The following is a 57,671-nucleotide window of genomic DNA, read 5'->3' as shown; positions in this document are numbered from 1 at the left end:
CTGTCGGAAGGGCAGGCGAAGGTGCTGCCCCGGCCGTACGGCGACTAACGGCGGTCATAGTCGAACGGCTCCTTTACGTGCGGCCACTCCGGGACCACTCCCCACGCCAGGAGTTGCTCTTCCGCCCGACGAAGGCGCGCCTCGAACTCCGGAAAGCGCTGCAGGAGGAGCATGGTGGAGTTTCGCGGCTTTCCCCGACGGAGCCCCGCTTTCCACATCGGGGGGATACGTAGACGTTGGATTCGCGTTGCCATGACTCACTCGTGTGGAGGTGAATGACACGCATCCACGATGGGTCAGAACCGAGCCCCCGTCAAGTCCGTCCACAATGCGCCACAGGCGCGCATGTGCTCGTTCACACGTCTGCCGCATCGCTCTTGAATATTCCGAGAACCCTAGCCTCCGAACCGCTCCTTTTGAACAGGCCACCCCGCCCTCCTCAGCCCGCGACCCGCACCGTGCCGGAGGTCACCGTCTGCATGCGGCCGTCCTGGGTGCGCAGGAGCAGCGCGGCGGCAGGGCGGACTCCAGAGCGTCACGGCCGCTGAAGCGGCCAGCATGGCGCCGGTCAGCGGTGTCCGTAGTGCGTACGCGCCGCCAGAAAGTAGATCGCGGTTTCCTGCACGAGGTACAGCAGCCGATCGCCTTCGGTGATCCTGCGCGACCACCGCCCACGCTGGTCGTGCTTGAGCGCTTCCGGCTTGCCGACACCCAGAAAAGGATCGCGGAGAATTTCCTCCACCAGACGCATGACCCGCAGCGCGGTGCGCGGGTTCGATCCGATCCAGTGGGCAAGGTCGCCCCGGAACTCCCCAGCCACGATCGCCTGCCGACCTTCCGCGGGAACGGCAGGCGATGGAGCGGGTCCGGGCCGGCGGCGCTTAGCGGCGGTCATAGTCGAACGGCTGCTTTACACGATCCAGCGGCATCGACTCCACCCCCCAGGCCCGCAGCTGCGCATCGATCCTCCGCAATTTCTCCTGCATCTCGGGCGAGCGCTGCAGCATGAGGGTCGTCTCGTTTCGCTCACGGCCGCGGCGAAGGCCGGCTCGCCACGTCGGCGGGATTCTGGTGCGCTGGATTCGCGTTGCCATCAATCACCTGTGCTCAGGGTGTGCGGATGCCCTGAACGATGTGAGGTTCCGACGCAGCCGTCAAGTCCGTCCAGAACGCGTCACGTGCGACACGATCCGCGTTCCCGGGATTCCCAGCCGCGGTGCGGATTCTGGAGCGGCGATGGTTTCCGCCCGCTCCTTTTGATCAGCCCGCGATCCGCACCGTGCCGGAGGTCACCGTCTGCAGGCGTCCGTCCTGCGTGCGAAGGAGCAGCGCGCCGGCGGGGCTGATGCCGAGGGCGGTGCCCAGCGTCTCCTGCGCGGCCGTGACGCGAACGGAGCGGCCTTCCAGCGAGTCGCGGGCGCGCAGGGCGTCCAGCATGGCGCCGGTGAGTTGCGCCGGCGGATTGCGCAGCGCCCGGGCGATGGCACCGGCCACCGCGCCCGCCACGTCCGCGCGCGGCGGCTCCCACCCCGCCACGATGCGCAGGCTGGTGGCCGTCTCGCGGACGTCCTCGGGAAAGTCGGCCGGGACGTGGAGGACGTTGATGCCGATGCCGACGACCACCGCGCCCGGCCGCGCCCCGTCCCAGCTCCCCTCGCACAGGATGCCGGCGATTTTGCGTCCGGCCAGCTGCAGGTCGTTGGGCCACTTTACCTGCGTGACCGCGGGGCGCACGAACGGGTCGATGGCCTCCGCCGCGGCCATCCCCACCAGCAGCGGCAGCAGCCCCGGCGACGGGAGGGAGGCTGGCCGCGTCACCATCGACATCCACACCCCCACCCCCGGCGGAGAGGCCCAGGCGCGGCCGCCCCTCCCCCGCCCCGCCGTCTGCTCCTCGGCCACCACCAGCGTGCCGTGCGGGGCGCCGCCGTCCGCCAGCCCGCGCGCGGCGTCGTTGGTGCTGCGGGCGCTGGCGAACAGGTGCACGGAGGGCAGCCCCCAGCGCGCCGCCAGCTCCTCGGCCGCGGCGCCCTCCCACCGGTCGGCGAAGACGTCCGTCACTCCGCCGCGGAAAGCTGGAGCGACAGGTCCAGCGAGGGCGCCGAGTGCGTCAGCGCGCCCACGGAGACGAAGTCCACCCCGGTCTCCGCATAGCCGCGGATGGTGTCCAGCGTAATCCCGCCGGACGCCTCCGTCTCCGGGCGCGGATCGGCCGCGCGGACCAGCGCCACGGCCTGCCGCATGAGCTCCACGCTCATGTTGTCGAACATGATGCGGTCCGCGCCGGCCGCCAGCGCCTCGCGGACCTCGTCCAGATTGGTGGTCTCCACCTCCACCCGCAGCGCACGGTCGTTCCGCCGGCGGACCGCCTCCACCGCCGCGGTGATCCCCCCCGCCGCGGCGATGTGGTTGTCCTTGATCATCACCATGTCGTGCAGGCCGAAGCGGTGGTTGGCGCCGCCGCCCGCCACCACCGCCGCCTTTTCCAGCGCGCGCATCCCCGGCGTGGTCTTGCGCGTGTCGATCACCCGGGCGCCGGTGCCCTCCACCGCCCGCACGTAGCGCCGCGTGACCGTGGCCACGCCGGAAAGGCGCTGCATGAAGTTGAGCGCCAGCCGCTCGCCCGTGAGAATCGATCGCGCGGAGCCGCGGATGGTCATCGCCAGGTCGCCCGGCTCCACGGCGGTGCCGTCCGCCGCGTCCACCACCACCCGCAGCGACGGGTCCACGCGGCGAAAGACCTCCACCGCGATCTCCGACCCCGCGACCACGCCGGAGGCCTTGGCCACGATCCGCCCCTCCGCCTGGCGCTCCGCGGGGACGGTCCACAGGGTGGTGAAGTCGCCCGGGCCCACGTCCTCGGCCAGGGCGGCGTCGATCAGCGCGAGGGCGCTGGAAGGCAGTGTCATCGAAGGCGGCGTCATCGGCGGCGTGGTCATCAGTCGTCCCCCGCGGCGGCCATCAGCGGAACATCGGCCGGCGCGGCGGCGGGTGCATCCGCCAGAACCCGCTCGTAGTAGCGCTCGTACTGGGGAACGATCACGTTGGCGCCAAAGCGCTCGGAGGCGATCTTCTGCGCGGCGACGCTCATCCGCACCCACTTCTGGTTGTCCTTGAGGATGGAGATGCCGGCCTCCGCCATCGCCTCCACGTCGCCCACGCTGCCCAGGTGGCCGGTAACGCCGTCCTCCACCACCTCCGGAAGGCCGCCCGCGTTGGACGAGACCACGGGAACGCCGCTGGCCATCGCCTCCAGCGCGACGAGGCCGAACGACTCGCTGGCGGAGGGAAGGAGCAGCAGGTCCGCGCAGGCCAGCAGCTCCGCCACCGAGTCCTGCTTGCCCAGGAAGATCACGCGGTCCGTAATCCCCAGCGCCTCGGCCTCGGCGGTGGCCACCGGGCGCTCCGGGCCGTCGCCCACAAAGATCAGCTTGGAGGGCACGCTCTTGTGGATGCGGGCAAAGATGCGCACCACGTCCTGCACCCGCTTGACCGGGCGAAAGTTGGAGACGTGCATCACCAGCATCTCGTCCGGCCGCAGAAAGGTGTCCTTGCGGCAGGGGTGGCTGCCGCGGCGGTACAGCTCGGGGTCCACGAAGTTGTGGATGACCTCGATGCTGTCGCCGGCCACGTCGAAGTGGTCCACCGTCTCGCGCTTCAGGTAGTCCGACACGGCGGTGATGCCGTCTGACTTCTGGATGGAGAAGCGGGTGATGTCGAAGTACGAGCGCTCCTGCCCGACGAGCGTGATGTCGGTGCCGTGCAGCGTGGTGACGATCCTGAGCGGGTGCCGGTCGCCCAGCATCTCCTTGGCGATCCAGGCGCTGGTGGCGTGCGGGATGGCGTAGTGCACGTGCAGCAGGTCCAGCTCGGCGCGGGTCGCCACCTCGTGCATCATCGCGGCGAGGGAGAGCGAGTAGTTGTTGTGCTCGAAGAGCGGGTAGCGCGTGGTCTCGACCTCGTGAAAGTAGACGCGCTCCATGAAGTGCGGCAGGCGGAACGGCTGGGCGTACGAGATGAAGTGGATCTCGTGCCCGCGCTGCGCCAGTTCGATCCCCAGCTCGGTGGCGATGGCGCCGGAGCCGCCGTAGGTCGGGTAGCAGGTGATGCCAATCTTCATGGACAGAAGTGCCAAGTGCCTAGGATCAAGTGCCCAGTGCGTGTGCCGCCAGTGGGTACTGGGCACTTGGTACTGGGCACTTCCGCCCGCGTTCCAGTGCCTGACGATTTCTTCCACCAGAACTCAGGTGCCCGGTCGTGTCACTGGGCACTGGGCACTTGATCCTGGGCACTCCCGCCCGCGTTCCACCGCCTGACGATTTCCTCCACCAGCTCCTCCCGCGGGCGGGCGGCATCCAGCCACACGGCGCCTTCGGGGAGCTTGGCGCGAAACCAGGTGAGCTGGCGCCTGGTGTATGCCCGCGTGTTGGCGCGCGCCAGGTCCAAGGCCTCGTCCAGCGTGCGCTCGCCGCGAAAGTACGGAAACAGCTCGATGTACGCATGGGCGTTCAGCCCCGGCGCGTCCTCGCCGTACTTTTCGACGAGGCCGCGCACCTCGTCCAGCAGGCCGGCTTCCACCATCTCCGTCACGCGGCGGTCGATGCCCGCGTACAGCCGGTCGCGCGGCACTTCGAGCACGAACGGCAGCACGGGGACCGGCGTTTCCGTGGGCGGCGAGTTGCGGTGCCACCACGGCAGCGTGCGGCCGGTGAGCAGCGGCACCTCCAGCGCGCGCATCAGCCGCTGACGCCCGCCCCAGTCGCGCAGCCGCTCGGCGGATTCCGGGTCCAGCGCCGAAAGCCAGCGGTGCAGCTCGGCGTCGGTCTGGCGCTCCATCCACTGCAGCAGGCGCGCGCGGCGGTCCGCGTCCAGCTCCGGCTCCTGAAAGATGGGATGCGTGAGCGCGCGGAGAAAGAACCCGGTGCCGCCCACCAGCATGGGGACGCGGCCGCGGGCACGGATCTCGGCGATCTTCTGGCGCGCGTAGCCGGCCCAGCGCGCCGCGTTGAAGCGTTCCGACGGCTCGGCGATGTCGATGCCCCAGTGCGGAATCCCGCCCCGCTCCGCCTCCGTCGCCTTCGCCGTGCCGATGTCCATCCCGCGAAAGACCGCGCGCGAGTCCATGGAGATGATCTCCCCGTCGATCCGCCGCGCGACTTCGATCGAAAGCGCGGTCTTGCCGGAGCCGGTGGGGCCCACGATGGCGAGCGCGTCAGGCATGGGGCCTCGCCCGATGGGCCACAACGGACGAAACCGCGGTGCCAGAGGCGAGTGTCGGCGCGACCCGCGGACGCCCCCTCCGCTCGCTCAGGCTCGCACCTCCCCCAAAACTGCTGGGGGAGGTTGGTTGCCGAGGGATCGAGGTGAGGCGAAACGTATCGAACTGCGTCCGAGAGTGGCCCCCTCTCCCGGCCTCTTCCCCGCAAACAGCGCGGGAGGGAGGTGACGCGCGCCTAATCTCCGGTGCGCTCCGGGGAGGGCGGAGGCGACTACTACAGTCTTCGAAGACGGGATCGAATTCTCCCCTTTCTCCCGCGCAACGGGGGAGAGGGGTCGGGGGAGAGGGGGCCCTGTCGGGCGCCAGCGTGATTCCTGTCGCCGCCCCCCCTGCCCCGCCCCACCCCAACCTCCCCCAGCAGTTGTGGGGGAGGTGGGCGAGTAATGCGAGCCCGGAGGGGGCGCCGGCCGCCGAGAAAGATCCTGCCGAGACGCGTCCCATCATCCGCTGCGCCCGAACCGCCGGTGCAGCTCGTGCAGCGACAGCTGGATCACCGTGGGGCGGCCGTGGATGTCGTGATAAGGAAGCTCCGTGGCGAACAGGCGGTCGAAGAGCTCCGCCATCTCCTGCTGGCCCAGCTTCTGGCCGGCCTTGATGGCGCCCTTGCACGCCATCGACAGCGCGATGCGCTGGTGCTGCGTCCGCGCGCTGTCCACCAGCGCCGACCCGTCCGTCAGCTCCGCGATCATCTCGCGCAGGCAGCGCTCCGCGTCGAAGTACGGGTGCGGGTTGGGAACGGAGTGCACGATGATCGAGCGCCCCCCGAACGGCTCCACCTCGAACCCCGCCCGCTCCAGCACGCCCCGGATCTGCTCCACCAGCGCGTACTCCGCGGGGGAAAGCCGCAGGGTGAGCGGAAAGAGCAGCCGCTGGCTCTCGGCGCCAACCCCGCCGTCGAACGCGCGCACGATCTCCTCGTACAGCACCCGCTCGTGCGCGCTGTGCTGGTCCACCATCACCAGCCCCGTGCGCGTCTCGGCCAGGATGTAGGTGTTGTGGATCTGCCACATCACCGGCACCGCGCCCGCGAACAGGTCCGCCGGCACCCCGCCCGCCTTGCCGTTCCCCGCCGCCTCGGCCGCCGGCGCGCCCCCGCCGGTGACGAACAGCGTCATCTGCGACGCGGGGTCGCTCTCCTGTGTCCCGTTCGGTGCGCCCCCACCGGCGGACGAAGGTGCCGCGGCGTGCGGGGGCGGCCCCTCGCGCGCCGTCATCACCCCGTAGTTCGCGGGCGCCATCCGCCACCCGGACGACGGCTGCGGCTCCGCCGCCGGCGCGCCGATGCTGGGCGTGCTCTCCACCCCCGCCAGCGCGGCGCGGACGCCCTCCTCGATCGCCCGCTCCACGCCGGTGCGGTCGCGAAAGCGCACCTCGGCCTTGGCGGGGTGCACGTTCACGTCCACCTCGCCGTCCGGCACCTCCAGAAACAGGAACAGGTGCGGATGCACGCCGGGCGGAATGGTCGTCCGGTACGCGCGGTCCGCCGCGCGCACCAGGTTGCGGTCGCCAAAGGCGCGGCCGTTGACGAACAGGTACGTCCGCCGCCCGCCCGGCCGCGCCGCGTTGGGGCGCTGGATGAGCCCCGAGAGCGCCACCCCGCCAATGCGGTGCGCCACGGGAAGCAGCTCCTCCGCCGCCTCGTTCCCCCACAGTGCCGCCACCCGCTCCGACACGCCCGACGCCACCGGCAGCGTCAGCACGTCGCGCACGCCGGAGTCCAGCGTAAACGCGATGGAGGGCATCGCCAGCGCCTGCGTGGTCACCACCTCGCCGATGGCGCGGTTCTCCGCGGCGGTAGTGCGCAGGAACTTGGCGCGGGCGGGAACGTTGAAGAACAGGCTGCGGACGGAGATCGTCGTCCCCACCCGGCGTGCGCACTCCTCCACCGCCGCCATCTGCCCGCCCGTCACCACGACGCGCACCCCGTGGCCGTCGCGCTCCGACGTCTCCAGCACCATCCGCGACACCGAGGCGATGGAGGGAAGCGCCTCGCCGCGAAAGCCCAGGGTGCGGATGGCGGCCAGGTCCTGCTCCGTCCTGATCTTGCTGGTGGCGTGGCGGTCCATGGCGAGAAGGGCGTCCTCGCGCCCCATCCCGTGCCCGTCGTCGGCCACGCGGATCTCCGTCTTGCCGCCGTTGCGCACCACCACGTCGATGCGCGTGGCCCCCGCGTCCAACGCGTTCTCCACCAGCTCCTTGACCACCGACGCGGGCCGCTCCACCACCTCACCGGCGGCGATCTGGTTGGCCAGCTTTTCGGGAAGGACGTGGATGCGGCGCGGCATGGATTTCGGTCGGAGCGGCTTCGGGTCAGCTTCGGGTGGAAGCTAGTCCGCCGGACGCCCGGAATCAACGGGTTGACAACGAGGCCGCCGCGCCCCCCGGAAGGGACGCGGCGGCCTATGCGGTCCGCACGTGCGGCGACAGGCCGAAGCCCGGCCGGGTTACGTGCGGCCGGGGGCGGCGTGCGCGCCAGGGACGATCAGCACTTGTACGTGCCGCAGGCCCCGCAGCTCAGGAAGCCGCAGGTGTACACGTCCTGACAGGTGTCCTCGAAGCAGGTGTTGTCGGGGTTCTGGCTGCAGCGGAACGTCGCGTGCGCCAGCACCGTGCCGCGGGGGTCGGTCGCGGCCGAATCGGTGTTGAACGACTCCACCTCGATCTTCTCCACGTTGAGCGTCAGCTTCTTCATGATCGGCTCTCCACGAGTAAAAGGGTGATGAATGGGGCACGCGCCCCTCCCGAATCTGCATGCACAACCTTTAACCGTCAATACTGAAGAAATCGACAGCGGCGGATTTCCGCCCGGGCCATTGCCCACGCGGCGCCAAGGATGATCGTCGCGCAGAGAAGCAGACTCTGCGCGGCTCAATCTCTTTGAGTGTGTTCAAGAATCCCTGCGCTCGCGCCCGGATGTCATTTCGAAGGAGGCGCCACACCGCACCATCGGCTCGCACGAAATCCGGCGCGCCGACTGAGAAATCTACTGTCTGCTGCTGGTGCCCCGCTGCACCGCTCCGGCACTGGCCCTGTCCACCCCGTGTCATAGCCGCAAGGTAAGCACGGGCTACCGCGTCTGCCCTCCAGCAATCCGACAGGGATTCCTCGGCCCTGCAACCTCTGGTGTGAAAGCAGGCCAGGGCGTGGCCGGGCCTCGGAATGACAGCGCGGGTAGATCTGCCTGGATGCGCAGCCTCGGATTCTCAAACACGCTCTTACGGATTCCGGCCGGTGCCCATCCCGTAGAACCGCCGCGCGTTCTCCGTGGTCCGCGCGGCGAACTCGTCCGGGTCCTCCCCGCGCAGCTCGGCGCAGCGGGCGGCGACGTGGGCCACGAAGGCGGGCTCGTTGGTCTTTCCGCGGTGGGGCACGGGCGCCAGGTACGGCGTGTCCGTCTCTACCATGACGCGGTCCACGGGCACCATCCGCACGAAGTCGGCGCCCTCGTACTTCTTGAACGTCACCATCCCCGAGAACGACGCGTACCACCCCATCGCCAGCGCGTCCTCCAGCAGCGGCAGGGTGCTGGAGAAGGAGTGGAGGACGCCGACCGTCCCCCGCCCCGCCTCGCGCAGCAGGGCGCGCAGGTCCTCGTCCGCCTCGCGCGCGTGGACGATGATGGGCTTGCCCGTCTCGCGCGAGATCTCCAGGTGCCGCGCGAACGAGTCGCGCTGCACGTCGCGGGGCGAAAAGTCGTAGTGGTAGTCCAGCCCCGTCTCGCCCACGGCCACCACGCGCGGGTGCGCCAGCCGCTCGCGGATGCGCGCGAACGCATCGTCGGAGGCCGAGGTGGCGGTGTGGGGGTGGATGCCGCAGGTGGCGTACACGCCGGCGAACCGCTCGGCCAGCGCCAGGTCCGCGTCCCAGTCGTCCGGCCCCGTCGCCACGCTGACGATGGTGGTGACCCCCGCCCCTGCCGCGCGCGCCACCACGTCGTCCACGATGGGGAGAATGCGCTCGTCGGCGAGGTGGGCGTGGGAGTCGGTGAGAGGCATGGGAGTGCGTGAGTGCGTGAGTGCGTGAGTGCGTGAGTGCGTGAGTGCGTGAGTGCGTGAGTGCGTGAGTGCGTGAGTGCGTGAGTGAGTGCGTGAGTGCGTGAGTGCGTGAGTGCGTGAGTGCGTGAGTGCGTGAGTACGCGGGTGCCACAGGCTCCACCCGTTGCCCACCCCTCCCCCGCAGTTTGGGGGAGGGGTCGCCCGGCGTCGCGAGGAACGAGCGAAAGCCCGGGCGGGGGAGAGGGCCCCGCGGCGCGCGGGAATCTATCCGATGCGCCACCAAAAGCGAACCGCCGCGACCCGGGGGATCGCGGCGGTTCGTCATCAGGCGGGGCAGTTACTCACGCACTCACGCACTCACGCACTCACGCACTCACGCACTTCGTCCGTCAGACGGCCGTGCGGGCGCGGGGGCGTCCGCTCTGCGAGGGGGCCGCCTGCTGCCGCGTGGGCGGCTTGTGCGGCCACTTGCTCTCGATGAAGTACAGCACCGGCGACGCCACGAAGATGGACGAGAACGTGCCGATGAAGATGCCCAGGATGAGCACCACCGCGAAGTCGCGGATCACCGGGCCGCCCAGCACCGCCAGCGACACCAGCGTGGCCAGCGTGCCCGACGCCGTGAGCACCGTGCGCGGCAGCGTCTCGTTGATGGCCTGGTTCAGCAGCTCCATGTACGTCTTGCCGTGGCGCGGCTTGGCCAGGTCTTCGCGAATGCGGTCGAACACCACGATGGTGTCGTTGAGCGAGTAGCCCACGATGGTCAGGAACGCCGCCACCGTGCCCAGCGAGATCTCGCTTCCCATCAGGGCCAGCAGCCCCAGCGTGATCAGGATGTCGTGCATGGTGGCCGCGATGGCCGCAAGCCCGAAGCGCCATTCGAAGCGCACCCACAGGTACACCATCGTCACCATCAGCGAGAGCAGGATGGCGACCAGCGCCCGGAACTGCAGCTCGTTGCCCACCTTGGGGCCCACGGCCTCCGTGCGGACGATGCGGTAGCTGGTGGGCGGAAAGCGCGACGCCAGCGTCTGCTGCACCACCTGCTCCGACGACCCGCTGAACGCCTCCATGCGGATGACGAACTCCCGGGGCGAGCCGAAGTTGGTGATCTCCCACCCCGTGCGGCCGGCCGCCTCGGCGGCGGCGCGCAGCTGGTCGGCCTGCACCGGCTGGTTGAACTCCAGCTGCACCACGGTGCCGCCCTTGAAGTCCACGCCGTAGTTGAGCCACGACCCGTAGCGATTCGTCGCGTTCATGATCATCGCGGCGAAGCCGGCCAGCAGCATCACGCCGGTGATGATGTAGGCGCGCCGGCGCCACTGCATGAACGGATAGTTCGCGTGCTGAAAGATACGCATCTCGGTTATTCCTCTGGCCGCGTCAGATGGACAGGCCCTGCGCGGCCGGCGAGCGGCGCTCCAGGTACAGGGTGAACAGCGTGCGGGTCACGAAGATGGCCGTGAACATGGAGATCACGATGCCCAGCCCCAGCGTGATGGCGAAGCCCTGGATGGGGCCCGTGCCCGCGTAGTACAGGATGGCCGCCGTGAGCAGCGTGGTGATGTTGCTGTCCACGATGGCGCTGAGCGCCTGCTTGAAGCCCTCGCTCACCGCCGGGCGCACCGACCGCCCCGCCTCCAGCTCTTCGCGAATGCGCTCGAAGATGAGCACGTTGGCGTCCACCGACATGCCGATGGAAAGCACCAGGCCGGCGATGCCGGGAAAGGTGAGCACCGCGTCCATGGCCGCCAGCGCGCCCAGCGTGTACAGCACGTACAGCGACAGCGCGATGACCGCGAACACCCCCGCCAGGCGGTAGTAGCTGATCATGATGACCACCACCAGCGCCAGGCCGATGAGGCCGGCGATGAACCCCTTGTTCACCGAGTCCTGCCCCAGCGACGGGCCCACCGTGCGCTCCTCGACCACCCGCAGCGGGGCGGGGAGGGCGCCGGCGCGCAGCACCAGCGCCAGGTCGGCCGCCTCGTCCAGCGTCGACTGGCCCAGCTCGATCTGGCCGTTGCGGCTGATCTGGCCGCGGATCACCGGCGCCGTGTACACCTGCTCGTCGAGCACGATGGCCATCTGCTTGCCGATGTTGCGCCCCGTCTCGCGCCCGAAGGTGCGGCCGCCGCGCCGGTTGAGCTCGAAGTTCACGATGGGGCGGCCGAACTGCGGGTCCGTGGCGGCCACCGCGCTCTCCAGCGCCTCGCCGGTCACCAGCGGCTGGCGGTCCAGCAGCCACAGCGAGCGAAAGCCGTCCGCCTCTTCGGTCGACGCCACGCCCCACACCAGCTCGGTGCCGCGCGGCAGCGCCGCCTGCACGGACGGCAGCTTGAGGTAGCGGGCCATGGCGGCGGTGTCGGCGTTGGCCACCAGGAACTGGCCCTGGCTGCCGGCGCGGGCCAGCTTGCTCTCGAACGGCTTGCCCACCGAAGCCGAGTCCTGCTGCTGCCCCTTCTGCTGGAACACGCCGCCCGCCGGAGTGGGCGCGGCCGCGCCGCGCGCCTCGCGGGGAAAGGCGGCCACGATGGCGCGCTCGATGCGCGGCAGCGCCGGGGCCAGGTCCTCGCCGCGGACGATCTGGAACTCCAGGAACGCCGCTTTCTGGATGACGTTCTTGGCGCTGGTGGTGTTGCGGAGCCCCGCCAGCTGCACCTCGATGCGGTCGTTGCCGGCCTTCTGCACCACGGGCTCGCTCAGCCCCAGCCCCTCGACGCGGATGCGCACCACCTTCAGGGCGCGGTCGATGGCGTCGGTGCGCTGCTCGTCGGTAAGCCTGGAGCGGCTCTCGTCCACCTCCAGCGCCAGGTAGATTCCGCCCTTGAGGTCCAGCCCCAGGGTGACGATGTCGCCCTGCTGCTTCTTCTGGTACACCATGGCGGCAACGCACACCGCCGCGAGTACCAGGATCAGGCCGACGCGGACTTTGAGGTTCTGAAACATCGGAGGGTGGTGGCTCCCCGAGAGGAGGAAATGGAGGCGGATTCCGGCCGGGGACGTACCACGGCGGAATGGTTCGGGATAACTCGAAAAGCTAGCCGCGCTTACACCTGTCTGTCAACCGCCCGCCCCCCGTACGATGCGTATGGGGGACGGGGGGGCGTGCGAGGGCAAAGCGCTTGGAACGCGGCTATTTGCGATGCGGGCGGGTCCGCTCCGCCGCGGGCGGAAGGATCAGGCGCATGTCGCAGCGGTCCAGCCCCGGCGCAAAGCCGTCGGGCACCACCCGCTCGGTGGCGAACCCCCGCCGCTCGTAGAAGGCGCGCGTGTGCTGGCTGGTGTTCAGCGCGATCTCCATTGCGGCCGGGTCGGCGTGGATGCGGTCCATCCGCGCCTCCGTCAGCAGGCGCCCCAGGCCGGTGCCGTGGCGCTCGCGCCGCACCATCCCCCAGCACAGGTCGGCGGTGGAGGTGCCGGGCGTGACGGCGTAGCCGCCGCACCCCACGACCGCGCCGTCCTCGTCCTCCACCACCAGGTACGGCCCGGGCAGGCCATCCAGGAACCCGGCGAACGCCTCGCGCTCGGCGGGGATGAAGAACTCCGGCACGTTGCTGTCGAAGACCGCCAGGCAGGCGGCCCGGTCCGCCGCCGTGTAGTCGCGAATCCGCATGGAACGGAAGGAAGCGGAGGAGAACGGCCCGGCGCACCGCCACGAGGCCGGCCAACTGCGTGGGTGGAGTACAGAGGAGCAGAGAACAGCCAGAGGAGCAGAGGAAAAGAGGGGATCGGGTCCTCTGCTCCTCTGGCTGTTCTCTGCTCCTCTGTACCCTTACGCGGTTCAGGAAGCCGGCACTCCCGCGCGCAAGCCTCGGGCGCGCCGAAAGGTCCTTATCCCGCGCGGCCGGTGTTGATGACGTTGACGCCGCGGAAGCGGGCGGGGGGACAGCCGTGCGACACCGCGTTGCTCTGCGACGGCTGCCCCTTGCCGTCGTTGAACGATCCGCCCACGGCGTACGTGGACCGCCCGCCGATCAGGTCCATGCTGTTCCAGAACTCCGGCGTGCGGATCTGGTACGCCACGTCCTTCAGCATCCCCGTGACGCGCCCGTTCCGGATCTCGTGGAACACCTGGCCGCCGAACTGGGCGTTGTAGCGCTGCTGGTCGATGGAGTAGCTGCCCCGCCCCTCGATCAGGATCCCGTTCTCGATCCCCTCCACCAGCTCGTCCAGGGTGACGTCGCGCTCCGGGTGCGGCATCAGGTTCACGTTGGGCATGCGCTGAAACTGCACGTCGCTCCACCGCTGCGCGTAGCTGTTGCCGTGGCTGCGCACCGGCTTGCCGCTCTGGCGGTACCAGTCGGCCAGCATGGGCGCCTGCTCGCGGGTGGTCTGCAGGTCGTTCAGGATGCCGTCCTTGACGATCAGGTACTCGTCGGGCCGCACGCCCTCGTCGTCCCAGCCCACCGTGGCCAGCGAGCCGGGGGCGCTGCGCTCGGCCTGGATGTTCATGATGGGCTGGCCGTAGCGGAACTTGCCCAGGTAGTCCTCGATGGGCGAGATGAACGAGGTGCCCGCGAAGTTGGCCTCGTACCCCATGATGCGGTCCAGCTCGGTGGGGTGCGCCACCGACTCGTGGATGGTCAGGAACAGGTGCGAGGGCATCAGCACCAGGTCGTACCGCCCCGGCTGCACGGGCTTCGCCGTCAGCTTGGCGACGGCGTCCTGCGCCCACTTGGGCGCGTTGCCGACGAGGTCCGCGTCGCGGACGTGCTCGTAGCCCAGCCCCATGGGCTGCACCGGGGTGGACTGGCGCTGCTGAAAGTCGCCCCCCGCCACCGCCGTCACCGACATCTGCGGATACGAGCGGTACAGGGTCTGGACGATGTACGAGCCCTCGGTGCTGGCGAAGGTCTTTTCCTCCTGCACGAAGAACATGGACGAGTTGACGAAGCGCGCCCCTGCCCCCATCGCCGCCTCGTTGGCCTGCAGCAGGAGGCCCACCTTGTCCTCGATGGCCACGCCGAACGGGTCGATCTCGATGGGCGACTGCCAGCGTCCCTCGGCCACGCGCTCCACCGGGGCCAGCTCGATGGGGCGGCTGCGGGCGGCGGCGTTGGCGCGCGCCTGTGCCACCGCCTGCCGGGCCACGCGGTCGGCCTCGTCCAGCAGGAGGTCCTTGCTGGCGGCGAAGCCCCAGGCCCCGTTGGCCAGCACCCGCACGCCGAAGCCGAAGGTTTCTTCGTCCTCGAAGCTGGTGATCTGGCGCTCGCGGGTGCTGAGCGACTGGTTGCGGTTGCGCGAGACGCGGACGTCCGCGTAGCTGGCGCCGGCGCCGCGGGCGGCGTCGAGCGCGCGCATGGCGAGCTCGCGGTGGTCGGCCTCCTGGCGGCCCCTCGGCGCGGCGTGCGCCACCCCGTGCGGCAGGACGAGCCCCGCGCCCACGACGGCGCTGGTAGCAAGGAAATCGCGGCGTTTCATTCGCGCTGTTCCCGGTGCGATGGAGAGGGAGTATTTCGGCCCGGAAGCTAACTTCGAACGGGCGTTCGGAGCAACGGGCGGGGACAGGGGACAGGGGACAGGGGACAGGGGACAGGGGACAGGGGACAGGGAATAGGGAATAGGGAATAGGGAATAGGGAATAGGGAATAGCGGGCAGTTCGGGGCCGAGGTTTCACACCGGTTTGTCATTCCGAAGCCCGGCCACACCCGATCCTCCCCCCGCGCCGCCGGTCGCAGGGCCGAGGAATCTAGCCTCCGCCTGCTGGAGGCCCGACGCGGCAGCCCGCGCGGCACCCGCGGCCACGAAACCGCCGGCCAGAGCCCACCGGCCGAACGGCAGGCGTTCACGGGCCGCGCCGGAAGGCCCCGTCCGCGAAGCGGACCGGCGCCGCCGCGAGTGTGTCACACGACGGCTGGCCTCCAGCACCCCGACAGTAGATTCCTCAGTCGCGCGCTGGGCCCAGAGTAGAAGAAGGTCATGAGTGGCGCTCCTTCGGAATGACAGATTGGCGCGTGTCGGCTGTACTCGGCCTGCATTCACATGGGGCTCGCGACGGAGTGCGGGGCCTGCCCACCCGAGCGGGTGAAGCCCCGTTCGGCGACGCGCCAGCGGCGCCGAGACGGGGCTTATGGCCGTTCTAGCCGCGGGCTTTAGCCCGCGGCGGCCTGCGCGCGGCACCGGCCCGCGGCGCTTTGCCCGCGGCGCACCGGCCCGCGGCGCCCCCCCGCGGTCCCCCCGCGGTCCCCCCGCGGCCGCCTCGCCCACGGCGCCTTGCCCGCGGTCCACCGGCCCTCCCCCCCAACGCATCCACCCTCCCCCAGCCGAAGCCGAAGGAGGGTGGATGATCACGTACGCCGTTGCTGGCTATTCCCTATTCCCTGTTCCCTATTCCCTGCCGTCCCCCTCACTCCGCCAGCACCCCGTTCACGTCCGCCAGCTCCGCCGCCTCGGCCACGCGGTCGTTGACGGCGCGGCGCAGGGCCTGGATGCGGTTGCTGGCGTGCGGGTCGAAGGTGCGGTTGGCCAGCAGCACCGTCCACGTGCCGCGCTCCGGGTCGATCCACAGCGACGTGCCCGTGAAGCCCGTGTGGCCGAACGCCTTGCGGCTCACCTGGCGGCCCGACGAGCCGCCGCTCTGCTTGGGCGTCTCCCACCCCAGCGCGCGGTTGCCGGCACCCGGCTGCTTTGCCGTGAACTGGCGGATCGTCTCCTCCTTCAGGATCCGCACCCCCTCCAGCTCCCCGCCCTCGGCCAGCATGGCGGCAAAGCGCGCCAGGTCCGCCGCGGTGGAAAAGAGCCCCGCGTTGCCCGCCACCCCGCCCAGCTTGCGGGCGGTGGGATCGTGCACCTTGCCGCGCACCGGCGTGCCGTCGTCCCTGCGGTACGAGGGCGAGCAGCGGTCGCACGACTCCCCGCCCGGCTTGTAGCCCGTCGAGATCATCCCCAGCGGCCCAAAGACGCGGCGCTCCAGCATCTTGTCCAGCGGCTCGCCCGCCGCGCGCTCGGCCGCCGCGTACAGCGCGACGAAGCCCACGTCGCTGTACACCATGCGCTCGCCCGGTGCGGCCTGCAGCGGCGTGCGGATGAGCGCCCGCAGCGCCTGCGACGGCGTTCCCGGCGCGCCCGCGCCCGCGGGGAGCCCCGAGGTGTGCGTCAGCAGGTGGCGGATGGTGACCGCGTCCTTCTTGCCGCCGCTGAACTCCGGCAGGTAGCGCGAGACGGGCGCGTCCACGTCCATCTTTCCATCTTCCACCAGCAGCATCACCGCCGTGGTGGTCGCCACCACCTTGGTGAGCGAGGCGATGTCGTAGATGGTGCGCTCGGGGTCCACCTCGTACCTGCCCCACTCGGCGTTGCCCAGCCCGGTGAGCAGCTCCATGTGCGCGCCCCGGCCGGCGGCCAGCGCCGCGCCGGGAAAGGCGCCGCGGCGGATCTCGGCCTGCACCAGCTTCTCGGCCTGCGCCAGCTTTTCGCGCTCCAGGCGGGCGCGGCGCTCGGCGCTGGTCTCCACCACCGTCGCGGCGATGTTCCCCGCCGCCACGTGCGGCATGGGCGCCACGGCCTGCACCGCGTCCAGCGTGGTGCGGCCGGCGTCGTGCTGGGCCACGCCCACCCCGGCGCCGATCGCGACCAGCGCGACGGCGGCGGACAGGCGGTGCCTGGAAAAGCGGTGCTCGTTCTCGTAGACCATGCGGTCCTCTCTTCTTTCAGCGCGCGGCGTGAGGACGTCTCACCCGGCACATCGGTCTCGTGCCCCGACCCGTCTTCCGCGCGCATCGCATCCCATCGAACTCGTCGCTGATACGGGTGCAGGTGATGCGGCGGTTTGTCAGGGGGAACGCTCTGATTGTAACCGGATCCCGTAACAGGCGGTACCCCAAAGGGTTAAAGCAGGATTAGGACCACTTCGGCGAAACCGCTTGGCGGCGGCGCCCGTAGCGCGTATCATTGCTCGCCCGCCGCCCCACCATCCAACCGATCTCCATGGCGTTTCTTCAGACCCGCCGGCAGCGCGCCGGCCTGCTGGTGGCCGTGCTCGGCATCGCCATCGCCGTGGCGCTGGCGCCGTTCGCGTCGGGGCTGCTGGGGATCGCGGTGCTGTACGTGATCTGCGCCCCCGCCCACCGCCGCCTGTCGCGAACGATCCCGCCGCGCGTGTCGGCCCTCATCGTTCTTACCATCGCACTGGTGCTGGTGTTGCTTCCGCTGGCCGTCGTGGTCGGCGTGGTGGTGGCGCAGGCGCCCGACACCATCCAGGCGCTGCAGGAAAACGCGGTGCTGGAGCGGCTTTCGTCCATGCGCATCGGCAAGGTGGACGTGGGGGCGCAGATGGCGGCGGCGGGCGGAACCGTGGTGGCCTGGGTGTCGGAGCAGGCCATCGGCTTCTTCGGCAGCGCGGCGCGCAGCACGCTCAGCCTGGTGATCGCCTTCTTTGGCCTGTACTACCTGCTGCTGTACCCCAACGCGGTGTGGCACGCGGTGCGGGACTACCTGCCCTTCTCGGACGTGAACGCGGACATCCTGCGCGGCCGCTTCTTTCGCGTCACGCAGGCCACGCTGGTGGGCACCTTTCTCACCGCCGTCATCCAGGGGACGATGGTGGGGGTGGCGTTCTGGGTGATCGGCCTGCCCAGCGCGGCGTTCTGGGGGGTGATCACGGGGATGGTCTCGGTGCTGCCGATGCTGGGGAGCGCGCTGGTGTGGGTGCCCGGGATGGTGGTGCTGGGGATGGGCGAGCGGTGGGGGGCGATGATCGCGCTGGGGATCGTGGGCTTCATCGCCGGCAACGTGGACAACCTGGTGCGGCTGGTGGTGTTCAAGAAGGTCTCGAACATCCACCCCATGGCCACGCTGATCGGGGCGTTCGCGGGGCTCAAGTACTTCGGACTGCTGGGGGTGCTGCTGGGGCCGCTGGCCATCGCGTACTTCTTCGAGCTGCTGAAGATGTACCGCCAGGAGCACATCGGCGGCGACGAAGGCACCGGGATCGCGGACGGCGACGATGTCCCCGCGATGGTGGTGCAGGCCCCGGACTGACGAACAAAAATCAGGGGGTACAGAGGAGCAGACAAAAGCCAGAGATACAGAGGGACCCGTGTCCTTTGTATTTCTGGCTGTTCTCTGTTCCTCTGTACCCCAATGTCTTGCAGGAGCTGGCATCACCTCGCGCCCGCGGAAAGAACGTGAGACCGATCAAGTCAAACCATTTACGACCAACACGTTGGATCGTTCGGCCTCACGTCGGGTGGATCGATAGGGCGCGCCATGCGGATGAAGCGGACCTCCACGCCGTCAGGAAGCGTGGAGTGGATCTGCTCCACCGCTTCGAAGCCGAATGCGCGGTACAGCGGCTCGCCGGGAAGGGTGGAGGCCAGCTCCAGCGCGCGGAAGCCGGCGGCGCGCGCGGCGTCCACGCACGCGTCCATGATCCGCGAGCCCACGCCGCGCCGCGCGTGCTCCGGGTGCACGAAAAAGGCGCGGATGCGGGCGGGCTCGGTCGCGGGGTCCAGGAGCGGGTCCTCCACCTCCTTGGCCTGGTCGCCGCCGTACAGCGTGCGGCGCCGGCTCCATCCGCCGCATCCCGCCATCGCCCCTCCCCGCTCCGCCACCAGGTAGGTGCCGTCCGCGATGAGCTGCGTGTCGGGGCCAAAGACGTAGCGGATGGCGCTCTCGATCTGCTCGGGCGTGTAGTATCCCCCGCTCAGGCCGCGTACGGACAGCGGGATCAGCGCGCGGATGGCGGGCAGGTCGTCCGCCGTGGCCACGCGGACGTGGACGGCATCCACCGGATTCGTCATTCCAGCCCCCGCTTGTGGCGCAGGTAGCCGGCGTACGAGACGGTGAACAGCACGCCGCCAGCCGCGATTCCCTGCCCCGATTGGATCAGGACGTTCGCCGTCTCCACGTCCAGCACCAGCGCAAAGCCCAGCCCGGTGATGAACGCGCCGACGGCGCACCACGCCATGCACACCAGCAGGGTGATGATCCACAGGCGGCGCACCTCGCGCTCCGACGCCTCTTCGGCCTCGACGCGTTCGGCGATGATGCGCTCGTATTCCTCGCGGGAAATGGGCATGGCGGGCGATGGCCAGGGATGGGGATCGGGCGCGCTGAGAAACACCGGAGCGCGCCGGGCGTTCCCCCGCTTCACAAACGCGGTCCGATGAAACATCTTACACCCGCTGCACGTTTCTGCACACCGCCCGCGCCGCTTCCCGGCGGCGCACCGACGTTCCCCCTCCGTGTGACCTGAGATGGCGATTCGCGAAGGCTGTTGGGACTGCCCCACCTGCGGCACCACGCGGCTGCTGGGCCGCCAGCTGGCCTGCGCCGGCTGCGGCAACCGGCGCCCCGAAGGCATCCGCTTCTACCTTCCCGACGACGCGGCCGAGGTGACCGACGCCGAGCGGCTGGCGGAGGCCCGCGCCGGCGCGGACTGGATCTGCGAGCACTGCGGCGTAAGCGCGCGCGCCACCCAGCCCCGCTGCCCCGGCTGCGGCGCCGAGCGCGGCAGCAGCCCCCAGCAGCAGACGCACGAGCACCGCTTCGGCGAGCCGGCCGAAGAGGCGCCGCGCGCGCTGGCCGCCGCAGCGCCAGCGAAGCGCCGGCGCGGGTGGAAGGGCCCCGCCGCGATCCTGGCGGTCATCGGCGGGATGGTGTGGTACAACGGGCCGGTGGAGACGACGGCCACGGTGGCGGGCAAGGAGTGGTCGCGCGCCATCGAGGTGCAGGAGTACCGCACCGTGCAGGAAGAGGACTGGTCGGTGCCGCACGGCGGGCGTGAGAAGCGCAGCTTTCGCGCGGTGCGCGACCACCGCCAGGTGCTCGACCACTACGAGTCGCGCACGCGGCAGGTCTCCGAGCGGGTGCAGACGGGAACGCGCACCTATACCTGCGGCCAGCGCGACATGGGGAACGGGTACTTCGAGGACGTGACCTGCACGGAGCCGGAGTACACCACCAACTACCGCACCGAATCGTACCAGGAGCCCGTCTACCGCCAGGAGCCGATCTACGATACGAAGTACGCGTACGAGATCGAGCGCTGGCTTCCCGACGACACGATGTGGGCGCGCGGCGACGCGGCGAAGGAGCCGGCGTGGCCCGCGGTGCGGATCGGGGCGCGGGAGCGGGAGGGGGCGCGAATCCAGCGCTACGTGCTGCGCTTCAAGGACGACGACGGCAAGACGTACGAGCGCGAGGTGACGCCCGAGCAGTTTGCCCGCTACCGCGCCGGCCAGCCCGTCACCCTGCGCATGAAGCGCGGCGGCAACGGCGGCCAGGTGGAGATCGTGGAGCCGGACGCGAAGAGCTGACCTCTCCGCATTGCGGGAAGATGGAGGAAGATGACGAGCCCCGCCGGACCACGTATCCGGCCGGGCTTGTCTGCGGGAGCGAGTGAACTCGCCGCAACGACAGCGGAAAGCCCCGCAAGCTGCGCGGGGCTTCAACCGCACGCCGCAGCACGCCGTCGCGGCGCACACCCGTCGGCGAAGGCCGACATCACGTGGTCCCAGCCGCGAATTCATTCGCCTGGGCGGCCGCAACGACAGCGGAAAGCCCCGCGAACTGCGCGGGGCTTCAACCGCACACCGCAACACGCCGTTGCGCCGCACACCCGTCGGCGAAGGCCGACATCGCGTGGTCCCAGCCGCGAATTCATTCGCCTGGGCAGGCGTCATCCAGAGGCGCTGCGCGACACCTCCCATGGGCCTTCGATCCGCGCATCGCGGAGATCGAAGCGCATGCTGACGGCCAGTTGGTCGACCGGCCGGCCTCTCGCCTCGGAGAGCGCGCGTCGGTACCGCTGCTCCTCGATGTTGCGCTTGAATCCCTGCGACTCGTACCAGGGCAGCAGGTGCGGCTCGGCATCGAGCGTGATGTACCGGCAGCCGAACACACCCCGGAACTGCGTGGCCAGTTCGACGGCGAAGCCAATGAGATACCGGCCCAACCCTCGTCCGGCAAAGCGGCGGTCGACAGCCAGCTGACCCACCTTCAGGGCTGGAACGAACTGGTACGTCACGCCCTTCGGCTTCTCCTTCGGGCCAAGCTGAATGCGATCGCTGAGAAGCGTGACATAGGCGGCGGCGATGCCTTTGACGTACAGCACGTGGGTGACGCTGATGCCCTGGCACGCATCCGCCCACGCCCGTTCGTAAAGGAACCTGTCCTGGTCGTCCGCGCCGGAATCGAAACCGGCTGGAGGCGGCCCGTCCAGCGTCCGCATCTCCAGGTCATCTTCATCCCAGGCCGTGCCTTCGCGGAAGAATTCGCTCATGCTCGATCCCTGAAATCAGAACGCGGACGGGGAGAACCCCCCGTCCGCGCGATGCGGTCTGGCAGCGGCACCGGGTCTACGGTCGGCGCTTGGCTCCGACTCGAGCGATGACCTGCTGGACCAGGAAAGCCGCCGATCGCGCACGATCGAAGGTGGCGCGACGCTCCGGCGTATCTTCCGGAGGGCGCTGCATCTCGTCGACGATCTCCGCGACGCCTTCGGGCGCCAAGGGAGGTGTGGGTCTCGTGCTCATGGTGCTTGCCTCTGCTTCGGTTCGAACGCTCCGTACGTTACAATGCAACCGCCGAGCCGTCAAGGGTGTCCACCTTTACCGCCACCGCACCATCACCCACAGCACTCCCTGCTCTTCTCCGCATGCCACGGGCCGGCCCGGCACACGCCCGTCGGCGAAGGCCGACATCGCGTAGTCCCAGCCGCGAATTCATTCGCCTGGGCGGCGGCGGGATCTCGCGGTCACGCGGGCTTCCCCGGGCGATGCCCGGGAGAGGGCTCCGCGCGAGGGGTGGGGATTCTTCGGTCGCGTCAGCGGGCTCCGCGGCCTTCCCGGGGCCCGGGGCGGGCGCTTCCTCAGAATGACAGGTGTTTCCCCGGACTGCGTGATATGCTGGGCGGCGGGATCTCGCGGTCGCGCGGGGTTCCCGGGCGATACCCGGGAGAGGGCTCCGCGCGAGGGCGGGAGATTCTTCGGTCGCGCCAGCGGGCTCCGCGGTTTTTCCGGGAGCCCGGGGCGGGCGCTTCCTCAGAATGACAGGTGTTGCCCCGGACTGCGTGATATGCTGGGCGGCGGGATCTCGCGGTCACGCGGGCTTCCCGGGCGATGCCCGGGAGAGGGCTCCGCGCGAGGGGAGGGAGATTCTTCGGTCGCGCCACGGGCTCCGCGGTTTTTCCGGGAGCCCGGGGCGGGCGCTTCCTCAGAATGACAGGTAGTTCCCCGGGCTCAGGATAGGCGCACGAACTGCTGGCGCCTCGCTACGCCGGCACGGGCACCGGCGCGCCCTCGCTGGCCGGCTCCTCGGCAGCGGCAACCGGCGGGGCATCGGGCTCGGCGGCGAGGGGGATGGAGTCGGCGGTGCGGAAGTGGGGGAGCAGCGCCATGGCGGCGGTCACCGCCAGCACGAAGATGCCCGCCACGCCCAGCAGCAGCCCGATGCCGCGCGTGGGGCCCACGCCCGTCAGCGCGCCCAGGGTGCCGGCCAGCGGCCCGCCCTGCACCAGCAGCGGCTTGAACAGCGCGTCCGCCAGCACGCCGGCGGACAGGTACGCGATGGGCTCGGTGCTCCACACCAGCATCTGGATGACGGCGTAGGTGCGGCCGCGCAGGTCCGCCGGAATGCGCGGCATCCACAGCGCCATCAGGCTGCCGTTGACCACCGGAATGCCCACGGTGATGCCGAACATCGCGGCGGCCACCAGCGGCACCCAGGGGCGCGCGCCCATCAGCATCAGGCTCAACCCCAGCAGCACGCCGTACGACAGGATGGCCGCGGCCTTGCGCTTGGGGCCGCCGGTGATGGTCATCACCAGGCTTCCCGCCAGCAGGCCGGCGCCCATGGCCGAGCCCACGAGGCCCAGCGAGCCCGGCCCGGCAAAGCCCAGCACCAGCGGCGCGTGCAGCACCCACACGTACCCCAGCGCCAGGTTCACCAGGGCAAAGAACAGCAGGTGCGCCCGCAGCGCCGGCTGCGAGCCCACGTACTGCCACCCGGCCGCGGCCTCCTTGAGCAGCGGCTGCTTCGGCGCGTCGGGCTCCGCGCGGGCCGGCAGGGGCGGAAAGCGCACGGCGAACAGAATGCCCACGGCCACGATGAAGGTGGCGAAGTCGATCAGCATCACCTGCTGCAGCCCGATGGCGGGCACCAGCACGCCGCCCAGCGCGGGCCCCAGGATCCCCGCCACGGCCCGGCCGAAGTTCATCATCCCGCTGGCGCGCCCCAGCTGCTCGGCGGGGACCAGTTGCGTGGTGCTGGCCATCCACGCCGGGCCCTGGAAGGCGCGGCAGGTGGAGGCGAAGGCCACGGCGGCCAGGATGTGCCACAGCTCCAGCCGTCCGGCGAACAGCATCACCGCCATGAACAGCGTGCTGAGTGCGGCGCCTGCGTCCGCCAGCACCATGGTGCGGCGGCGGTCCCAGCGGTCCGCCAGCGCGCCGGCCACGGGGGTGGCCAGGATGCCGGGCACCACCATGCACAGCAGCACCATGGCGAAGGGCGTGGCCGAGCCGGTCTTCTGGTAGATCCACACGCCCACGCCAAAGTCGGTGAGCGCGGTGCCGATCATCGACACCATCTGGCCAAACCAGACGGCGGTGTACGTGCGCATTCCGGGGGAAAGGAACTGGGGCAGCTTCATCGGTCTCGCGGTGGCAGGGTTCAGGGGGGCGGTCGCGTCCGCCCCCGGTCGTCAGGGATCGGGAACGCGGGTCAGGCCGGCTGCGGCTCGGCCAGCTGGAGCTCGGATTCGTGCGCGCCCTGTCCGTCGGCGCCGGGGGCGTCGGCGTCCAGGCCGCGGGCCACCAGCACGGCCACCTCGGCCGCGGTGCGGATGTCCCAGATGGCGCGCAGCGGCACCTGCACGCCAAATCGGTCGCGGATGCGCCGGGCCAGCTGCACGGCCAGCAGCGAGTCGCCGCCCAGGTGAAAGAAGTTGTGGTAGATGCCCAGGTTCTCCAGCCCGAACAGTTCCTGGAAGATCTCCACCACCCCCGCCTCGAACTCGTTGCGCGGGGCGGTGACGTCCTTCTTCATCGCGTGGTTGCCGCGGGGGAGGAAGGCGTGCGACTCCTGGGTGGCGGCGTCGCGCACGCCCAGCCAGTAGCGGCCGTGGTCCCACGGGTAGGTGGGCAGGCGCAGGCGCAGGCGGCGCAGTCCGTCGTACACGCGCGGCCACTTTGGCTCCACCCCCTCGTGCCAGAGCGCCTGCACGGTGGTCCACAGCGTCTCCTGTTCGCCGCCCTCGTCCTTCAGGTGCGGCAGGGAGTGCAGGATCAGCATGCGCCGGTCGCGCGCGGGGTGGCGGCGGGCCAGCGTGGCCAGCCCGCGGCCGGGGCCCACCTCCAGCACCACGCGCTCGGGCTCGCTCAGGATGGCGCGCAGGTTCTCGTCCCAGCGCACGGTGCCGCGCAGGTGGTCCGCCCAGTAGCGCGGGTCCGTGGCCTGCGCGTCCGTGATCCATCCCCCGGTCAGGTTCGAGAGGAAGGGGACCTCCGGCGCGCGCAGCGCCACCCCGCGCACCACCTCCTCGAAGCGCGCCACGGCGCCGTCCATCATCCGCGAGTGGAATGCGTGCGAGGTGTGCAGGCGCTGGTGATGGACGTCGCGCGCCTGCAGCCTCGCCGCGAACGCATCCACCGCCTCCGCCGGCCCGCCCACCACGGTGAGCGCGGGGCCGTTGACGGTGCACACGTCCAGCTCCGTGGGAAGGATCGCCCGCACCTCCTCCTCCGCGAGGGAGACGGAGAGCATGGCGCCGGCGGGCATCTCCTGCATCAGCGCGCCGCGGGCGGCCACCAGGCGCAGGGCGTCGTCCAGCGACATCACTCCGGCCAGGCAGGCGGCCACGTACTCGCCGATGCTGTGCCCCGCGAACCCTTCGGGCTCCAGCCCCCAACTCATCCACAGCTTCGCCAGCGCGTACTCCACGACGAAGAGCGCGGGCTGGGTGAGCGCCGTCTGCCGCAGCCGCGCGGCCGCCTCATCCTCCCTCCCGATGGGGGGATGCAGGACGTCGCGCAGGTCCAGCCCCAGGTGCGGGCGCAGCAGCTCGCAGCAGCGGTCCAGCTCCGCGCGGAAGACGGGCTCGTGGGCGTAAATCTCGCGCCCCATCCCCACGTGCTGCGCGCCCTGGCCGGGGAACAAAAAGACGACGGGGGTCATGCGATACGGGTCCACGGCGGTGCGCACCCGCTCCGGGTCCAGCGTGCGCAGCGCGTCGACCGCCTCGGCCACGGTGCGGCAGAGCACGCTGCGGCGCTGGGTCAGCGGGCGCCGGCCCACCTGCAGCGTGTAGGCGACGTCCGCCAGCTCCGCGTGGGGATTCTCCTCCAGCCAGCGCACCAGGTTCTCGGTCTGGCGCTCCAGCGAGGCGGGGGTGCGGGCGGAAAGGACGAGCAGGCTGTACGGCCGGGCGGGTGCGGAGGGCTCGCGCGGCGGCGCCTCCTGCAGCACGGTGTGCGCGTTGGTGCCGCCGATGCCGAACGAGCTCACCCCCGCGCGCCGCGGCCCGCCGTCGGGCACCGTCCACTCGCGCAGCCGGTCGGCCACGTAGAAGGGGCTTCCCTCGATCCCCAGTTTTGGATTGGGCGCGCGAAAGTGCAGCGTGGGCGGGATCTGCGCGTGCCCCAGCGCCTGGACGGTCTTGATGAGGCCGGTGATGCCGGACGCAGCGTCCAGGTGGCCCACGTTGGTCTTCACCGCGCCGATGGCGCACCATCCCTCGCCCCCCGCGGCGCCGAACGCCTCCTTGAGCGCGGTGATCTCGATGGGGTCGCCCAGCGGGGTGCCGGTGCCGTGCGCCTCGACGTACGTCACGCTGGCGGGGTCCACCCCGGCCACGGCCTGCGCCTCGCTGATGACCTCGGCCTGGCCGCTGACGCCCGGCGCGGTGTAGCCGGCCTTGTGCTCGCCGTCGTTGTTCACGGCGGTGGCCAGGATCACGGCCAGCACGTTGTCGCCGTCCTCCAGGGCGCGGTCCAGCTTCTTGAGCACGACGATGCCCACGCCCTCGCCCTCCACGGTGCCGGCGGCGTCCGCGTCGAACGCGCGGCAGTGGCCGTCGGGCGAGGCGATGTGCCCGGGGTTGTGCAGGTAGCCGCGGCGGCTGGGCACGCCGATGGACACGCCGCCCGCCATCGCCATGTCGCACTCGCCGTTCAGCAGGGCCTGCGTGGCCACGTGCACGGCCACCAGCGAGGTGCTGCACGCGGTCTGCACGTTCATGCTGGGCCCGCGCAGGCGCATGCGGTACGAGACGTGGGTGGTCAGAAAGTCGTTCTCGGTCAGCGTGCTCACCTGCCAGCCGTCCTCGCCGTCGAACACGGAGCGGTCGCGGATGCGGTGGTGCATGTAGTACGACGGAAAGCTGGCGCCGCCGTACACGCCCACGGAGCCGGGATACTCGGCGGCGTCGTAGCCGGCGGACTCCATCGCCTCCCAGCACGTTTCCAGGAAGAAGCGGATCTGCGGGTCCATCAGCTCCGCGTCGCGCACGCGGTAGTTGAAGAACGAGGCGTCGAACCGGTCCACGCCCTCCACCGATCCGCGGGCGCGGACGTAGTTGGGGCGGGCCAGCAGCTCGTCGCTCACGCCTTCGGCCCGCAGCTCGTCTTCCGTAAAGAAGGTGATTCCCTCCACGCCGTCGCGCAGGTTGCGCCAGAAGGCGTCCACGTCGGGCGATCCGGGAAAGCGCCCCGCCATGCCGATGATGGCCACGGCCGAGGACGGAAACTCCGGTGTGTTCGGACTGCTCATCTGCGCTCCTGCTCGGTTCGGTGTCCGCCGGTCCCGCCCTGTGCGGGCCTGCGGCGCTGTGGTTTCGTCTGATGGATTCAGGGCGATGCATCCGCGCATCCGGCGCATGCCCGTCGATCAAGCCCGTGCCGTCTCCGCCCGCCTTGCTCCGGCACCGTCCCCGAATCCGCGGCGTGGCCGGGTCGTTCCAGCCGATCCTCCATGTGTGGCTGGATGCGGCGCACCGGCCGGCGCAACAACCTGCCGTGCGTCCTTCGCCGCGCTCTCAGCGACACGAACGCTGGACGACGTGCCCGGATCGGTCCGCGTGCTCGCCTGCTCCGCCATCCCGCCCTTCCGCCATCCGTGCGAGACGGAAAGCCCGGTAAAAGACGCGCGGCAGGTGGAGCCTTCCGCCTGCTCCATCACGTCATCCGGCCAGCCTCCCGCCGATCGGAGAGGACGTGGATGGCGGAATAGGTGTCCCTCAAAAAAATTCTCATACACACCGCGTCGGCCACCGCTGACGGTATTTCTGCCACTCCTTCGTGACGACGGTCAGCGGCGCGTGCCTCGCCGGCCGGCGAGGCAGATTTCCCCACCTGCTGCCCAGACCTTTACCCACGGAACTTGGGCCAGCAGTAGCGGCATCCGGCCCGCCGTTGTCGGCTATTCCCTATTCCCTATTCCCTAGCGGCGCGCACCGCGGCGGGTGTCGCGCACCGCCGCCCGGCGCGCCTCCGCCCGGTCACTCGCACGGCTCTGCGACGTCGGCGCCGCCGCGGCCGCCTGCCCGCTCCCGGCGACGAAGGCGGCCTGCGCGGCCACGGTGGTGTGGCGGAACAGGTCCACCAGCGTCACCTCGCGCGGGAACGCCTCGCGGATGCGTGCGTGCACCCGCGCCACCAGCAGCGAGTGCCCGCCGATCTCGAAGAAGTTGTCCTGCACCCCCACCCGCTCCACCCCCAGCGCCTCCGCCCAGAACGCGGCGATCGTCTTCTCCGCCGGGGTCGTCGGCGGCACGTGGTCGCGCTCGTGCGCCGCGGCCGGCGCGGGAAGCGCCCGCCGGTCCACCTTGCCGCTGGGCGTCAGCGGAAGCGCGTCCATCGTCACGAAGGCGGACGGCAGCATGTACTGCGGCAGGCTGCCGCCCAGGAATGCGCGCAGTTCGGCCGCGGAGGGCGCGGTGCCACCCTCGGGGACGACCCACGCCACCAGGCGCGCGCCGCCGGCCTCGTCGCGCACGGCGACGGCGGTCTGGCGCACGGCGGGATGGGCGCACAGCACGGCCTCGATCTCCCCCAGCTCGATGCGGAAGCCGCGCAGCTTGACCTGCGTGTCCAGCCGGCCGCTGATCTCCAGCGTGCCGCCCGGGCGCCAGCGTACGCGGTCGCCGGTGCGGTACAGGCGCGCGCCCGGCCGCGCGGCGAACGGGTCCGGGACGAAGCGCTCCGCCGTGAGCGCGGGGCGCCGCAGGTAGCCGCGCGCCAGCCCCCCGCCGCCGATGTACAGCTCGCCGAACACTCCCTGCGGCGCGGGCTGCAGCGCGGCGTCCAGCACGTAGAGCCGCGTGTCCAGGATCGGTCCGCCCACGGGCACCGGCTCGCTGCCGGAGGTCACCTCCAGCGCGGCGGACCAGATCGTCGTCTCCGTAGGGCCGTACAGGTTCCACACGCGCGCACCGCCGGCCAGCAGCCGCTCCGCCAGCTCGCGCGGCAGCGCCTCGCCGCCGCAGAAAACGGCCAGCTCACGCGGCGGCGTCCACCCGGACTCCAGCAGCATCCGCCAGGTGGCGGGCGTGGCCTGCATGGCGGTGGCGCCGTCCAGCAGCCCGCGCAGCCGCGCCGGGTCCGACGCCGCGTCGCGCGAGGCGATCCGCACGCGCGCGCCCACCGCCAGCGGCAGCAGCAGCTCCAGCACGGCGATGTCGAACGACAGCGTCGTCACCGCCACCAGCACGTCGTCCGGCGACAGCCCCGGCCTGTCCGCCATGGACGCCAGGAAGTTGGCCAGCGCGCCGTGGCGGACCATTACGCCCTTGGGGCGGCCGGTGCTGCCGGAGGTGTAGATGACGTAGGCGAGGGCGTCTGGACTGCAGGGAATAGGGAACAGGGAATAGGGAATAGCGGGCGATGTATCCGGGCGGGCGGCGATCTCCTCGGCGTCGCGGTCGAGGGCCACGGTTTCGATCCCGTCCAGCGGCAGGCCGTCGAGCAGCGCGGAGTGCGTCACCAGCACGCGTGCGCCGGAATCCGCCAGCATGTAGGCGATGCGGTCGGCGGGATAGGCGGGGTCCAGCGGCAGGTAGGCGCCACCCGCCTTGAGCACCGCCAGCAGCGCCTCCAGCATCCGCGCGCCACGGTCGATACACAGCGCCACCAGCGTCTCCGCGCCCACGCCGCGGGCGCGGAGGTGGTGGGCCAGACGGTTGGCGCGCCGGTCCAGCTCGGCGTACGTCAGCGTGCCGTCCTCTGCCTCTACTGCGATGGCGTGCGGCGTGCGGGCGGCCTGCGCCTCGATCCGCCGGTGCGCGGGAAGGTGCGGAGCGTCGGCGTCCGGGCCGGCGCCCTGCGCCAGGAGCCGCGCACGCTCGGCGTCCGCCAGCAGCGGCAGGCGCGACAGGCGCGCATCCGGGTCCGCCGCGGCGGCGCCCAGCAGCGCGAGCAGGTGCGCGGCCAGGCGCTCCATCGTCGTGGCGTCCCACAGGTCGGTGGGGTACTGGAGAAATCCGTCCAGCCCCTGCGCGTCTTCCTCCATGTACAGAAGCAGGTAGCCTTCCGCCGAGCGCGTTTCGGCGCCCATGGGCTCGGTGCGCAGGCCGGGGAACACGGGGCCGGCGCCGGAGGCGTTCTGCAGCGAGATCATCGCCTGGAACACGGGCGGGTGGCTCAGGCTGCGCTCCACCTTCAGCTCGTCCACCAGCTGGTGAAAGGGGACCTCCTGGTGCGCGTACGCCTGCACCGTGGTGTCGCGCACGCGGCGCAGCAGCGCGCGGAACGACGGATCGCCCCCAAGATCCAGCCGCAGCGCCAGCGTCTGCACGAAGAAGCCGATCAGCGGCTCCGTGAGCGGATGCGTGCGCCCGGCCAGCGGGGTGCCCACCACCACGTCGTCCTCCCCGCTCCACCGGTGCAGCAGTGCGCCCCACGCGGCGGCCAGCGCCATGAAGGGGGTGGCGCCCTCCGCGCGGGCCACGGCGGCGAGCCGGTCGTACAGCGCGCGGGGAATGCGCAGGTGGTGCGCGGCGCCGGCCGTCCCCTGCACCGCCGGGCGCGGGCGGTCCGTGGGCAGGTCCAGCAGCACCGGCGCGCCGGCCAGCCGCGCGCGCCAGAACTCCACCTGCCGCGCCCGCTCCGGCCCCGCCAGCCGCGCGCGGTGCCAGGCCGCGTAGTCCGCGTACTGGATGGGAAGCTCCGGCAGCGGCGACGGTTCACCGCGCGTGTAGGCGCCGTACAGCGCGGCCAGCTCGCGGTACAGCACCCCCGCGCTCCACCCGTCGCTGACGATGTGGTGCAGCGTGATCACCAGCACGTGGTCGTCCGCCGCCAGCCGCAGCAGCCGCGCGCGAAAGACGGGGCCGGTGGCCAGGTCGAACGGCGCGTGCACCTCGTCCGACACCCGCGCCCGCGCCGCCGCCTCGCGCGTGTCATCGGCGAGGGCGGACAGGTCTTCCGTCTGGATGACGCGCGCGGGGGTGGGCGCCACCTCCTGCACCGGCGCCGCGCCGCGCAGCACGAACACGGTGCGCAGCGCCTCGTGCCGGCGCACCACCTCGGCCAAGGCGCGCTCCAGGGCGGCGGAATCCAGCGGGCCGTGCAGGCGCAGGATGAGCGGGATGTTGAAGGCGCCGCTGGCGGGGTCCATCTGGTGCAGGAACCACAGCCGCTGCTGCGCGCCCGACAGCGGCGCCGGCCCGGCGTCGCCGCGCGGGCGGATGGTGTCCGCGGCGGGCGCGTCGCTCTTCACCCCGCCGCGCATCAGCTTGGCGAGCAGGGCCTGCTTGGCGGGCGAAAGGACCGCCCTGCGCTCCGTCGCTTCGTCGATCGACATCACACGTTCCTGGATCACAAGTACCCGCTGTTCCCCGCCTCGCCGGCCATCCACCCGAATCCCAACACCCGAATCTCTCATCCCTGATCCGACAAAACCGTCATTCTGAGGGAGGCGCCGCTCCAATGCTCTTCTTTCGCCCAGGAGTGTGGCGCCGACCGAAGAATCTTTATCCGAAGCGGCAGGATCTTTCCGTCACGCGGGGTTCCCGGGCGATGCCCGGGAGAGGGTCCCGCGCGAGGGGACGGAGATTCTTCGGTCGCGCCAACCGGCTCCGCGGTTTTCCGGAAGCCCGGGGCGGGCGCTCCCTCAGAATGACAGGTTTTTCCTCGGGCTCGGTATCCGCCGGCGCCCCGGCGCCCCTCCATCCCGCCCCGCTATTTCCTGCCGTTCGACCCAGGCGATGCCCGGGACGGGGTTCCGCGCGAGGGGAGAAAAATTCTTCGGTCGCGCCAACCGGCTCCGCGTTGTTTCCGCGAGCCCCGCGCGGGCGCTCCCTCAGAATGACAGGTGTTTCCGCGGGCTCGGTATCAGCCGGCGCCCGGCGCCCCCCATCCCGTCCCGCTATTCCCTATTCCCTGTTCCCTATTCCCTGCAGTTACGCCAGCTCCAGCACCTCTTCCTCGCTCATCGCCTCGACCGCCGCGAGCAGCGCATCCTCGATCTCCCGCGCCAGGGCGGCGACGGTGGGGGCGCGGAAGATGGCGTCCACCTGCAGCTCGACCCCGAAGTGCATCCGCAGCCGGCCGATCACGCGGGTGCCCAGCAGCGAGTGCCCGCCCAGCTCGAAGAAGTCGTCGTCCGCGCCCACGCGCTCCATCCCCAGCATCTCTTCCCACACGGCGGCCACGGCCTGCTCCAGCTCCGTCGCGGGCGCCACCCACGCCGTGCGCAGGTGCGCGCGCCCGTGCGCCCCCGCCGGCGCGCCGGAGTCGGCGGATGCCGTCTCGTCCGGCACCACCAGGGGCAGGGCCAGGCCGGCGGCGGCGTTGCGCGGCGCCTCCAGGTAGTAGCGGCGGCGCTCGAACGGGTAGGTGGGAAGGGGGATGCGGCGCCCGCCGCGGTCCAGGCCGTACGCCGCCCAGTCGATCGCCACGCCCGCGCTCCACAGGCGCCCCACGGCGTCCGCCAGCGCGCGCGTGTCGGCGCCGCCGTCGCGGGGGTGCGGAAGCGAGGCGGCCACCGCGTGCGCGCCCTCCTTCGGAACCAGGGATCCCAGCGTCCGGCCGGGGCCGGCTTCGATGAAGACGGTGCTCTCCGCCTGCAGCAGCGTGTTCGCGCCGTCATGGAAGCGGACGCCTTCGCGAAGCTGGCGCGCCCAGAAGTCCGCGTCCGTGGCCTGCTCCGCCGTGATCCACGTGCCCGTAAGGCCGCTGACGTACGGCAGGCGCGGCGGCTGGGGCGCGGCGCGCAGGACCAGCTCGCGGAAGGGGGCCAGGATCGGGTCCATCATCGCCGAGTGGAACGCGTGCGAGGTGTGCAGCCGCCGCACGGCCACGCCGTCCTCCAGCAGCGTTTCCTCGAACGCCCGCACCGCCTCCGTCGGGCCCGAGACCACGCAGGTCGCGGGGCCGTTCACCGCCGCCAGCGCGACCTCCGCCGGCAGCCGCGGCACCAGCTCCGCCTCGGGGAGAAAGACGCCGAGCATGGAGCCGGCGGGAAGCGACTGCATCAGCCGCCCGCGCGCCGCCACAAGCCGAAGCGCGTCCTCCAGCGAGAACACGCCGGCCAGGCACGCCGCCACGAACTCGCCCACGCTGTGGCCGATCATCGCGTCCGGCTTTACCCCCCAGCTCATCCACAGCTGCGCCAGCGCCCACTCCACCGCGAACAGCGCGGGCTGCGTCACCGCCGTCTGCCCCAGCCGCTCGGTGGCCGCGTCCTCGTCCCCCTCCGCCGGAAAGAGCACCTCGCGCAGGTCGAAGCCCAGCTCCGCCCGCAGCGCATCCGCGCACCGGTCCAGCGCCGCGCGGAAGACCGGCTCGCTCGCGTAGACGCCGGCCGCCATCCGCACGTGCTGCGCGCCCTGGCCGGGAAAGAGGAAGGCGACGGGCCGCCCCGCCTCCGCCCGCACCCCCGCCGCGCCGCGCAGCCCTGCCACCGCTTCATCGACCGACGCCGCGGGGATCGCCAGCCGCCAGTCGAACGGCGTGCGCCCGGCCTGCAGGGTGAACGCGGCGTCCGCCAGGCCGGTGGAAGGATGCGCTTCCAGGAACTCCGCCAGGTTGCGCCGCGCCGCGTCCAGCGCCGACTCGCTGCGCGCGGAAAGGACCAGCAGGTGGTCGCCGCGCGGCGTACCCGTGCGCGGGGCGGGCGCGGGCGGCTGCTCCAGCACCGCGTGCGCGTTGGTCCCGCCGATGCCGAACGAGCTGACGCCCGCCCGCCGCGGCGCGGGGCCCGCCCACTCGGTCGTCCGCCGGGCCACGTAGAACGGCGTGCGCTCCAGCTCCAGCCGGGGGTTGGGGCGGGTGAAGTGCAGGCTGGCGGGGATGACGCCGTCGCGCAGCGCCAGCGCGGCCTTGATGAGGCCGGTCACGCCGGCCGCCGCGTCCAGGTGGCCCAGGTTGGTCTTGGCCGAGCCCAGGCCGCAGAACCCCGTGTCGGCCGTGTGCGCGCGCCAGGCGCGGGTCAGCGCGGCCACCTCGATGGGGTCGCCCAGGTGCGTCCCCGTGCCGTGCGCCTCGACGTAGCCGATGGAGCGCGGGTCCACCCCGGCCACCGAGAGCGCGTCGGCGATCACCGCGGCCTGGCCCTCCGCGCCGGGGGCCATGTATCCCACCTTGGCCGCGCCGTCGTTGTTGATGGCGGAGCCCAGGAGGACGGCGTGGATGGTGTCGCCGTCCGCCACCGCGTCTTCCAGCCGCTTGAGCACCACCACCCCCGCCCCCGCCCCGCCCACCGTCCCCGCCGCGCGTTCGTCGAAGGCGCGGCAGTGCCCGTCGGCCGAGGCGATCCCCCCGTCGCGCCAGACGTAACCGCGGGGCATGACGCTGGAGATGGAGACGCCCCCGGCCAGCGCCACGTCGCACTCGCCGCCCAGCAGGGCGCGGCAGGCCACGTGCACGGCCACCAGCGAGGTGCTGCACGCCGTCTGCACGTTTACCGAGGGCCCGCGCAGCCCCAGCTTGTACGAGACGCGGGTGGGGAGGTAGTCCTTGTCGTTCCCCACCATCACGTCGAAGCCGGCGCGCCCCAGCTCCGCCGCGTACGGAAGCAGGTTGTGCAGCAGGTAGCCGCTGGCCCCCATCCCCGCGTACACGCCCACGGGTCCGGCGTACGTTCCCGGCCCGTAGCCGGCGTGCTCCATGGCCGCCCAGGCCACCTCCAGGAACACGCGGTGCTGCGGATCGGTGCTCTCCGCCTCGCGCGGGGCAAAGCCGAAGAAGGCGGCGTCGAAGTCCGCTGCGTCGGGGAGCCAGCCGGTGGCGGGGACGTAGGCGGGGTCCGCCAGCGTGGCCTCGTCCACCCCCGCCGCGCGCAGCTCCTCCTCCGAGAAGCGGGTGATGCTCTCCACCCCCGCCTTGAGGTTCTCCCACAGCGCGTCCACGCCGGGCGCGCCGGGAAAGCGGCCCGCCATGCCGATGATGGCGATCTCGGCGCCGGTGGGCTGCCGCGGTTGTGCCTGGCTCATCACTTCACGTTCCTCTGGATCGGGATCCGCTGCCGAAACCGTACACAGACCCGCGTCTGGTAATTCGTGCCGCTCACCTCGGGCGTGGAGGTGGCGGATGGTCCTACAGATCGCGCATCAGGTGGTGCAGACCGCTTGCTCCCGTGCGCCGCCGAGATCATCGGGCGATCCGCATCCTCCCCAAAAAATTCTCATGGTCCCCTGCCGCGCTTCCATCCCTCTTCCGTTCCCGACGCCCCACGCCGGCTCGTGCCTCGTCGACTGGAGCGCCATGCCTCCGCTCACTACGGATCGGCGTTTCGGACAGTGAGCCGAGGAAAGAGCACGAGAAAACTCCGTTGACTCCGTTGACTCCGTGTGAGGCCATTCCTTCTGCGACCCCTCAGAGAGTGTTGCTATCCCCCCAACCTCACAAAGAAGCGATGACTTCCTGAGGGAGCGCACCACGTGCAACCCGATTCCACACAACCGCCTGCGCGCGACCGAAGGACCTCGTCTCGGTGGCGCAGGGGCCCGATCAGGGCACGGGACCAGCCCCGTCGTTCTGCTGGCGAGGTCCTTCAGTCGGCGCCAAGGTGCAGTGTACAAGCGAGTTACGGGGCAGCGCCTCCCTCAGGAAGTCAATCACGCTGGGAGGTTTGGCAACACCCTCTCAGGCCGGCGCACCCTTCCGAAGGTTGCGCAGGCGGTTGGTCCCGTGCCGCAGCCCCTCCGCGCGCGTGCCGGCGGGGGATGCGGCGGGCGCATCGTCGCGGTCGGCGGCCAGGTGCGCGGCCAGCGTGCGCACCGTGGGAAAGCGGAACAGGTCCACCGCCGTGGCCGTGCTCCCCAGCTGGTCCTTCAGCCGGCCCGCCAGGCGGATGAGGAGGAGCGAGTTGCCCCCCAGGTCGAAGAAGTTGTCGTCCGGGGCGATGGCGTCCGCGCCCAGCACCTCGCGCCACACCTCCGCCACCTCCGCCTCCCGCCGGGAAAGCGGCACGCCCGCGGCGGGCGCATCGTTCGATCGCGGCGCGGGGAGGACGCGGCGGTCGATCTTGCCGCTGGGGCCGATCGGCAGCGCGTCCAGCGCCACGAAGGCGGAGGGGACCATGTACGCCGGCAGCTCCGCCCGCAGCGCGGCACGGAGGGGTTCGATGCACCGATCCCCATCCTCCGAGACCACGTACGCCACCAGCCGCCGGTCCCCCGGCACGTCCTCGCGCACGGCGACCACGGCGTCGCGCACGGACGGGTGGCGGCGCAGCAGCGATTCGATCTCGCCGGGCTCGATACGGAAGCCGCGCACCTTTACCTGGTCGTCCGTGCGGCCCAGGAAGTGGAGGGTGCCGTCCGCCGCCCAGCGCACCAGGTCGCCCGCGGCGTACAGGCGCGCACCCGGCTCCGCCGCGAACGGGTCGGGGACGAAGCGCTCCGCCGTGGCGCCGGGGCGATGCAGGTAGCCCCGCGCCACGCCCACCCCGCCCACGAACAGCTCGCCCGGGACACCCGCGGGAACGGGGCGCAGCGACGCGTCCAGCACCCGCACGCGGTAGCCCGGCATCGGCCGGCCGATGGGGACGGCGGATTCGTCGGAGGAATCCACCGTGTGCAGCGTGGCGGCGACGGTGGTTTCCGTGGGGCCGTAGCTGTTGATCAGCCGAACGGCGGGATGAACGGGTGAACGGGTGAGCGGGTGAGCGGGTGATGCCGTCCCCCGGCGCCACTGCGCGACTCGCTCCGGGAGCGCGCGCTCGCCGCCCACGATCATCACCCGCAGCGAGGGGGGGATGACCGGCGCGGCATGCTCCATCGCCGCCGCGACCTCGTGCCAGTACGCCGTCGGCAGGCTGGTGATGGTGAGCTGCTGCCGTGCGCACGCCCGCCAGAAGCCATCCACCGACTCCATCATCTCCCCGTCCCGCAACACCATCGTCGCGCCGGCGGCCAGGGGGGCGAACAGTTCCTCGACGCTGCTGTCGAAGCTGAGCGGAGCGAACTGGAGAAAGCGGTCCGCGGGGGTCAGGCCGTACGCCTGCCGCGCCGCGTCCACGTAGGCGCTGAGCGCGTGGTGCGGCACCGCCACGCCCTTGGGCCGGCCAGTGGAGCCGGAGGTGTAGATGACGTACGCCAGGTCCTCGGGACTGCAGGGAACAGGGAACTGGGAACAGGGAATCGCGGGCGCCGGCTCGGGCGGGGTCTGCGCGGACGCGGCGAGTTCCGCCAGGTCGGCGACGGGGCCGGCGTAGCCGTGGGGCGCGCCGGCGCCGGTGGCGTCCAGCAGCAGGGCGGCGCGACTGTCCGCCAGCATGTACGCTTGCCGCTCCGCGGGGTACGCGGGGTCCAGCGGCAGGTACGCGCCGCCGGCCTTGAGCACCGCCAGCACCGCGGCGACCGTCTCCACGCTCCGCTCCGCGCGGATGGCGACCAGCGCGCCCCGCCCCACGCCGCGCGCGCGGAGCCCGCGCGCCACCCCGTTCGCCCGCGCCTCCAGCTGCGCGTACGTCACCCGCACCGCCCCGCCGTCCATCGAACCGCCGTCGATCGCGATCGCGTCCGGCGTCCGCGCGGCCTGCGCCGCGATGCGCGCGTGGAGGGTCGCGGGGACGGTGTGCAGCGCGGGGCCTTCCCAGGCGCGCAGGGCGTCGTCCACCTCCACCGCGGAAAGCAGGGGGAGGTCCGTGACGCGCGCGTCCGGCGCCGCGCACGCCGCCGCCAGCAGGGTGCGGAAGTGGCCGATCATCCGCAGCGCCGTGCCGCGGTCGAACAGCGCGGTGGCGTACTCCAGCGCGCCATCCATCCCGTCCTCGCGCGGGCGCAGCGCCAGGGTAAGGTCGAACAGGGCGTGCGTGCCCTGCACCGGGATGCGCTCCACATCCAGACCCGGCAGCGGCGCGTCGCCGTCGTTGGCGTTCTGCAGGCTGAACATCACCTGGAACAGCGGCGCGTGGGCGGCGGAGCGCGGCACCTTCAGCTCGTCCACCAGCCGCTCGAAGGGCATCTCCTGGTGCGCGAACGCGCCCAGCGTGGCCTCGCGCACCCGGTGCAGCAGCGCGCGGAAGGTGGGCTGGCCCGACAGGTCCGTCCGCAGCGCCAGGGTGTTGACGAAAAAGCCCACCACGTCGCGCGTCTCCGGCCGCGCGCGGTTCGCCACCGGCGTGCCCACGACGAAGTCGTCCTGCCGCGCGTACCGCCCCAGCAGCGCCCCGAACGCCGCCAGCAGCACCATGAAGGGCGTGCATCCCTCTGCCCGCGCCAGCTCCGCCACGGCGTCCGCCGCCCAGCGCGGCAGGCGGAAGCGCTCCATGGCGCCGCGCCCCTCCCACACCGGGGGGCGCGGGCGGTCGTACGGCAGTTCCAGCAGCGCGGGGGCGCCGGCCAGCGCCGCCTTCCACCACGCCCGCTGCTCGTCGTACACGGCGCCGGCCAGCCGCTCGCGTTGCCAGGCGGCGTAGTCCGCGTACTGCAGCGCCGGCGGGTCGAGAGGCGAGGGCTCGCCGTTCGAAAAGGCGCCGTACAGCGCCGCCAGCTCGCGCAGCAGCACGCCGGTGCTCCACCCGTCGGTGACCACGTGGTGCAGGTTCAGCAGCAGCACGTGCTCGTCCGCGTGCAGCCGGTACAGCGCCGCGCGGGCGAGCGGGCCGTGCTCCAGGCTGAACGAGCGCGCCGCCTCGTCCGCCAGCCGGCGCCGCACCTCCGCCTCGCGCGCGTCGGCGTCCAGCGCCTCCAGGTCGACCGACTCCAGCGGCAGGCCGGCCTCCGGGAGCACCACCTGCACCGGGGCTCCGTCCATCCAGCGAAACACGGTGCGCAGCGACTCGTGGCGCGCCGCCAGCGCGTCCAGCGCCCGCCGCAGCGCGTCCACGTCCAGCGCGCCGCGCACCCGCAGGGCCAGCGGAACGGCGTACGCGGCGCGCTCCGGATCCATGCGGTCCAGCATCCACAGCCGCTGCTGCGAGAACGAGACGGGGGCGGCGTGCGCGGACACCCGCGCCCCGCGCACCTCCACCTCCGTCCCCTGCCGCGGCCGTGCGGTGATGCGGACCTCGGCGTCCGCCGCGTCTCCGCCCGGCGCGGCCGCCAGCGCCGCCTCCAGCGCGGTGGCCAGCTCCGCGACGGTGGGGTTCTGGAACAGCGCGCGCAGCGGCAGCGCGGCGCCGCCGCGGTCGCGCAGGTGCGTCCAGACGTGCATCGCCAGCAGCGAGTGTCCGCCCAGCGCAAAGAAGTCGTCCGCCGCGCCCACCCGCTCCACCCCCAGCACCCGCGCGAACACCTCGGCCACCGTCCGCTCGGCCGGCGTACGCGGCGGCACGTGCTCCGCCGCCTCGCCGCCGGCCTCCGGCGCGGGGAGCGCCTTGCGGTCCGTCTTGCCGCTGCGGGTAAGGGGAAGGCGATCGAGGAAGACGAACGCCTGCGGGACCATGAAGTCCGGCAGCCCGCGGCGCAGGTGCGCCTTGAGCGCGTCCACGTCCGGCGCATCCGTGCCGGGCGCCGTCACCACCCACGCCGCCAGCCGCCGCGCCGGGCCCTCGCCCGCCAGCGCCACCACCGCGTGGGTGATGGCCGGATGCCGGCGCAGCGCCGCCTCCACCTCGCCGGGCTCCACGCGAAAGCCCCGCACCTTTACCTGGAAGTCCAGCCGCCCCACGAACTCCAGCACCCCGTCCGCCCGCCAGCGCACCCGGTCGCCGGTGCGGTACAGCCGCGACCCCGCGGCGCCGAACGGGCTGGGGACAAAGCGGTCGGCCGTGAGCCCCGGCCGCCGCAGGTAGCCGCGGGCCAGCCCCGCGCCGCCCAGGAACAGCTCGCCGGGAACGCCGGCGGGCACCGGCTGCATGGCCGCGTCCAGCACGTACGCCTGCGTTCCCCAGATCGGCCGGCCGATGGTGACGGGCGCCGGCCCCCGCTCCACCACACCGCAGGTGGAGTAGACGCTGTCCTCGGAGGGGCCGTAGAAGTTCACCACCCGGCGCACGGTGCCGGTGGCGTACAGCGCGTCGGCCAGCGCGCGCGGCAGCGGCTCGCCCACCAGCCCCACCACCCGCACGGAGGGGGGGATGGCGCCCATCCGCACCAGCTCGGCGGCGGCGGAGGGAACGGTGTCCACCAGGGTGACGGCGTCGCGCCGCGGCAGCTCGGCCAGCGCCAGCGCGTCGCGCGCCAGGACGGCGGCGCCGCCGGAGGTGAGGGCCAGGAAGATCTCGAAGACGGAGGGGTCGAAGGAGATGGAGGTGCACGCCAGCACCCCCGCCACCTCTTCGGGCGTAAACTCCTCCGCGGCCCAACGCAGCATCACGGCGGCGCCGGCGTGCTGGATCATCGCCCCCTTGGGCCGGCCGGTGGAGCCGGAGGTGTACACCATGTACGCCAGGTTCCCCGGCTCCGCCCGCCGGGCCGCGCCGGCCGCCGCGGAGGACGCGCCGAGGGGCGTGTCATCCCCCGTCCCGTCGTCATCGTCCAGCGCCACGACCCGCGCATCCACCGGCGGAAGGGTGTCGCGCAGGTGCGGCCGGGTAAGCACCAGCGGGGCCTCCGCGTCCTCCAGCATGAAGGCCAGGCGGTCCGCGGGATAGGTGGGGTCCAGCGGCAGGTAGGCGCCGCCCGCCTTGAGCACCGCCAGCAGTGCCGCGATCATCTGCGGGTCGCGCTCCAGGTGGATGCCCACGCGCACCTCCGGCCCCACGCCCAGGGCACGGAGGCGCTGCGCCAGCCGCTCCGCGCGCGCGTCCAGCTGCGCGTACGTGACCGTCGCCTGGTCGTGGATGACCGCGGGCGCGTCCGGCGTGCGGGCGGCCTGCCGCTCGAACAGCTCGTGCATGCAGGCGTCCGCCCAGTCCGGGCGCTCGGTGCGGTTCCACCCGCGCAGCACCTGGTCGCGCTCCGCGTCGTCCAGCAGGGGAAGCGCGGAGATGGGCGTGTCCGGCCCCGCCACGGCGGCTTCCAGCAACCGCTGGTAGTGCCCCGCCATCCGCCGCACCGTGGCCTCGTCCCACAGGTCCGCCGCGTAGTCGATGGAGCCGGTGATCCCCTCGTCCCGCTCGCGGAAGAACCACTCCAGGTCGTAGCGCGCCGTCCCCACCTCGATCGGCATCACCTCCATCCGCAGGCCGGGGAGGCGCAGCTCCGCCGGGGTGGCGTTCTGCAGCGCGAACACGTGCTGAAAGACGGGGGCGTGGCTCAGCGAGCGGCCGGGGTGCAGCGCCTCGACCAGCCGCTCGAAGGGAAGGTCCTGGTGCTGGTACGCGCCCAGCGTGGTGTTGCGCACGCGATGCAGCAGCGCGGCAAAGGCGGGATCGCCCGAGAGGTCCGCGCGCAGGGGAAGCGTGTTGACGAAAAAGCCGATGAGCCCCTCCGTCTCCGGCCGCGTGCGCCCCGCCACCGGCGAGCCCACCACCAGGTCATCTTCGCCCGACCAGCGCCAGAGCAGCACCTGGAAGGCGGCCAGCATCACCATGAACGGGGTGGCGCCCTCGCGGCGGGCCAGCGCGCGCGCCCCCTCGGCCAGCGCGTGCGGCAACGCGACGCGCAGGCGGGCGCCGCGGTGGCTCTGCACCGCGGGGCGGGGCCGGTCCGCGGGAAGCTCCAGCACGGCGGGCGCGCCCTCCAGCGCCCGGCGCCACCACGCCAGCTGCGCGGCGAGGCGCTCCTCCGTCCAGTGCCCGCGCTGCCAGGCGGCGTAGTCCGCGTACTGCAGCGGCAGCGGCGCCAGCGGCGACGGCCCCAACGCCAGCGGCGCCGGCGCGTCGGCCGAGAACGCCTCGTACAGCGCGCCCAGCTCGCGGAAGAGCACGCCCAGGCTCCACCCGTCGCTCACCACGTGGTGCATGGCCAGCACCAGCACGTGCTCGTCCGCCGCCAGCCGCAGCAGCCGCGCGCGGAACACGGGCCCGGCGGCCAGGTCGAAGGGGCGGCGCACCTCGTCGTGGACGATGCGCAGCGCCCGCGCCTCCCGCTCGTCCCCGGCGAGGGCGGACAGGTCGTCGGACGGCAGGGGAAAGCCGCCCGCGGGGAGCGCCACCTGCTCGCCCTCGCCGCGCGCGTCCGCGCGGAAGACGCTGCGCAGCGACGCGTGACGGCGCACCATCTCGCCCAGGGCGCGTTGCAGCGCACTGGCGTCCAGCGCGCCGTGCACGCGCAGGGCGAGCGGCGAGTTGTACATGGCGCCGGGCTCCAGCCGGTCCAGGAACCACAGCCGCCGCTGCGCGAACGAGAGCGGCGCCGGCTCGCCCTCCGCGCGGGGGACGATGGGGTCGTCGCCATCCGCCGCCACGCCCTCGGCGCGGAGGAGGAGGGTGAGCAGCGCCTGGCGCCGGGCGGCCTCCGTGCGCCCCGCGGGCGCGCCGGGCGCGTCCTGCAGCAGCGCACGCACCTCCGCGTCGGGCATGCGGCGGACGAGGCGGGACAGCCGCGCCGTCCGCTCCACGCGGTCCGCATGTGTCCCATCCTGCTCCGCCAGCCGCGCCGCCAGCCCGGCGACGGTGGGCGCCTCGAAAAAGGCGTTGAGGGGCAGGTCCACCCGCAGCGCCTCGCGGATGCGCGTCACCAGCTGCATGGCGTGCAGCGAGTGCCCGCCGGCCGCGAAGAAGTCCTCGTGCACTCCCACCCGCTCCGCGCCCAGCACCTCGCCCCACAGCGCGGCCAGCAGCTCCTCGGCCTCCGTGCGAGGCGCCACGTACGCGCTGGCGTCCGCATCGGCCGACGCGCCGGGGTCCGGCAGGGCGCCGCGGTCCACCTTGCCGTGGCGGTTCAGCGGCAGCGCGTCCATCCGCACCAGCGCGGCGGGGACCATGTAGTCCGGCAGCCGCTCGCGCAGCCAGCCGTCCACCGCCTCGGTGTCCACGTCCCCCGCCAGGTAGCCCACCAGGCGGCGCCCGCCCTGTCCGTCGTCCCGCGCCACCACGGCCGCCTCGCGCACCTCCGGGTGGGACTGGAGGAGCGATTCCACCTCCCCCGGCTCCACGCGAAAGCCGCGGATCTTGACCTGGAAGTCGGTGCGCCCCAGGAACTCCAGCGCCCCGTCGTCCATCCACCGCACCCGGTCGCCCGTGCGGTAGACGCGCTCCGCCCGCCCGTCGACGTCGACCGTGACGAAGCGCTCCGCCGTCATCTCCGGCCGGTTCAGGTAGCCGATGGCCAGCCCGTCGCCGCCCGTGTACAGCTCGCCCCACACGCCGGCGGGCACCGGCCGCAGCCGCCCGTCCAGCACGTAGCAGGTGGTGTTGGGCACCGGCCGGCCCACGGGGATGGAGGCGCGCTCCACGTCCGCCGGCTCCACCACGTGCGCCGAGGTGAAGGTGCCGTTTTCCGTGGGCCCGTAGCCGTTGATCAGCCGCAGGTGGGGGTGCGCCTGCAGCAGCCGCCGGCAGTGGGAGACGGAAAGGACGTCGCCGCCCGCCATCAGCTGCCGCAGCCCGCCCAGGTCCTCCATCCGCGCGTCCACCAGCTGGTGGAACAGCCCGGCGGTGAGCCACGCCGAGGTCACCCCCTGCTCGCGGAGAAACGTGCCCAGCTCATCCAGCGTGGGCTGATGGGGAGGAAAGACGGCCAGCGTGGCGCCGTTGGCCAGCGCGCCCCAGATCTCCAGCGCCGACGTGTCGAAGGTGAGCGCGGCAAAGTGCATCCACACCTGCTCCGCCCCGAAGTCGGCGTAGTCCGCCGCGCGCACCAGGCGGGCCAGGGCGCGGTGCGGAAGGAGCACCCCCTTGGGCGTCCCCGTGGACCCCGAGGTGTAGACCACGTACAGGGCGTCGTCCGCCTCCACCCGCACCGCCGGCGCCTGGGCGGACTCGGCGGCGATCTGCGCCGCGTCCGCATCCACCAGCACGGCGGTGCGGCCGTCCAGCGGCAGCAGGGCGGCGGTGGCCGCGTCGGTCACCACCACGCGCGCGCCGGCGTCGTCCAGCAGAAAGGCCAGGCGCTCGCGGGGATACGACGGGTCCAGCGGCAGGTACGCCGCCCCCGCCTTGACGATGGCCAGCAGGGTGACGATGCGGTGCGTGCCGCGCTCCAGCCCCATGGCCACGATCTGCCCCGGGCCCGCGCCGCGGGCGGCCAGGTGGCGGGCCAGCCGGTTGGCGCGCGCCTCCAGCTCGCCATACGTCAGCGTCCCGTCCGCCGCGGTAACGGCGGTCTTGTGGGGATCGCGCGCCGCGTGCTCCGCGAACAGGCGGTGCATGGGAAGGGCGGGATAGGGACGGCGCGGCGCGGCCCACGGGCCCAGCACCCGCGCGCGCTCCTCCGCCGTCAGGATCTCCAGCTCCCCCAGCCGCGCGTCCGCCGGCGCGGCGGCGATCGCCCCCAGCGCGGCGGCCAGGTGCCCCAGCAGCCGCCGCGCCGCCGCGTCGGGGATGCGCGCGCGGTCCTGGTAGGCGCGCAGGTGCATCCGCTCGCCCGGGTGGGCGAGGAGCGTCAGCGGGTAGCCGGTGGAGCTGGCGCCCCGCATGGCGCCGACCGTCAGCCCGCCCGTCCCCGCCGCCGCGCCGTCCAGACGGGGAAAGTTCTCGAAGGCCAGGAGGGTCTCGAACAGCGGGCGCCCGCGCGGCACCTCGGTCCACCCCTGCACGTCCACCAGCGGCGTGTGCTCGTGCTCGCGCGCGGCCAGCTGCGCGTCCTGCAGCGCACGCAGCCACGGCTCCAGCGACGCGTCGTCCGCCACGCGCACGCGGGCGGGAAGGGTGTTGACGAACAGGCCGCACATCCGCTCCGCGCCGGATAGCGATTCCGGCCGCCCGGAGCCCGTCCAGCCGAACACCACGTCGTCCGTCCCCGCGTAGCGGCCCAGGACCAGCGCCCACGCCCCCTGCACCAGCGTGGCCAGCGTGACCCGCCGGGCGCGCGCCGCCTCCGCCAGCGCGGCGGTGGCTTCGACCGAGAGGTGGAGGCTGTGGTCGCCGAAGCCCGCGTCCCCGCCCCGCGCCGCGCGGTCGATGCCCAGCGGCGTGGGCTCGGCCACGCCGTCCAGCGCCGCGCGCCAGAACGCCTCCGCCGCCGCGCGGTCGCGCCCGCGCAGCCAGCCGATGAACTCCTTGTAGGCGCGCGGCGCGGGCGGATCGAACTCCGTCCCCCGGACGATGGCGTCGTAGCGGGCCAGCACCTCGCGAAAGAGGGTGGTGTAGCTCCACCCGTCCATCACCAGGTGGTGCAGCGACCAGACGAGCACGTGCTCGTCCGCCGCGATCCGCGCCAGGCGCAGGCGAAGGAGCGGCGGCGCGGCCAGGTCGAAGGGGCGCGCCCGGTCGTCGTCCAGCAGCGCCTGGACGCGGCGCTCCGCCTCGGCCTCGTCCACCCCGCTCCAGTCCAGCAGGTCCAGGGGGATGGCGGCCCGCGCGTGCACCACCTGCACGGGGGTGCGCACGTTCTCGGTGACGAACCCCGTGCGCAGGACGGGGTGGCGGTCCGCGGCCCACGCCCAGGCGGCGCGGAAGGCGTCCACGTCCAGCGCCCCGGAAAGGCGCGTCCACAGCCGCACCACGTACACGTCGGCCGTCGGGTCCAGCCGGGTCTGAAAGAGCATCCCCTGCTGGACGGGGGACAACTCGTACGCGTCCTGGATGGCGGGGGAGATCACGACAGCCCCTCCTGGTCCAGCGCGTACATCAGCTCGTCCAGCTCCGCCGCGTCCAGCCCCGCGCCGCCGAACGCCGGCTGCGCGTCCACCGGCTCCACGGCGACGGGCACGGCCGCGGCGGCCAGCGCGGCCACCGTCTGGTGCTGGAACACCTGCCGCGTGGTGACGTGCAGCCCCGCCTCGCGCGCCCGCGACACCAGCTGGATGCTGAGGATGCTGTCGCCGCCCAGGTCGAAGAAGTTGTCGAACACCCCCACCGCCGGCACCCGCAGCAGCCCGGCGAAGATCGCCGCCAGCGTGCGCTCGTCCTCCGTGCGCGGGGGGACGGACTCGGCCGCCTCGGCCCGCGCCGCGTCGGGGGTGGGGAGCGCCGCCGTGTCCGTCTTGCCGTTGCGGGTCAGGGGGAACGCCGCCACGGTGCCGATGGCGGCGGGGACCATGTACTCCGGCAGCCGGTCGCGCAGGTGCGCCCGCAGCTCCGCGGGGAGCGACGCGTCCGCGCCGGACGCCACCACCCAGGCCAGCAGCCGCGGCGCGCCGCCCTCGTCCGCGCGCGCCGCGCACACCGCGTCGGCCACGGCGGGGTGCGTGCGCAGCGCCGCCTCGACCTCCCCCGGCTCGATGCGAAATCCGCGCACCTTTACCTGGAAGTCCGTGCGCCCCAGGAAGTCGATCTCGCCCTCGCGCGTCCAGCGCACGCGGTCGCCGGTGGCGTACATCCGCGCGCCAGGAAGCTTTGCGAAGGGATCGGGGATGAACCGCTCCGCCGTGAGCGCCGGCCGGCCCAGGTAGCCGCGCGCCACCTGCGCGCCCCCCGCGTACAGCTGGCCGGGGACGCCCGCGGGAACGGGGTTCAGGTGGTCGTCCAGCACGTACGCCGTGGTGTTGGCGATCGGCCGGCCGATGGTGGGCAGCCCCTCGCCCGCCGCCGGCACGGGGCCGGAGGTGGCCACCACTGTGTTCTCGGTGGGCCCGTAGTTGTTGACCAGCGCAAAGGGAAGGTCCGCCGCCGGCCGTGAGCGCAGCCGGTCGCCGCCCACCAGCATCGCCCGCAGCGGGGTGAACGCGGGCCAGGCCAGCGGCAGCACGCCCTCCGCCAGCGGCGTGGGAAGGAAGGTGAGAGTGATGCGCTCGCCGGTCAGCCAGTCGCGCAGCTCCGCCGGCTCCGTCCGCGCCGCCTCGGGGACGACGTGCAGCGAGGCGCCGCGGGAAAGGTACGGCCACGTCTCCCAGGCGGAGGCGTCGAATCCCACCCCCGCGACCAGCGTCGCCCGGTCCGCCTGTGTGACGCCGAAGGCCTGCGCGTGCCAGCCGGCCAGGTTGGCCAGGGCGCGGTGCTCCACCATCACCCCCTTGGGCGTGCCGGTGGACCCGGAGGTGTAGATGGCGTACGCCAGGTCGGCCGCGTCCACCGGCACGTCCGGCCGGGCGTCGGACACGTCTTCCGCGACCGACGCGGCCGCGTCCACGGTCAGCACCGGCGCGCCGGCATCGGTCATCCGCTCCGCCAGCGACGCCTGCGTGACGAGGACGGCCGCGCCGCTGTCGCGCACCATGTAGCGAATGCGCTCCGCGGGGTACGCGGGGTCGATGGGGACGTATGCCGCGCCGGCCTTCAGCACGCCCAGCAGCGCGGCGGGGAGCTCCGGCGCGCGCTCCATGCAGACGGCGACGAGGGAGCCCCGCCGCACCCCGCGCGCGATCAGCGCATGGGCAATGCGGTTGGCCGCGCGGTCCAGCTCGCCGTACGTCAGCCGGAGTCCATCCCCCGTCACCGCCGGCGCGTCCGGCGCCCGGTCCGCGTGCGCCTCGAACAAGCGGTGGACGGGCTGCGCGACGTCGATCCGCGCCCCGGTGGCGTTCCATCCATCCACCACCCGCGCCCGCTCGTCGTCCGCCAGCAGCGGCAGGGCCGAGACGCGCGCTTCCGGATCCGCGAGCAGGGCCCGCAGCAGCGTGCGGTAGTGCGCCTCCATCCGCACCACCCGCTCCTCGTCGAAGAGGTCGGTGGCGTACTCCCACAGCATGGTCACCTCGTCCTCGGCGCCGGCCTGCTGGCTGCCGCGGGGAATGCAGATGACCTGCAGGTCGAACTTGGCGGACTCGTTGCTCAGCGCCTCCGTGACGTCCATCCGCACGCCGGGGAGCTGGAACGGAGGATACGGGGCGTCGTGAAAGCTGAACGCGGTCTGGTAGATCGGCAGGTGGCTCAGCCGGCGCTGCGGCTGCACCGCCTCGACCACTTCGCCAAAGGGGATCTCGCGGTTGGCGTAGGCGCCAAAGGTGGTCTGCCGCACGCGGCGGATCAGCTCCGCCCCCGTGGGATCGCCGGACAGGTCGGCCCGCAGCGCCACGGTGTTGACGATCATCCCGATGACCTGCTCGGCCAGCCGCTCGTTGCGGTTGGCCACGCCGCCGCCTACCGCGAAGTCGGCCTCGCCCGTGTAGCGGTGCAGCAGCGCCTGGTACGCCGCCATCAGCGTGACGTACAGGGTTACGCCGTGGCGGCGGCTGAACGCCTGCGCCGCGCGCACCAGCTCCGGCGGCAGGCGGTAGCGCAAGGAACGGCCAAGAAAGCTCATCTCCGCCGGGCGGGGCCGGTCGGCGGGCAGCTCCAGCACCGGCGGCAGGCCGGCCAGCTGCCCCTTCCAGTACTCCAGCTGCCGCGCCGCCTCGGCGCCGCGCATCCACGCGCGCTGCCAGACCGCGTAGTCGGCGAACTGCACGTCCAGCGGCGCCAGCGGGCTGGGACGCCCCTCCGCGAACGCCGCGTACAGCGCCGCCAACTCGTGCAGGAACACCCCGAAGCTCCACCCGTCGTGGACGAAGTGGTGTTCGACGGCGGCCAGCACGTGCGCGTCGTCCGCCGTGCGGTACAGCGTCCAGCGGATCAGCGGCAGCCTGCCGAGGTGGAACGGCTTCTGGAACTCGATGCGGAGCAGCCGGTCCAGCTCCCCCTGCCGCGCCGCCTCCGGGACCTCGCGCAGGTCGGTGACGTCCAGGCGGACCTCCCACGGCGCCTGCACCCGCTGCCGCGGCTCGCCGTCCACGGCGATGAAGACGGTGCGGAAGATCTCGTGGCGGCGGACGATCTCCCGCAGCGCGCCCTCCAGCGCGGGGACGTCCAGGGCGCCGTCGAAGCGGATGGCCGCCTGGAAGTTGTACGACTTCATCCCCGGCGACAGCTCCTGGAAAAACCAGATGGCCTGCTGGGAATAGCTGAGCGGGATGGGCTGGTCGCGATCCGCCGGCGCCAGCGGGGCGACGCCGTCGCGCGCAGCGCCGCCACGCTCCACCGCGCGGGCCAGCTCGGCCGGGGTGCGCAGCTCGAACACCGCGAAGGGCGCCAGCTCTACCCCGAACGCCTGCCGCACGCGGGAGATGACCTGCGTGGCACGCAGCGAGTGCCCGCCCAGGTCGAAGAAGTCGTCCTCGGCGCCCACGCGCTCCACCCCCAGCACCTCGGCCCAGATGCGGCAGACGCCGTCCTCCGCCGGGGTGCGCGGCGCCGTGTACGCGCGCTCCGCGTCCACGACGGGCGCGGGCAGGGCGCCGCGGTCCACCTTGCCGTTGGGCAGCCGCGGCAGCTCGTCCAGGGCGACGACGAACGTCGGCACCATGTACTCCGGCAGCCGCTCGCCCACGAAGGCCTTGAGCGCCGGGGCGGACACGTCCGCCTGGGCCGCGCCATCCTCCGCCACCACGTAGCCCACCAGCACGCGGTCGCCCGGCGCGTCCTCGCGCACGGTGGCCACCGCGTCGCGCACGGCGGGGTGGCGGCGCAGGGCGTTCTCGACCTCGCCCAGCTCCACGCGGTAGCCGCGCACCTTGACCTGGTGGTCCGTGCGCCCCAGGCAGTCCACCAGCCCGTCTTCCCCGCCCCGCCCCAGGTCGCCGGTGCGGTACATCCGCGCGCCGGGCTCCGGGCTGAACGGGTCGGGGACGAACCTCTCGGCCGTGGCGGCGGGGCGGCGCAGGTAGCCGCGGCTCAGCCCCTCGCCGCCGATCCAGATCTCCCCCGTCTCCCCGTCCGCCACCGGCTGGTAGCCGGAATCCAGGATGTACAGCCGCGTGTTCGCCACCGGCAGCCCCACCGGCATCGTCCGCTCCGTGCCGCGCGGGGGGACGGCGTACGTGGAGTAGGTGGTATCCTCCGTGGGCCCGTAGAGGTTGACGACCTGCTGAAGACCGGGGAGGGTGCGGTAGAGGTCCTGCGCCAGCTCGTTGCGCAGCGGCTCGCCGCCCAGGTTCAGCGAGCGGATGGATGCGGGGATGCCGCCCGTCCGCAGCAGCTCGGCCGCGGCGGAGGGGACCATGCTGGCGACGTCGACCGACTCGCCCTCGCCCAGCGTAGCCAGGTGCAGCGCGTTGGGAACGATGACGATGCGCGCGCCCAGGCTGAGCGGCACCCACGTCTCGGCCACGTGCACGTCGAAGCAGACGGAGGTGGAGGCCAGCACCGACGATCCCGCGCCGATCCCCAGCACCTCCGGCGCCCACTGGATGAGGGTGGCCACGCTGGAGTGGCGGATCTGCACGCCCTTGGGGGTGCCGGTGCTGCCGGAGGTGTAGATGACGTGGGAGAGGTTCTCCGGATCGGCCCCGCCGTCGAAGGGCGCGCCGGACTCGCCGGCCAGCGCGGACCAGCCGCCGTCCAGCACCACCACGGCCGCGTTCCCGGCGTCCACCGCCCCCGCCAGCCGCGGCTGGGTCAGCAGCACGGGGACGCGGGTGTCGGCCAGCATCAGCTGCACGCGGGCGCGGGGGTACGCCGGGTCCAGCGGCACGTACGCGCCGCCCGCCTTCAGCACCCCCAGCATGCCGACGACCAGCTCCAGCGAGCGCTCCATGTACACGCCCACCAGCACGTCCGGCCCCACGCCATGGCGGCGCAGCAGGCGGGCGGCGCGGGTGGCGTGCGCGTCCAGCTGCGCGTAGGTCAGCCGCTGGCCGCCGCAGCTCACCGCCACCGCGTCCGGGGTGCGGCGGGCCTGCGCCTGCACCAGGTGGTGCACGCACACGCCGCGCGGGTATTCGCGCTCCGTGGCGTTCCAGGGGTGCACCCGTGCCGGCTCCCGCACCACGTGCCGGGACTGCTCCACCGCTTGCGTCATAAGGCCGTGCTTCTCCCGGATCACGTTGCCACGAGTCACGTTCGGAGAGGGCGGCGATCTACACCGCTCCTTTGCGACATTCCATATACGACACGTTTCGCGCACGCACGAAACCGCCGAGAAGACTACAAGCATCAGAGATTCCGGTCAACTCTTCGCGTAAAATGCATTGGTGTTTACGGACGGGTGATCACGCCGCATCCTTGTGAAGCGAAAAAACCTCCAATATTGTTACTGATTTTCACGGCCGAGGCCATCGTTTGCTCGCGGTCGTGTCCGCAGTAGACAGCGTGAAATGATAAATTTTGCCGACGTGACGATCGGGGCCGCCATCGTCGAACGATCGTGAGAGCGGGTACGTATCGCGCGTAGATTACGCCGCGTAGAGTACAGTTTGTATCACTTCAGTTCGTCCAGGCGAAACCTGTACGAACGGGGCCCGTGCGGTCGGCGGGTAAACCCCTTGGCCCCACGTAGATACGGACGGAGGCAGAGAGAGCAGCGGGTTGTTCTCTGCTTCCCCTGCTGGTTTTGCGTGATACCGAATCCCCGCGGTTCATTGTGCACCCAAATTTCTACCGCCGTCTCACGGAAGGCACGGAGAGCACGGAGAGCCGGAGGAGAAACCTGTCCTCTTGTCTTCTCCGTGTCCTCGGTGGGACGCCGAATCCGGGAAAACAACACCTTCATGCGTACAGAGGAACAGAGTCAGACAGAGGAAGCGAGCTGAGTTATCGGCTTGGTTCCTCTGTCTGACTCTGTTCCTCTGTACGATCATTCTTTTTCAGGATCTGGTCCGAGGATGAGACGGCCTGTGGGGAATGCACAATCGGGCTGAGAATCTGGTATGAGAACCCGTTTTTTGAAGTCGTAAGGGGAAAGGCACCGGAGCGGGGCCGGGATCGATTCCCCATGGCCGCAAAGAAAATGCGTCACGAGGGGCGCGCACCTCGCGGCCGTTTTGCGGCGGGGGGTTCATCCGGCACCGCCCGTCCCACATCTTTTGTCCCGATACCGCTCCCCCGCGGCACCCCTTCCCGCCCCGCCCCACACACACCTCGGCCCCGCACCATGCCCCGCACTCCCTTCAGGACCCTTGCGCGCCTGCTTTCCCTGCTGGCGGTGCTCCTGCTCGCCCTGGCCGTCCCCGGCCACGCCCAGGCCCAGTGCCCGCCCAGCTGCGACACCGGCGAAGACCCCGAGGATGGCTGGCCGGAGGTGATGGGGATCACGCCGGGAAGCCAGGGCGTGTCGCAGCCGTCCCTGACCGTGGCCGTCGCCGGCAGCGACGACTACGGCTTCAGGCAGTCCACCTTTCGCGTCTACAGGGTGGACGCGGCGGGCGACACCACCGATGTGACCTCCAGCTTTGCCTACGCGGCCAGGGAGGACCCCGCGGGCCCGGTGCCCCACCACTTCAGGGCGGTGGCGATGATCGCCGTGCCGGCGAGCGGCTCCGTCACCCTGCTGGCCCGCATCTGCGACACGTCGGCCACGACGCAGCACTGCCCGGACGCGTCCGCGACGTACGTCCGCGCGCTCCCCGGGGTCGAGGTGACGCCCCTCGCCTTTTCCGAGCCCACGAGCGCCGGGCCGCACGGGCTGCCCTTCTGGGTGCGAAACACGGGCACGGCGAGCACGTCCTTTCAGCTGGCCGCCCACTGCGGCGACATGCAGACGGGCGGGGCGGTGGCCTGCACCGCGCCGGCCGCCACGGCGGTGCTGGCGCCGGGCGCGCAGCAGGCGGTGAACGTGACGTTTACGGTGGCGGCGGGGCAGGACGTGTCGGCCACGCTGACGGCCACGCAGGCCGGCGCGCCGGGGGTGCAGGACGCGGGGTGGGCCCAGCTGCTGGGATACGGCGCCGCGGGCTCGGTGCAGGCGGCGCCCACGGTGCTGACGGCCACGCTGCAGTCCGGCGGCGCCAACGACCGCGGCGACTGCGTGACGGTGGCCACCGCCGCCCGCGGGGCGTACGAATGCGGCGACCTGCGGGTGGCGCACGCGCTTCCCGCGCACCGCAGCCGGGGCCGCACCTGGGCGCCGGTGCTGCTGTACAACACCCAGCACGCGCACCCGCGCCCCACCGTCTACGCCGACCTCACCCTGCCGGCCGGCTCCGCCGTCCCCGACTCCATGGCCGTGGCGGTGGTGGTGGGCGGCGTGACGCACCGCGCGTCGTTCGCCGGCGCGCAGTTCCGGCCGGGGACACCGCGGCGGGTGGGCGTGCAGTGGGACGCGCTCTCGGCCGCCACGGGGACGTACGCGTACACCCTGCAGGCCACCGCCGTCTACGGCACCACCCGCGTCTCCGCGCCGCCGGCGGCCGGCGAGGTCACCCTCGTCAACCGCGCGGCGAGCCCCTACGGCGCGGGGTGGTGGGTGGCCGGGCTGGAGCAGGTGACGAACGTGCCCGGCGCCACCCCCGGCGCGCCGCAGCGCAAGCTGTGGATCAGCGGGGACGGGAGCACGCAGCTGTTCGTGGAGCGCACCGCGGGACGGATCTGGGAGTCCGTGAACCCCGGCGGCGCACCCGACACGCTGCGGTTCGAGAACGCGACCGGCATCTACCACCGGCGGCTGAAGGGGGGCGGCGAGATCCAGCTGAACTCGCTGGGCCAGCACGTGCGCACGGTGAACCGGCTGGGCCAGGCCACCGTGTTCGTCCACGCGGCCGAAAACCGCCTGGTGGGCATCTGGGCCCCCACCACGGGTAACGGGGTGGACTTCTCGTGGATGATGACCTACAACGCCGGGGGGCGGCTGGTGGACGTCACCGCCCACACCCACACGGCTCCCCCGCGCCCGGTGGTGCTCACCAGCGTGGGCGGGCGGGTGACGGCGATCCGCGACCCGGACGGCGACAGCGTCGCCTTTACCTACGACACCAGCCGCCCCAACCGCATCAACGGGCAGACGGACCGGCGGGGCACGCGCACCACGTACATGTACGACACGCGCGGCAAGCTGTCGCGCGCGCGGCTGTGGATGGGGACCACGGCCAACGACGCCCTCGACGTGGTGACGGACTTTCTGCCGGCGGAGAGCAGAGGGGTGGTCCTGGCGGGCACGGCGGGTACGGCCGGCGTCTCGGTGGCGCGCGGGGAGGTGCTCACGCGGCTCAACGGGCCCCGCACCGACGTGACCGACGTGACCGACCTGTACCTGGACCGGCATGGGCGGGTGCGCCGCGCCGTGAACCCGGCGGGGCAGACCACGACCGTAAGCCGCGGCAGCACGGCGTTCCCCGCGCTGGTGACGGCGACGGCGGGTCCGACGGGGCAGCAGCTGGCCACGTACGACGGCCGCGGCCGCGTGGCCAGCACCACGTCGGTGAACCCGTACGGCACCGGGTGGAACGCGGTGGCCACCTACACCTACGACGACCGCTGGGACCGGCCCGACACCGTGCGGGTGTTCGCCGACAGCGGCGCGGTGCGCACGCAGCTGACGGGCACCTCGTACACGGCGTACGACACCCTCAACGGCAACCCGCTCTGGCAGCGGGTGGGGGAGAGCGACGACGCACGGGTGACCTTTCACTACTACACGTCCGGGGCGCACGCCGGGCAGCTGCGGGCGGTGGAGGGGGCGAAGGACGCGCAGAACCGGCGCGCGCGCGACTCGCTGGCCTACGACGGGGTGGGCAACCTGAAGCTGGCGGTGAGCCCCGCGGGGTTCCGGACGCTGCACTACCGCGACGGGCTGGGGCGCGACACGCTCGTCGTCACCCCGGTCGACTCGGCGGCCGCCACCGACTCGGCGGCGCTGTACGCGCACGGGGCCCGGCAGCGCATGATGTACGACGTGATGGACCGGGACACGCTCCGCGAGAGCATCGGCCCGATGATGGCGCACGACCCGCGGGGGGTGGGGCGCCTGGACCCGGCCGACAGCCCGGCAGAGCGGCTGAGCGTGCACACGCGGTACGACGACGAGGGCGCCGTGCTGCAGGTGTCGCGCTGGGCCACGCCCGACGCGGCGGGGCTGGACGTGCTCACGACGCTGTTCGAGTACGACGGGGCGGGGCGCAAGACGCTGGAGAACGACGGCACCCAGGTGCAGAGGTACGGCTACGACCAGGGCGGCAACGCGGTGTGGTGGTCCACCGGCCGCGGCGACACCATCCGCACCCGCTACGACGCCATGGGCCGGGTGGTGACGCGCACGGTGCCGGAGGTGAGCTACCCCAGGGTCTGCTATCCGTCCAGCGACTGCACGGCCCCCTTTCCGCGGTATCCCAACGCGGCCGGCCAGGCGCTGCTCATCCCGGAAGAGTGGACGCACTTCCGGTACGACGGGACCGGCAACATGGTGCGCGCCGAGAACGGCGACGCCGTCGTGGAGCGGGAGTACTATCCCAACGGCGCGCTGAAGAAGGACGTGCTGAGCCTGCGCAGCTACCACGGGACGGACTTCGGGCAGCACGTGTACGCGGTGGAGTACGGCTACGACGTGCTGGGCCGCCCCGCCTGGGTAAGGCACCCGCAGAACCTGGCGGGGAGCAATGCCGTGGACCGCTACGGATACCACCCGGTGACGGGGGCGCTGGAGACGGCCACCGACCGGTTCAACAACGGGTTCACCTTCGGGTACGACCACACCGGGCAGCGGACGTCGCTGAGCGGGCCCAACTTCATCGACGTGACGGAGTACGACGTGGAGGGGCGCCGCACCCGCCGGCTGGAGACCGCCGCGGGACTCCCGCTGCACGACGAGCGGTTCCGCTACGACGCGCGCGGCAAGGTGCTGTCGGTCACCAACGGGGGAAGCGAGTACTACCAGTGGTACTCGGGGCTGGGAATGCTGGCGGGGACGGACTGGGAAAACCTGGACAACGCGGGCTTCCAGGCCGAGGAGTTCGGGACGGACGCGCTGGGGAACGTGTACTGGAGCCGCGGCGGCGACCTGGCCAACCGGTCGTGGCTCCCCTCCCACTCCACCACCTACCATGCGGGCAGGGGGCAGGTGTTCGAGGTGCTGAAGCAGGAGCCCGAGAACCCGCAGAACAGCCTGTTCTATCCCGAGACCACCCGGCGGTGGTACGACGACAGCGGCAACGCCGAGCGGGGCGAGACAGAGGTGTACGGCCAGCTCGACGCCAGCACCTACGGCGTGGTGCGGCACTCGCGCAGCAGGTCGTTCTACTCGGCGGACCAGCGGCTGCGGTACTACCAGGAGAACGTGGTGAACGGCGGCACGTCGGTGACCCGGGCGGGGGTGTGGGAGGAGTACCGCTACGACCCGCTGGGGCGGCGGGTGCTGGTGCGCAGCAACCGCGACGACCTGTGCAGCGGGGGCGGGTCGGGGGCGTGCGTCAGCCATGTGACGCGGTACGTGTGGTCGGGCGACCAGGTGCTGTGGGAGCTGCGGCTGGACGCGGAGGACCGGTTCGACCTGGATGCCGTGTCCACGACCGGGCCGTACCACGGGCGGGTGAGCTACTTCCACGCCGGCGGCATTGACCGCCCGCTGGTGATCCGCAAGGAGGGCCACCCCACCATCATTCCGCACGAGAACTGGCGCGGCCAGTTTGCGCGGGGCACCTACACCAGCGGCGCCGTGAGTGACTGCACCGGCCAGACCACCGAGTGCACGCAGGTCAACTGGCCTGGCTACCGCACCACCGCCCGGCACGCAAGAAGTGGCAGCGGCCCCGACATCCGCACCTGGTTCGGCGGCCTGGTCGACGGCATGCGCGACCAGAGCGGTAAGATTTATATGCGCAATCGCTATTACGATCCTGAAACGGGCCAGTTCACGCAGACGGACCCGATCGGGCTCGCGGGTGGGCTGAATGCGTACGGCTTCGCGGCGGGAGATCCGGTTACGTATAATGATCCGTACGGGTTGTGCGCGTTCGGGATCGGTCGGGACGCTGCGCTCGGACTGTGCACAGCCTCGGATGACTTCCATTCCGCTGGGTTGAATGAAGACAAGTGGTCCCCGCTAAGTAGTTGCAGAATGCTCGGATGTCAGCTTCGCAATGCTCGACCGATGGAACGTGATTATGTCTTGCAGCGACTAACGACGTTGCGCACTGACCTGGATTTCTGCCGCAAAGTCACGGAGGCAGGATTAGGCACGGCCGCACGCCAGCTAGGTATGTGGGATAATAACGTTCGCGATTGGGACGGAGTTCCACTATGGGGGAACTCGCCCTTTCATGGACGTCTCGGTGGTGTCGTAATGTATCTAAGCTCGCGCTTGTACCGAGAAGAAGATGGACTGGCTGTAGTGCATGAGGCCATACATGGCGTAATCAACCCGAACCGCCGGATTCAACCTACGTATTATGCCGACAAGGCAACGACAGAGCTAGGGTTGAGCATTGATCAATCTGCTCTCGTCTGCATGGGGAAAACCCGATACCCGTGAGGTAAACGAGTATGAATTCGAAAAGACGCGTCGCGCGTGTGGGTGTCACGGCAGCACTGATGAGCGCCGCAGGTTGCATGCAATCTACCGTTCCGGCCCAACCCAACGCTGCACAGCAAATCGTGGAGCAGGCAGATTCCGTTTCAATCTGCGTAATAGAGCGTGATACTCTACAGATGATTCGAGCCGCGATCGTGGGGGACAAGGACACAATCGTGTCGGGCACGCCGTTCTCGCAACGATATCCGGCGGTTTCTCCCCCCTATGCCACAGGTGCTAGCTGGTTTTCTCAAAATCACCCAATCCGCAGAAACGGTCGGTGGTATTACGGAGGCAACCATCCGCAACAGATCATCAGCGTCGAACTTCTAGAGCGGATTGGGCATCACAACGGAGTACCTATCTTCTCAGAAGTGGGGGATTCAATCCCAGAAATCATATATGTTCCCATACGGCCAGGGTGTGTGTTTCAGTCCTACATCGGCATCCACTCCCGGCCCGAGACCCCACGATCATGAGGCGCCCACTGGATCCCGTAATCAACCCAATGCACCCGCGGGAACAGTGGAGCGGGCGTACTACCGCAACGGTGCGCTCAGGAAGGACGTGCTGCGCCTGCGCAGCTACCACGGCACCGACTTCGGGCAGCACGTGTACGCGGTGGAGTACGGCTACGACGTGCTGGGCCGCGCCGCCTGGGTAAGGCACCCGCAGAACCTGGCGGGGAGCAATGCCGTGGACCGCTATGGATACCACCCGGTGACGGGGGCGCTGGAGACGGCCACCGACCGGTTCGGCAACGGGTTCACCTTCGGGTACGACCACACCGGGCAGCGGACGTCGCTGAGCGGGCCCAACTTTACCGACGTGACGGAGTACGACGTGGAGGGGCGCCGCACCCGCCGGCTGGAGACCGCCGCGGGACTCCCGCTGCACGACGAGCGGTTCCGCTACGACGCGCGCGGCAAGGTGCTGTCGGTCACCAACGGG

General features: G+C 71.8%; 29 protein-coding genes (1 of these 29 running past the window's edge). 4 read left to right on the top strand and 25 right to left on the bottom strand.

Annotated elements, in window-relative coordinates; translation table 11 throughout:
* The 16 genes from VGC13_RS25445 to VGC13_RS25370 all read right to left on the bottom strand — a co-directional run.
* Window positions 1-58, bottom strand: the 5' portion of a protein-coding gene (locus VGC13_RS25445; RefSeq protein WP_331128130.1) for a Txe/YoeB family addiction module toxin. Its footprint begins 269 nt before the window's first position; only the first 58 of its 327 coding nucleotides appear in the window; it begins with the start codon at window positions 56-58; its stop codon lies off the left edge, out of view.
* Window positions 45-173, bottom strand: a complete 129-nt coding sequence (locus VGC13_RS25440; protein ID WP_331128129.1) for a hypothetical protein — start codon at window positions 171-173, stop codon at window positions 45-47. The genes VGC13_RS25445 and VGC13_RS25440 overlap by 14 nt, the downstream gene beginning before the upstream one ends.
* Before the next feature lie 395 nt (window positions 174-568).
* Window positions 569-820 (bottom strand): Txe/YoeB family addiction module toxin, encoded by a 252-nt coding sequence (locus tag VGC13_RS25435; RefSeq protein WP_331128128.1) that lies wholly within the window; start codon window positions 818-820, stop codon window positions 569-571.
* Between the two features lie 61 nt (window positions 821-881).
* Window positions 882-1,007 carry a hypothetical protein gene (locus VGC13_RS25430; protein WP_331128127.1) on the bottom strand — a complete coding sequence of 42 codons (126 nt, stop codon included), beginning with the start codon at window positions 1,005-1,007 and terminating at the stop codon, window positions 882-884.
* Between the two features lie 253 nt (window positions 1,008-1,260).
* Window positions 1,261-2,061 carry a biotin--[acetyl-CoA-carboxylase] ligase gene (locus VGC13_RS25425; protein WP_331128126.1) on the bottom strand — a complete coding sequence of 267 codons (801 nt, stop codon included), beginning with the start codon at window positions 2,059-2,061 and terminating at the stop codon, window positions 1,261-1,263.
* A complete protein-coding gene (nadC, locus tag VGC13_RS25420) occupies window positions 2,058-2,939 on the bottom strand; it encodes a carboxylating nicotinate-nucleotide diphosphorylase (RefSeq protein ID WP_331128125.1) in 882 nt (293 codons plus the stop codon). Before nadC ends, VGC13_RS25425 begins: the two co-directional genes overlap by 4 nt.
* Window positions 2,939-4,120, bottom strand: coding sequence for an N-acetyl-alpha-D-glucosaminyl L-malate synthase BshA (gene bshA / locus VGC13_RS25415; protein WP_331128124.1), 1,182 nt, complete (start codon window positions 4,118-4,120; stop codon window positions 2,939-2,941). The genes nadC and bshA overlap by 1 nt, the downstream gene beginning before the upstream one ends.
* A gap of 140 nt (window positions 4,121-4,260) precedes the next feature.
* On the bottom strand, window positions 4,261-5,220 hold the full coding sequence (miaA, locus tag VGC13_RS25410; protein WP_331128123.1) for a tRNA (adenosine(37)-N6)-dimethylallyltransferase MiaA: 960 nt from the start codon (window positions 5,218-5,220) through the stop codon (window positions 4,261-4,263).
* Between the two features lie 498 nt (window positions 5,221-5,718).
* Complete coding sequence (gene mutL, locus VGC13_RS25405) at window positions 5,719-7,563, bottom strand: DNA mismatch repair endonuclease MutL (protein ID WP_331128122.1); 1,845 nt, start codon at window positions 7,561-7,563, stop codon at window positions 5,719-5,721.
* A gap of 197 nt (window positions 7,564-7,760) precedes the next feature.
* Window positions 7,761-7,970, bottom strand: coding sequence for a hypothetical protein (locus VGC13_RS25400; protein ID WP_331128121.1), 210 nt, complete (start codon window positions 7,968-7,970; stop codon window positions 7,761-7,763).
* Between the two features lie 523 nt (window positions 7,971-8,493).
* Window positions 8,494-9,273 (bottom strand): TatD family hydrolase, encoded by a 780-nt coding sequence (locus VGC13_RS25395; RefSeq protein WP_331128120.1) that lies wholly within the window; start codon window positions 9,271-9,273, stop codon window positions 8,494-8,496.
* A gap of 389 nt (window positions 9,274-9,662) precedes the next feature.
* Window positions 9,663-10,634, bottom strand: a complete 972-nt coding sequence (secF, locus tag VGC13_RS25390) for a protein translocase subunit SecF (protein WP_331128119.1) — start codon at window positions 10,632-10,634, stop codon at window positions 9,663-9,665.
* 22 nt (window positions 10,635-10,656) lie between these two features.
* The gene (gene secD / locus VGC13_RS25385; protein ID WP_331128118.1) at window positions 10,657-12,222 is read right to left on the bottom strand and encodes a protein translocase subunit SecD; all 1,566 of its coding nucleotides are present in this window, start codon (window positions 12,220-12,222) and stop codon (window positions 10,657-10,659) included.
* A 187-nt stretch (window positions 12,223-12,409) separates the two neighbouring features.
* Complete coding sequence (locus VGC13_RS25380) at window positions 12,410-12,889, bottom strand: GNAT family N-acetyltransferase (protein ID WP_331128117.1); 480 nt, start codon at window positions 12,887-12,889, stop codon at window positions 12,410-12,412.
* A 218-nt stretch (window positions 12,890-13,107) separates the two neighbouring features.
* A complete protein-coding gene (locus tag VGC13_RS25375; RefSeq protein WP_331128116.1) occupies window positions 13,108-14,697 on the bottom strand; it encodes a TldD/PmbA family protein in 1,590 nt (529 codons plus the stop codon).
* Window positions 14,698-15,623: 926 nt separating this feature from the next.
* Window positions 15,624-16,910 carry a serine hydrolase domain-containing protein gene (locus tag VGC13_RS25370; protein WP_331128115.1) on the bottom strand — a complete coding sequence of 429 codons (1,287 nt, stop codon included), beginning with the start codon at window positions 16,908-16,910 and terminating at the stop codon, window positions 15,624-15,626.
* A gap of 293 nt (window positions 16,911-17,203) precedes the next feature.
* On the opposite strand from VGC13_RS25370, the gene VGC13_RS25365 reads away from it, so the two are divergent.
* Entirely contained in the window at window positions 17,204-18,256 is a 1,053-nt protein-coding gene (locus tag VGC13_RS25365) for an AI-2E family transporter (RefSeq protein WP_331128114.1), read from the top strand.
* A gap of 170 nt (window positions 18,257-18,426) precedes the next feature.
* Here the strand turns inward: VGC13_RS25365 and VGC13_RS25360 are convergent, their stop codons facing one another.
* Window positions 18,427-19,017: a GNAT family N-acetyltransferase gene (locus VGC13_RS25360; protein ID WP_331128113.1), complete on the bottom strand. Its 591-nt coding sequence runs from the start codon at window positions 19,015-19,017 to the stop codon at window positions 18,427-18,429.
* Window positions 19,014-19,295 carry a hypothetical protein gene (locus VGC13_RS25355; protein ID WP_331128112.1) on the bottom strand — a complete coding sequence of 94 codons (282 nt, stop codon included), beginning with the start codon at window positions 19,293-19,295 and terminating at the stop codon, window positions 19,014-19,016. Before VGC13_RS25355 ends, VGC13_RS25360 begins: the two co-directional genes overlap by 4 nt.
* Window positions 19,296-19,473: 178 nt before the next feature.
* Here VGC13_RS25355 and VGC13_RS25350 point away from each other — a divergent pair, with 178 nt between their 5' ends.
* A complete protein-coding gene (locus VGC13_RS25350) occupies window positions 19,474-20,535 on the top strand; it encodes a hypothetical protein (RefSeq protein ID WP_331128111.1) in 1,062 nt (353 codons plus the stop codon).
* A gap of 362 nt (window positions 20,536-20,897) precedes the next feature.
* On the opposite strand, the gene VGC13_RS25345 is transcribed toward VGC13_RS25350, so the two are convergent.
* The 7 genes from VGC13_RS25345 to VGC13_RS25315 all read right to left on the bottom strand — a co-directional run bounded on the left by VGC13_RS25345 (window position 20,898) and on the right by VGC13_RS25315 (window position 50,303).
* Window positions 20,898-21,500 carry a GNAT family N-acetyltransferase gene (locus VGC13_RS25345; protein WP_331128110.1) on the bottom strand — a complete coding sequence of 201 codons (603 nt, stop codon included), beginning with the start codon at window positions 21,498-21,500 and terminating at the stop codon, window positions 20,898-20,900.
* Window positions 21,501-22,490: 990 nt separating this feature from the next.
* Complete coding sequence (locus VGC13_RS25340; protein ID WP_331128109.1) at window positions 22,491-23,870, bottom strand: MFS transporter; 1,380 nt, start codon at window positions 23,868-23,870, stop codon at window positions 22,491-22,493.
* Between the two features lie 71 nt (window positions 23,871-23,941).
* On the bottom strand, window positions 23,942-26,986 hold the full coding sequence (locus tag VGC13_RS25335) for a type I polyketide synthase (protein WP_331128108.1): 3,045 nt from the start codon (window positions 26,984-26,986) through the stop codon (window positions 23,942-23,944).
* 669 nt (window positions 26,987-27,655) lie between these two features.
* The gene (locus tag VGC13_RS25330) at window positions 27,656-31,015 is read right to left on the bottom strand and encodes an amino acid adenylation domain-containing protein (protein ID WP_331128107.1); all 3,360 of its coding nucleotides are present in this window, start codon (window positions 31,013-31,015) and stop codon (window positions 27,656-27,658) included.
* A gap of 598 nt (window positions 31,016-31,613) precedes the next feature.
* Window positions 31,614-34,646, bottom strand: coding sequence for a type I polyketide synthase (locus VGC13_RS25325; protein ID WP_331128106.1), 3,033 nt, complete (start codon window positions 34,644-34,646; stop codon window positions 31,614-31,616).
* A gap of 652 nt (window positions 34,647-35,298) precedes the next feature.
* Window positions 35,299-45,189 carry an amino acid adenylation domain-containing protein gene (locus tag VGC13_RS25320; protein WP_331128105.1) on the bottom strand — a complete coding sequence of 3,297 codons (9,891 nt, stop codon included), beginning with the start codon at window positions 45,187-45,189 and terminating at the stop codon, window positions 35,299-35,301.
* On the bottom strand, window positions 45,186-50,303 hold the full coding sequence (locus VGC13_RS25315) for an amino acid adenylation domain-containing protein (protein WP_331128104.1): 5,118 nt from the start codon (window positions 50,301-50,303) through the stop codon (window positions 45,186-45,188). Before VGC13_RS25315 ends, VGC13_RS25320 begins: the two co-directional genes overlap by 4 nt.
* Before the next feature lie 1,071 nt (window positions 50,304-51,374).
* Between VGC13_RS25315 and VGC13_RS25310 the strand changes: the two genes are divergently transcribed.
* Complete coding sequence (locus VGC13_RS25310; RefSeq protein WP_331128103.1) at window positions 51,375-56,681, top strand: RHS repeat-associated core domain-containing protein; 5,307 nt, start codon at window positions 51,375-51,377, stop codon at window positions 56,679-56,681.
* Between the two features lie 564 nt (window positions 56,682-57,245).
* Window positions 57,246-57,671 (top strand): hypothetical protein (locus VGC13_RS25305; protein ID WP_331128102.1); only part of this gene is annotated, 426 nt, incomplete at its 3' end.

The organism is Longimicrobium sp. (assembly GCF_036399255.1).
In the GTDB taxonomy this organism is placed as follows: Bacteria; Gemmatimonadota; Gemmatimonadetes; order Longimicrobiales; family Longimicrobiaceae; genus Longimicrobium.
This window is presented reverse-complemented; position numbering and strand designations above follow the sequence as displayed.

Excerpts from the sequence above, each read along its gene's own strand:
- VGC13_RS25350 (WP_331128111.1), top strand. The coding sequence starts at position 19,474 with ATGGCGATTCGCGAAGGCTGTTGGGACTGCCCCACCTGCGGCACCACG.
- VGC13_RS25355 (WP_331128112.1), bottom strand. The coding sequence starts at position 19,295 with ATGCCCATTTCCCGCGAGGAATACGAGCGCATCATCGCCGAACGCGTC.
- miaA (WP_331128123.1), bottom strand. The coding sequence starts at position 5,220 with ATGCCTGACGCGCTCGCCATCGTGGGCCCCACCGGCTCCGGCAAGACC.
- VGC13_RS25400 (WP_331128121.1), bottom strand. The coding sequence starts at position 7,970 with ATGAAGAAGCTGACGCTCAACGTGGAGAAGATCGAGGTGGAGTCGTTC.
- VGC13_RS25330 (WP_331128107.1), bottom strand. The coding sequence starts at position 31,015 with ATGTCGATCGACGAAGCGACGGAGCGCAGGGCGGTCCTTTCGCCCGCC.
- nadC (WP_331128125.1), bottom strand. The coding sequence starts at position 2,939 with ATGACCACGCCGCCGATGACGCCGCCTTCGATGACACTGCCTTCCAGC.
- bshA (WP_331128124.1), bottom strand. The coding sequence starts at position 4,120 with ATGAAGATTGGCATCACCTGCTACCCGACCTACGGCGGCTCCGGCGCC.
- VGC13_RS25380 (WP_331128117.1), bottom strand. The coding sequence starts at position 12,889 with ATGCGGATTCGCGACTACACGGCGGCGGACCGGGCCGCCTGCCTGGCG.
- secF (WP_331128119.1), bottom strand. The coding sequence starts at position 10,634 with ATGCGTATCTTTCAGCACGCGAACTATCCGTTCATGCAGTGGCGCCGG.
- VGC13_RS25370 (WP_331128115.1), bottom strand. The coding sequence starts at position 16,910 with ATGGTCTACGAGAACGAGCACCGCTTTTCCAGGCACCGCCTGTCCGCC.
- VGC13_RS25395 (WP_331128120.1), bottom strand. The coding sequence starts at position 9,273 with ATGCCTCTCACCGACTCCCACGCCCACCTCGCCGACGAGCGCATTCTC.
- VGC13_RS25345 (WP_331128110.1), bottom strand. The coding sequence starts at position 21,500 with ATGAGCGAATTCTTCCGCGAAGGCACGGCCTGGGATGAAGATGACCTG.
- VGC13_RS25335 (WP_331128108.1), bottom strand. The coding sequence starts at position 26,986 with ATGAGCAGTCCGAACACACCGGAGTTTCCGTCCTCGGCCGTGGCCATC.
- VGC13_RS25315 (WP_331128104.1), bottom strand. The coding sequence starts at position 50,303 with ATGACGCAAGCGGTGGAGCAGTCCCGGCACGTGGTGCGGGAGCCGGCA.
- mutL (WP_331128122.1), bottom strand. The coding sequence starts at position 7,563 with ATGCCGCGCCGCATCCACGTCCTTCCCGAAAAGCTGGCCAACCAGATC.
- secD (WP_331128118.1), bottom strand. The coding sequence starts at position 12,222 with ATGTTTCAGAACCTCAAAGTCCGCGTCGGCCTGATCCTGGTACTCGCG.
- VGC13_RS25340 (WP_331128109.1), bottom strand. The coding sequence starts at position 23,870 with ATGAAGCTGCCCCAGTTCCTTTCCCCCGGAATGCGCACGTACACCGCC.
- VGC13_RS25310 (WP_331128103.1), top strand. The coding sequence starts at position 51,375 with ATGCCCCGCACTCCCTTCAGGACCCTTGCGCGCCTGCTTTCCCTGCTG.
- VGC13_RS25430 (WP_331128127.1), bottom strand. The coding sequence starts at position 1,007 with ATGCTGCAGCGCTCGCCCGAGATGCAGGAGAAATTGCGGAGGATCGAT.
- VGC13_RS25360 (WP_331128113.1), bottom strand. The coding sequence starts at position 19,017 with ATGACGAATCCGGTGGATGCCGTCCACGTCCGCGTGGCCACGGCGGAC.
- VGC13_RS25325 (WP_331128106.1), bottom strand. The coding sequence starts at position 34,646 with ATGAGCCAGGCACAACCGCGGCAGCCCACCGGCGCCGAGATCGCCATC.
- VGC13_RS25375 (WP_331128116.1), bottom strand. The coding sequence starts at position 14,697 with ATGAAACGCCGCGATTTCCTTGCTACCAGCGCCGTCGTGGGCGCGGGG.
- VGC13_RS25365 (WP_331128114.1), top strand. The coding sequence starts at position 17,204 with ATGGCGTTTCTTCAGACCCGCCGGCAGCGCGCCGGCCTGCTGGTGGCC.
- VGC13_RS25440 (WP_331128129.1), bottom strand. The coding sequence starts at position 173 with ATGCTCCTCCTGCAGCGCTTTCCGGAGTTCGAGGCGCGCCTTCGTCGG.